Source organism: Sphaerisporangium sp. NBC_01403 (genome assembly GCF_045040145.1).
Classification (GTDB): Bacteria; Actinomycetota; Actinomycetes; order Streptosporangiales; family Streptosporangiaceae; genus Sphaerisporangium; species Sphaerisporangium viridialbum.
Genome location: NZ_CP109534.1, coordinates 7,437,630 through 7,495,300, shown reverse-complemented (window position 1 = coordinate 7,495,300; position 57,671 = coordinate 7,437,630). Strand labels below are relative to the sequence as shown.

Genomic DNA, 57,671 nt, shown 5'->3' with positions numbered 1-57,671 from the left:
AACGCCTGCGGCTTCTACGTCGACTGCCCGTCGAGGTCGTGGTCCACCGGTTCCTACACCAGCGTGAAGAGCCACTACCTGCGCATACGCACCGTCAACCCCTCACTGGTGGCCTACAACGACGCCAAGTCGGGGGCCAAGGTCGCGGACATGCCGGGACAGGCCCAGCAGGCCGTCTCGCAGGGCGCCGACTACGTGACGATCCTGATCGGGGCCAACGACGCCTGCACGTCGTCGGAGTCGAGCATGACCTCGGTGGCCGACTTCGAGTCCAGGTTCCGCACGACGATGCAGACGCTCACCACGGGACTACCCGGTGCGGCGATCTTCGTCGCGAGCATTCCCGACGTCAAGCGGCTGTGGCAGGTCGGAAAGGACAGTTCCTCGGCGCGCACGGCGTGGGCGGCGCTCAGTATCTGCCAGTCGCTGCTCGCGCGTCCCCGGTCCACCGACGCGGCCGACAACGACAGGCGCGACCGGGTGCGCCAGCGCGTCGCCGACTTCAACGCGGTGCTCGCCCGGGTCTGCGGCGAGCAGGCGAACTGCCGCTACGACGGGGGCGCCGTGTTCGGCTACCCGTTCGCCCTCTCCGACATCAGCACCTGGGACTACTTCCACCCCAACACCACAGGCCAGCACGTGCTGGCCGAGGTGACCTACCCGACCGGCTTCGGCTGGTGACGCGCCGTCCCCGCGAGGATCACGGCAGCTGGTACGCGCTGTCGCGGGCGTCGGTGATGGCCATGTGGCCCGGTGCGTGACCGATGGCGAACGGCGGGCGCGACCGCGTCACGGCGGCCTGTGGCGTGACCCCGCAGGCCCAGAAGACGGGAAGCTCTCCCGCCCGCACCTCGACCGGCTCGCCGTAGTCGGGCCGGTCGAGGTCGGCGATCCCCAGCGCGGCAGGGTCGCCGATGTGCACAGGAGCGCCGTGCACGGCGGGGTAGCGCGAGGTGATCCGCACCGCCGTCGCCACCAGTTCGGCGGGTACGGGGCGCATGCTGACGACCAGGGGACCGGACAGGTCGCCCGCGGGGCGGCACGCCCGGTCGGTCCGGTACATGGGAACGTTCGTCCCGGCCTCGATGTGGCGCACCGGCACCCCCGCCTCCAGCAGCGCCGCCTCGAAGGTGAAGCTGCAGCCGATGAGGAAGCACACGAGGTCGTCCCGCCAGTACGACAGGACGTCGGTGACCTCGGCGACCTGCTCGCCGTGCTCGTAGACCCGGTAGGCGGGGAGGTCGGTGCGCAGGTCGCCGTCGAACAGGCCCGTGGCGAACGCGCCGGGCTCGGTCACGTCCAGCACCGGGCACGGTCCCGGGTTGCGCTGCGCGAACAGCAGGAAGTCGTACGCGCGGTCCCTCGGCAGCGCGAGCAGGTTGGCCTGCGTCCAGCCGGACGACCAGCCGGAGGTGGGCGTGACCAGCCCCTCCCTGAACAGCGCGCGCGCCTCCCGAGGACTCAGCCGGGCCGGATCCACCTGTGTACGCGTCATCCGCTCCTCACTCCTTCTCCTGTCCCACGCCTGTCCGAGATGCCTGTGCGGGCCCATGCCTCCGCGGGCTCATGCCCGTGCGAGCCGGAAGCGGATGAACTGCCCCGGCCGGACCTGCGCCGCGCGGTCGACGTCGCGCGTGCCGACCACCGCGATCACCGGGTAGCCGCCCGTGACCGGATGGTCGGCCAGGAAGAGGGTCGGCCGGCCGGAGGGCGGCACCTGGAGAGCCCCCGGCACCATCCCCTCGGGCGGCAGCTCGCCTTCCCGTACCCGCTCAAGGCGCGGCCCGAGCAGCCGCATGCCCACCCGGTTGCTGTCGGCGGTCACCTCGTACGGCGCCGCGCACAGCGTCTTCAGGGCTTCCTCGCTGAACCAGTCGTCGCGCGGGCCTGGCACGATCTCCAGCACCGGCTCGCGGTGCTGGAGATCGCGCACCGGCGCGAGGTCGACGACGGGGAACCCCTCGGGCGGCGGCCCGACCGGCAGGAGCGCCCCGGGTGCCGGGTGCTCGGGTCCCAGCCCCGCCATGACGTCCGTGGCCCGCGACCCCAGCACCTGCGGCACGTCCAGCCCGCCGCGCACCGCCACGTACGTACGCAGTCCGTGCCTCGGCACACCGAGCCATAGCGTCGCCCCGTCGGGCAGGCGTTCGACGGCCTGGTGGCCGGCGCCGCGCGTACGCCCGGCGGCGTCGGTGATCGTGGCCGGGCAGGCCGCCCCCGTGAGCGCGACGAGCAGGTCGCCGCGGGCGCGCACCGCCAGCCCGCCAAGGGTGATCTCCAGCGCCGCCGCGTCTTCGGGGTTGGCCAGCAGGCGGTTGGCCAGCCGCAACGCGCTCCGGTCGGCGGCGCCGGAGCGGCCCACGCCGAGGTCGCCACGACCCGGGCGCCCGAGGTCCTGCACGGTCGCCATCGGCCCGGTCGCCAGCACCTCCAGAACCCCGCCCCGCTCACGCACGCCGCACCCCCGCGAACGAGGCCCGCTCGCGCCCGCACGAAGGCCGCCGCTCAGGCACGCCGCGCCTCCGTGAACCGCACGCGCATGCCCGGGCGCAGCAGGGCGGGCGGGTCGGCGGCGACGTCCCACACCGGCACGTCGGTGCGGCCGATGAGCTGCCACCCGCCCGGCGACTCGCGCGGGTAGACCGCGCTGAACCCGGCCGCCAGCGCCACCGAGCCGGCCGGCACCCGCACGCGCGACTCGTCCCGGCGCGGCACGTGCAGCCGGGGATCGCCGCCGGTGAGGTAGCCGAAGCCGGGGGCGAACCCGGAGAAGCCGACCGTCCACATCGTCCCGGTATGCGCCTCCACCACCGCGCGCTCGGAGAGCCCGGTCAGCGACGCCACATCGGCCAGGTCGGTGCCGTCGTACACGACGGGGATCGTCACCTCGCCCGCCACCGGCCGGAACCCGCCCGCGGGGCGGGCGTTCAGGACGGCGGACTCCACCGTGTCGTGACGGGCGGGCCGTTCGAAGCGGACCAGCAAGGTACGGGCCGCAGGAAGGATGTCGGTGACCCCGCTCGGCGGGTCGGCGGCGAGCGCGTCGTACAGCGCGAGCACCTCTCCCACGCCGCCCACCTCCACCAGCAGCGCCCGGTCACCGCACCGGCGGAACGTCGGATTCATCGGTCCCCCTCCCCGCGCGGCACAGGCGCGCCGGTGAACGGTGCCACCTCGATGCCGCCGGCCGCGAGCCTGGCACGTACTTCCTGGGCCATGGCCACCGCGCCCGGGCTGTCGCCGTGGACGCAGATCGACTCGGCCCGCACGGACAGCGGCGTGCCGTCCACGGCCTCGATCGGCTCGCCCCGCGCCATGCGCAGGCACCGCGCGGCCACCTCACCGGGGTCGCGCAGCAGCGCGCCCGGTTGGCCACGCGGCACGAGCGTGCCCTGCGGGGTGTAACCGCGGTCCGCGAAGCACTCGGTGACCGTGGTCAGCCCCGCCCGCTCGGCCTGGCGCAGCCACTCCGAGCCGGGCAGCCCGAGGACCGGAAGGCCTGGATCGTACGCGCGGACGGCCGCCACGACGGCGCCCGCCTGCACCTCGTGGTGCACGATCGCGTTGTAGAGCGCGCCGTGCGGCTTGACGTAGCCGACCCTGCCGCCCGCCATGCGCGCGAAGGCGTCCAGGGCGCCGATCTGGTAGACGATCTCGTCGGCCAGCGCCTCGGGCGGCACCTCGATGAAGCGCCGCCCGAAACCCGCCAGGTCGCGGTAGCCCACCTGGGCGCCGATCGCCACCCCGCGCGCTACCGCCGTCTCGCACGTGCGCCGCATGACCGTCGGGTCTCCCGCGTGGAACCCGCAGGCGACATTGGCGCTGGTGACGACCGACAGCAGCGCCTCGTCGTCGCCGAGCTCCCACGGGCCGAACCCCTCTCCCAGGTCGGAGTTGAGGTCGATCGTTCTGATCAAGCGAGACACGATGAACTCCTGATTTCCGAGATTTCCCGTCCAACTGGTTCAGGACAGCTGCCGGGCACGGGTCTCCGGCAGGCCGGGCGGTGCTCCCGATGGTCTCTTGGCTCCCGGTCGAGCCACCAATTTCAACATAAGGATCGTTCAACGATCTGACAATAGCCTCATGTTAAGATTTCTTTCTGTCGCTGCGACGAAGGGGTTGAACAGGTCGTGACCGAGGGCGGCGTGCAGGCGGCCGAGCGTCTCCAGCAAGATCGCGTTCTGCTCGGGCGCACCAGCACGGCCGAGCGCGTGGCGGCCATCCTGCGCCAGCGCATCATCGAGGGCATGTTCGAGCCCGGCACCCGCCTGTCGGAGGAGTCAATTGGCGCGGCCCTCGGCGTCTCGCGCAACACCCTGCGGGAGGCGTTCCGCCTGCTGTCCCATGAGCGGCTGCTGGTCCACGAGCTCAACCGCGGCGTTTTCGTCCGCCGGCTCACCGCCGATGACGTGGTCGACCTGTACCGCCTGCGCCGCCTCATCGAGGGCGCCGCGATCCGCCAGGGGGCCACTCCCTCCGGCCGGACGCTCGCCGCCCTCCGCGACGCGGTCCACGGCGCCGAGCGGGCGGCGGCCGAGCTGCGCTGGGAGGACGTCGGCACCGCCAACATGCTCTTCCATCAGGCCATCGTCGAGCTGGCCGGCAGCGCCAGGCTCGACGAGATGATGCGGCAGGTCCTCGCCGAGCTGCGCCTCAGCTTCCTGGCGATGAAGAACCCCCGCGCCTTCCACGAGCCCTACCTGGGGCGCAACCGCGACATCCTCCAGCTGATCGAAGCCGGGGACGCCCTGGGCGCCGAGCGGCTCCTCGGCGCCTACCTCTCGGACGCCGAGCGGCAGCTCGTCCAGGAGCACTCCTAGATCGCGAGGTGTCGCGACCCCGGCCCACGGGTACCCGCAACAATATGGGCATATGGCACAAAAGGGATGACATGGTCGTGCACACCGTGCGGCCGTACAACGCCGAGCCGCCGCTGAGCGCCCTGGCCGGCGAGGCCATCACGCCCGCCGATACCTTCTACTCCCGCAACCACGGTTCCATCCCCGACCTGGACCCCGCCGCCTGGCGGCTCACGGTGGACGGCCTGGTCGACCGGCCGCTGACGCTGTCCCTGGACGAGCTGCGCGCGTCCTTCCCCGAACGGACCCTGGTGGCCACCCTCCAGTGCGCGGGCAACCGCCGCGCCGGGTTCATCACCGTGCGGGACATCCCCGGCGAGGATCCGTGGGGACCTGGCGCCACCTCCACCGCGAGCTGGACGGGCGTGAGCCTGGCCGATGTGCTGGCCGCGGCCGGCCTGCGGCCCGAGGCCGCGCACGTCGCCTTCGCCGCCCCCGACGTCTCCGAGCTAAGCGGTCCGGCCGAGCCGTACGGCGGGTCCATCACCGTCGCCAAGGCCACCGCCAGAGAGGTGCTCCTGGCGTGGGCGATGAACGGCCGGCCGCTGCCCCGGGCCCACGGTGCCCCGCTCCGCGCCGTCGTGCCCGGCTGGATCGGGGCCCGCAGCGTCAAATGGCTTCAGCGTGTCACCGCCCAGACCGAGCCCTCCTGCAACTACTTCCAGGCCGTCGCCTACCGCATCCTGCCCCCGGAGGCGGACCCCGACCGGGCCAAGCCCGGCGACGGCATCTCCCTGGCCTCGGTCGCTCTCAACTGCGCCATCCTGCGCCCGGGCGACGGCGACCGGCTCCATCCCGGTCCTGTCGAGATCACGGGCTACGCGTACGCGGGCGACGACCGTGCCGTGGCCCGCATGGACGTCTCCCTCGACGAGGGCCGCACCTGGCTGCAGGCGGGCCTCGACCCGCCCGACGGCCCCTGGGCCTGGCAGCACTGGCGCATCACGGTCGACCTCCCCGAAGGCGAGGCCGCGATCACCGCGCGGGCCTGGGACACCACCGGCGCGACCCAGCCGGAGTACGCCGGCCACCTGTGGAACCCCAAGGGGTACGCCAACAACTCCTGGGACCGCGTCGCCGTATCCTGCCGGCCCTGAAGCCTCGCGCAGTAACATCGGGCCCGTGCGATTCTCCCCCGGCGTTGCGCTGGCCACACTGGTCCTGTCCGGCATCACCGTTCCCGCCGGCCCCGCCTCGGCGGCGGCGCCGTGGAGCGCGAGCGGCACGCGGGCGGCGGCGCCGGGATTCGCCCCCGGCAACCCGAACGGCCGCGCCTTCGTGCCGGCCGAGGCGCGCGCGGTCGACACCTCGCGCCCGACACGCGTCGTCGGCAAGGGCACCCCGGCGAGCTGCACGTCGCAGGCGGTGGTCTCGGCGGTGGCCAAGGGCGGCGTCATCACCTTCTCCTGCGGTCCGAGCCCGGTGACCATCACGCTGAACGCCACCGCGAAGATCCGCAACGCCAGCGCCCGGGTCGTCATCGACGGCGGCGGCAAGGTCACGTTCAGCGGCGGCGGCAAGCGGCGCATCCTGTACATGAACACCTGTGACCAGGCCCAGGGGTGGACCACGTCGCACTGCGACGACCAGGCCACTCCCCGGCTTACCCTGCAGAACCTGACCTTCGCCGACGGCAACGCCACCGGGCAGCGGGCCGACGGGGGAGGCGGCGGCGCCGTCTTCGTGCGCGGAGGCCGGGTCAACGTGGTCAACTCGCGGTTCATCCGCAACCGCTGCGACCCCAGTGGCCCCGACCTCGGAGGAGCGGCCATCCGGGTGCTCGACCAGTCGCGCGACCTGCCGGTCCACGTCGTCGGCAGCACCTTCGGAGGTGCCCCTGGCCAGGGCGGCACGTGCTCCAACGGGGGCGCGCTGAGCGGCATCGGGGTGTCCTGGGTCGTGCTCAACAGCGTCCTGACGTACAACAGGGCGATCGGGCGGGGCGCCAACTCCGCACGCGGCGGCACTGCGGGGGGCGGCAGCGGCGGAGCCGTCTACGCCGACGGCAACCGGTTCTCGGTGCGCATCGCGGGCTCGATCGTCCAGAACAACTCGGCCAAGGAGGGCGGCGGGGCTGTCTTCTTCGTCAGCAACGACCGCACGGGCACCCTGACCATCGACCACTCGACCCTGCGCAACAACTCCAGCGCCGGATTCGAGACGCGCGGCTACCCCGGCATCTTCTTCCTCGGCGCCGGCAAGCCCAAGGTGGTCTCCTCCACCCTCAGGTAGCCACCGGCCGCGCGGGTGCGCCGCTGGCGAGAGGGCAAGGGAACACCATGAGAGTGGTGGTGCTGGCGGACACCCACGCGCCGCGGCGGTGGAAGGCATGCCCACCCAGGGTGGCCGAGCACCTGCGCGAGGCCGACGCGATCCTGCACGCCGGGGACATCTGCACGGCCGGTGTGCTCGACGAGCTGGCCGCGTACGCGCCGGTCCACGCGGTCAAGGGGAACAACGACGGTCCTGACGTCGTGGCTCCCGAGACCCTGGAGCTGGAGCTCGCGGGGCTGAGGGTGGCGATGATCCACGACAGCGGGGCGGCGGCGGGCCGCTGGGCGCGCATGCGGCGGCGCTTCCCGGACGCCGAGCTGGTGGTGTACGGCCACTCGCACATCCCGCTCGACCATTTCCAGGACGGCCTCCGGATCTTCAACCCGGGCTCGCCGACCGATCGCCGCCGCCAGTCGCACGGCACCATCGGCCTGCTCCACATCGAGCAGGGGACCCTCCTGACCGCGGAGATCGTTCCTGTCACATGACGCACGAGCGACCCACGGGACCTCTCACGAAAGAGACGGCACAGGCCGCTGGATGGGCCGGTGTCAAGGCGGTGGCCCGATCCGGTCATTCGTCTGACCGTGAAATTCATGATCCGCGAACGGCCGGTGAAAATCCGCGGTCGCATTCGCCGGGTAGGGGGTGCCTGGATGCCGGACGCTTCGGCCACTAGGGGGGCCCTAAAGAGTGTCACGCGGGTTTCCTCAGTATCCCTTGCACATGATTCAACCGCCCATAAACGCCAGATACGGCCGGAGCTCCGGGCTCCGGCCGCATCTCGCTTTCCCCACTTTTCCGCTGAGGCTCAGCCCCAGGGCGTGTTGCTGTAGAGCACGGACACCGGGAGCGTCACCGGGGCCGGGACCAGCGTGGAGGTGGCCGCGGGGGTGATGTTGACGGGTGCGGTCTCGGCCATCGCGGCGGTGCTGAGCGCCGCGGTGCCGCCGGCGGCGATGATCGCGACGATGATGATCCGGGCGGCGGTGGCCTTGATGTACTCCGTCATTTCAGCTGACCCCTCGTCCTGTGGCCGGTGGCCACGTCCGTGCCGTTTTCCTGCTCGCGAAAACGAAGCTATTAGGGGTCGCTATCCGCTCGTTATCGCTACGCTTCTCGTCCACCACGGGGGCGCGATAGCGCTTTCGGCCCGCGTCCGCGGCGGCGCGAGAGCACGCTTTCGGGACCGGCCGCATGAGGTTCCCTGCCATGCGGGCGCCGGTGGTGACGAGCCCTAGGCTCGGCGCACGATGTCGCGATAAATGCTCAAATAGCCGGACACCATCCGGTCCGCCCCGAACCGACGCTCGGCCTGGGCCCGGCAGCCCGCCCGGTCGATCTCGGGGATGCGGGACACGGCGGCGACGGCCTCCTCGATGGTGTCCGCCAGGAAGCCCGTCACCCCCGGATCCACGACCTCGGACATCGACCCGCGCCGGTAGGCGATGACGGGTGTGCCACAGGCCATCGACTCGACCACGGAAAGGCCGAAGGGCTCGTCGAACGCGATGGGGTGCAGCAGCGCCGCGCTGCCCCCGAGGACCTCAGACCGCTGTTCCGGCCCGACGGCGCCGAGGAACCTGACCTGGTCGCCGTCGATGTGCGGGGCGACCTCTTGGTCGAAGTACCGTTCGTCCTGAATGATCCCGCAGATGGTCAGCGGCATGCCGGCCCGCCGGGCGATCTCGATCGCCGTGTGGTTGCCCTTGTCGGGATGGATGCGGCCGAAGACGACCAGCCGCCCGCCTCCACGGGGGTTGAAGCGCAGGGAGTCGAGGTCGATGCCGTGGTAGACCGTGCCCACGTAGTCAAGCGCGGGGTCGCGGTCGGAGTCGGAGATGGAGACGTAGCTCGACCGGGCATGGGCGTAGGCGGGAAGGATGCCCGCTCCCGAGAACCCGTGCACCGTGGTGACCAGGGGAGCGCGGCAGTGGCCCGCGAAGGCCAGCGGCAGCCAGTCGAGGTGGTTGTGCACCAGATCGAACTCGGCCGACCGGCTCAGCGCGTGGGCGACGTGCATCGCCTCCCACACCCGCCCGTCCAGGGTCGGGTCATCGGCGTAACCGCGGGGGCAGACCCCGTCGAGCGTCCCCGAGGTGATCGAGTCGAGCGTGGCGAACAGCGTGACGTCGACTCCCCGGGCGGTCAGCCCTTCGGCGAGCAGGCTGGTGATCTGCTCCCAGGGCCCGTAGTGGCGCGGGGGTGTGCGCCAGGCGACCGGCCCCAGCAGAGCGACCTTCACGAGCCGTGAGCCGCTCGCCGTTTCGCCGACCTCACAGAGTGACGCCTCCGCTGGGCTTGTAGGGGTAGAGCCAGGCGAAGACCACGCTGCCGAAGTTCACCAACATGGTGTGCGGCGGCCGACTGGCCGTTTCCGAGACCTGGAGCCGGATCACCGCACCGTCCTGCATCCACGCCGCCACGTCGTCCTCGGTGGGCCGGGCACCGTGCAGGCGCAGCATCAGGTCATGGGCCTGTCCCGCCATTCGAAGATGTAACTCGCACGTGGGCTCGATGTCCGCCATGATTCGCCGTCCAAACGAGATAGACCCTGCTGAGTGTCGGCGTCCCTCCCAGCGTACTCCGGCCACGGGTCCGGACCCTGCTTGGTCATCTGCAATGGAGATGAGTCCTGCTGAGGTTGGTTGTTTCGCCATGGGTCCCCCCCAAGGGACGATCGGTTCATCGAGAAAGAACGTGTCTCCGTGCCGTATGGACTCCCTGCGGCCCCCCGTACGGCGAGCCCGTAGGAGTGGGCATGGACAGGACGGAATGCTCCGACCCGATCGTCGAGTTCGGCGAGGGACGCCTGAGGATCTTCTGGCTCAGGGCCAGGCAGAGCCTGCGAATCGAAGGGGACGTCGACTACGCCACCCTCCCCATCCTCGCTGACGCGCTGGCGTCGGCGACAGGGGACGGCGACACCTTGTACGCCGACCTCGGCGGTTTGGGGTTCATCGACGTCGGCGGACTGCGCGCCTTGGTCGCCGCCGCCTCCCGGCTCCAGGGCGGCCGTGGCCTGACGTTGCTCTCCGCGCCCCCGTACGTTCGCCGCCTGCTCGTTCTCACCGGCTGGGACCGTGCGCCGGGCCTGCATCCGCACGGTGCCCTCCAGGCAAGACGAGTAGAATGGCGTTCTCCGAGGACACATCGCCTGCCGGCAGTCGCGCCGGCACCGTCCGAGGCTTTCAACCAGCCGGCCTGGCCGGGCTGAGACAGGTCGTACGATCATGCCGTCAACGCTGATCCCCCCGCCGCACGCCCCCGCCGCCTCTCCGGGCCCCGCCGCCGAAGCCCCTCCCGTACGGCTGAGCCTGCCGCCCGCCGGTGACCACCCGCGGGCCGTGGACGGGGTGTGGTGGCCGCGTTCGAAGGACGCGGCGGCCGAGCTCCCAGGTCTGATCGCGGCCGTCGACGAACGGCTCGGCGAGATGACGCTCCGGGTGGGGCTGCATGTGGACGCCTGGAGCGACATCCCGCACCGAATCCCGGCTCCCGGACGGGCCGTACGGGTCGGCTGGTTCCGGGCCATGGACCCCGAGCGGGTCACTCTGATCGTCAGAGGTCAGAAGGACGTCACGCTGCGGGTGATACCGCCGGAGGCCTCGGCGGAGTCGGCCGAGGCCGCGCTGGCGGGATCAGCCGCTTCTCATGGGGCCACGAGCGCGGGTTCCGCCTGACGCGGGTCCAGAAGACGGGGGCTGACGGCGAAGGTGGCGGACAGGCCACTGGCCGTCAGCAGCCGGCGCAGGTGCCGCGTCGGAGCGAGCAGGAGCAGCGTTCCGCCGCGGCGCAAGGCCATGCGCCTGATGAAGACCAGGACGCCCAGCCCGCTGGAGTCTATGAAGGTGACCCTGGACAGGTCGACGAGAAGCCGGCGTCCCGGCCGGTCCAAGGCGGTCAGCAGGTACTCGCGGAGCTCGTACGTCGTGAAGATGTCGACTTTTCCGGATACTCGGCAGATCGTCCGGTCGGACAGAACGCGGGTTGACAGGTCCATCAGGACCTCCTAAAAAGTGGACGCGGCCGACGGCTCGCAGGCCCTGCCCCCAGTCAAGCCGATTTCCGAGCCCGGGGAAACGATCAATACGAGAAGCGGTCATCACAAAAACCGATGACCGGTAGGTCAGTCGGCGGGCAGGTCGGCGGTCGCCAGCCATCCGAGGCGGTCGGCCAGATGCCTGGCGCTCTCGATCACCGCCGTGACGTGGGCGGACGGATCGCCGGACCGCCACAGGAGCGACCAGGGATAGTGCGCGGCCGGTTCGGTCAGCGGCTTCCAGACCGTACCGGGCCGGTTGGAGGTGCGCGAGGAGGAGGGGACGCAGAGGACGCACCGCCCCTGGAGCACAAGGTCGGCCGCCGCGCGGTTGCTCGCGACGGTTCCCTCGTAGACCGTGGGCGCGAACCCGGCGGAACGGCACAGCTCAACTACGAACTGGTTGAACTCCGGTGTCCGGGTGTCCTCCCCGAGAAGCAGGGCCTCGTCGGCGAGTGAGGCGACGGGCACGCCCTCTTGGCCGGCGAAGCGGTGGCTTTCGGGGATCAGCACGCCCAGCGGGTCGAGCCGGACCAGCTCGGAGGCCACATCAGGGGGCGTCAGGGACGCCCGGCCGATGCCGATGTCCAGGCGGCCGTCGGCCAGCTGCTGGTACTGCTCGGGTGTGCCGATCTCCACCTGGTGGATGGTCAGCCCCGGATGGCGTTGCTGGACCGCGCGCAGGATCTGCGGCATCGAGTCGTAGCCGGCGTCGATGATGCCCGCACGCAGGGTGGGTGCGGACGCGGCGGCGGTGCGGGCCGCCTGGGCGGCCCGGCCGACGTGGTCGAGGATCTGGCGGGCCTCCACCAGGAACGCCGCCCCGGCGGCGGTGAGCTCGACGTGGTGGGTGCTGCGGTCCAGCAGCCGCACCTCCAGCTCGCGCTCGAGACGCTGCACCTGCTGGCTCAGCGCGGACTGCACGATGTGCTCGCGCGCCGCGGCCCTGCCGAAATGGAGCTCCTCGGCCAGGGTGACGAAGTAACGGAGTTGGCGTAACTCCATGCCCGTCACCCCCTTCCAGCCGGGAGCGCCGATGCGGACCGTCTTCCTCAACCATACTGGGCGGCCGCGCGTGATCGCCTGGACGGCGGGCTCACCGATCCGTTGCCCGCGCGGTGAGCCTGAACAGGCCCCCTACCGGCGCGCCAAGGGCCGGACGTCCTCTTGACGGTGTGTGATCGCGGCCTCAGAGTCGTGTCGTAGGTGGCCACCTATCAGCACATGTCCCCCGATTTTCACGCTTTCGCGAGGATGTGCCATGACGCTTACCGATGCCGCCGAGAACCGTCACGAACCCCTTCCCTCCTCCGTACCCAGCAGCCGAGCCCGCCTCGTCCTCCTCAGCGTCCTCGCCGGCGCGGTCGCCGCTTCCCTGTGGTCGTTCCACTTCGTGGACAGCGTCATCGGGGACAACGTCGCCAACACGCTGCTCGGTCACGACGCCAAGGGCACCGCGATCACGGGTGTCGTGGCGGGCGCCGTCTTCGCGTTCGTGTCCGGCCTCGCCGGGACGTTCACCGCCTGCAACGTCGCCGCCTTCGGCGCCGTGGTGCCGCTCGTACGGCAGGGCGAATCGTGGCGGAGCCGCCTCCGCGAGACGATGCGTCCGCTCAGCAGGCTCGCGATCGGAATGATCGTGGTCAGCGGGCTGTACGGCGCGATCGGCGCCCTCTTCGGAGAACGGCTTCCGCAGCTGTCGACCGCCACCGTGGGCGACGGGCTGCCCGTCCGGCTGATCCAGGCCAGCGTGGTCTTCGGGCTCATCGGGCTCGCGTTCATCTGGCTCGGCCTGGCCGCGCTCCGGCTCCTGCCCGACCCGCTGGCGCGGCTGGAACAGCGCTTCCCGAACGCCCGGCTGGTGGTCCTCGGCGCGCTGGTCGGCGGATTCCTCATCGGCCGGCCGTTCCCGCTGTTCCACAAGCTGTTCACCTACGCCGCCCAGACCCACAACCCTCTGTACGGCGCGGCCGTGTTCATCCTGCAGTCCCTCGGCAACGTCGTGGTCATGGCGGTGCTGTTCGCCCTGCTCATGCTCGTGGCCAGGGGCCGGTTCGCACGGTGGCTGACGGCCAGGCCCGCCCGTCTGGCGACCGTGACCGCGGTGGCGTTCATCGTCGCGGGCACGTTCACCTTCCTGTACTGGGACGTCCGGCTTCCCGCGATGTTCGGCTACGGCTGGTACCCCACGGCTTCCTGGTAGTCAGCCCGAACCGGCGGAGACCATCGCCTCCGCGAGGGTGTCGAGGGCCACGTGGGCGAACCCGATCCGGGCGTCGCTCGCCCCGTACGGCAGCCACAGCGCGCCCCCGTGCAGCAGGCCTCCGCAGGAGTACACGACGTTGGGCACGTACCCCTCACGCTCGGTCTCATCGGGCGTGAGGAGCGTGCCCGGCAGTGTGGCGATCACGCGGTGCGGCTCGTCGAGGTCGAGCAGCAGCGCGCCGATGGCGTAGCGGCGCATCGGGCCGACACCGTGGGTGAGTACGAGCCAGCCCAGCTCGGTCTCCATGGGGGATCCGCAGTTGCCGACCTGGATCAGCTCCCAGCCGTTGGCGGGAGCGTGGAGCAGTACCGGCCGCTGCCACCTGTTGTGCCGGTCGAGCGAGGTCAGGCCGATGGTCTCGCCGTCGGAGCGGCACAGCGAGAGCCGGCGCCCGCCCACCAGGCGGGGGAACAGCGCCATCCCCTTGTTGGCGGCGGCCGGGCCGCGCAGGGGCGTGACCTCGAAGCGCCCGAAGTCGTCGCTGGCGAGCATGCGGGAGCTGATGTGCCGCCCGTCATAGGCGGTATAGGTCGCCCGGTAGCAGGGCTCGCCGTCCTCTCCCGGGACCCTCACGAAGCGGGCGTCCTCCATCCCGTTGCTCTCCGCCGCGTTGGCGGGCCAGAGCACCCGCCGGTCGAGGGGCACGTCGTCGGGGAAGCCCACGGCGTAGTCCGAGGCGGTCGCGCGCCGCAGTTCCTCCACGGTCCTGTGCGTGGTGGTGCGGGTGAGCAGGTCGGCGGGGAGCTTGGCCACGGCCTGCTCGAAGTCGTCGTCGTCGAAGAGCTCGGGCAGCGAACCCAGCAGGGTCGCGGAGACCTCGTTGTCCCAGTCCTCGTCGGCGAGCCCGGCCGCCAGCAGGTCGCGCCGGTGGTGGGTGCTCTGCCGCCGGCCCACGGCCAGCGGCCCCGAGCGGTCGGCGACGGTGAGGTCGGTGCCGGGCCCGATCAGCGCGGTTGCGAAGCCGATGGACGACAGGTGCCCCTCGCCGATCTGCCGCATGCTGATCACCACGCGGAGCTGCCCGGGGAGCACGCCCGACTGGTCCGGGTGGGCCACCATCGAGGGATTGCACAGCGCGGCGGCCTCCACGGCGTACTCGTGGCTGAAGTAGGCGCCGACGAGGAGGCGGGCGTCCGGGGGCAGGTCCACGTGGCGGGGAACCCTGTAGCGGACCAGGTCGTAGTGGTGGAGGAAGGTCGCCTCCAGGTCGTGGTGCCGGTCGCCGAACCGCCGCAGGGTCTCCCGCAGCATCTCCCCGGTCTCGTGAGGATCGAGAAGGGTGATGCGGTCGATCAGGGCGGCGGCACGCGTACGCGCCACGGCCGCGTCCTCACCGGGCACGAACAGCTTGATGATCACTCGTCGCGGGTCGGGGGAGAGGGTCAGGCCGAGCCGCACGGCCAGGTCCTGGCCGGTCATAACAGGTTCCCGGCGTGCTGCATGGTCGAGATGAGCGCGATGGTGGACTCCGCACCTTGGTTGAGGTTGGGGCCGTGCTCGGTCAGCCCGTCGTAACCGCCTCCGGTCGCGGGGTCCCACATCGGCGCGCCGAGGTCGTTGGCGCCCTGGAACCACGCCGCCGCCCGTCGTACACCCGCCCGCCAGCGCGGGTCGCCGGTGACGGCGGACGCGGTGGCGCAGGCGTCCGCGAGCGCGGCGACCTCGATGGGCTGCTGGTCGTGACGGGGCCGTGGGCCGTGCTGCCGCCGGCCGGCGACAGGGACGACCGACAGCCGTCCGTCCCTGGTCTGGATGTCGTCCAGCCAGGCAAGCATGCGCAGGCCGCCGCCGAGCATCGAGCTGTCGCCGCCGAGGTCGCCGGCCGCGATGACCACCTCGGCGAGGGCGGCGTTGGCATAGGTGAGCCGAGGCTGCGGCCACGGCCAGCCGGGGTCCTCGGCGGGCGCGCCGACCGACTTGGCGGCGTCCATGAGCAGGTCGGCGGCCAGGGTGCTGTCCGGACGCACGCGCAGGACCTCCGCCGCGCCGAGCCCGGCGAACGCCATGGCACGCGGGTGCGGCGACCGCCGCGCGGCGCCGAGCGTGAAGGCGAGCAGCGCCTCCTCGCGGATCCAGGGTGCGGAGTCGCGGGCCGCCGCGGTGCCGAGGCCCCACATCGCGCGTCCCCACCAGTCACCGACGCCGGGCTCGTCGGTCCAGCGCCGGTCGTAGCCGAGCCGGTTGTGGAAGGCGCCGGTGCCGTCCTGCGCGTGGGTGAGAAAGGACAGGTAACACTCCGCGAGCCGTACGACCTCGGGTGGGGGCGCGGGTTCGCGGCTGGCGACGACGAGCCCGCGGGCCACGTCGTCGGTGCAGTAGCCGTGCTCGCGGCGGACGATGGCGTGCCTGGCGTGCTCGAACAGCCCGGTGTCGTCGCTCAGCCGTAACAGGTGCCTGAATCCCGGAGCGGCGGGGCTCACGGCATCGCCGCGGCCACGGCCGACGGCCGTGCGGCGATCAGGCTCCGGGCGAGCTCGTCGTAGCGTGCCGCCACGGCGGGCCACAGCAGGGCCGGGACCAGGGCGGCCGTGCCCTTGGTCAGGTCCTTCGCGAGGCCGGGTTCGGTGAGGATCCGGCGCACGGCCGAGGCGAGCGCCGCGGGGTCCTCATGGGGTACGAGCAGGCCGGGACCGCCGGTGAGCAGTTCCACGGCATGCGGGAACGACGTGGCGACGATCGGGACGCCGGCGGCCACGGCCTCGATCAGGACGCCCGAGGTGACCTGCTCGGGGGAGTCGTACGGCAGCAGGACCACGTCCGCGGACCGGATCAGCCGGCTCAGCGAGGCGTCGTCACGGTATACGGGGTCGTAGCGCACGGAGGCGGACACGCCGAGCCTCGTGCCGATCCGGTGCAGGCGGTTACGGTAGGCCTCCCCGTGGTGCTCCAGCACCTTCGGGTGGGTCTTCCCCGCGACGGTGTACGTGGGCGTGGGAATGAGGTCCCCAAGGAGGGCGAGCGCCCGCAGGGCCCACTCGATGCCCTTGCCGGGGCCGATCAGCCCCCAGGTGAGCAGGTGGGGACGGAGGCGGCGCTGAGCCGAGACGCGCGTGTGGTCGGCGGCCCCGTGCGGGATGACCGACACTTTGGCGCCGTCGACGTGGTAGCCGGCGAGCAGCCGGTCACGGGCGGTGCCGGTCATGGTGACGACCGCGCCTGCCGCCTCCACGATCTGTTCCAGCAGCCTGCGCTGCCTCGGGGTCGGCCGGGTCAGGACGGTGTGCAGGATCACGATGCTCGGTACGGTGAGCCGGCGCAGCAGCGGCAGGACGTCCTGGCCGTCCGGGCCCGGGTAGATGCCGTATTCGTGCTGGACGATGGCCACGTCGAAGCGATCGAGGGCGGACGCCGCCGCCTGCCAGCCGTCCGATCTGCCGGGTCCCCAGGTGTGCACCACCCCGGGAATGGAGCGCTCGTCGTCGCCCTCGGTGGTGACACGGACCGTCCCGCCGCGCATGCCGCCCTTGGTGAGGTGGGCCGACAGGGCGGAGTTGAAGGTGGCGAGGCCGCATTGTGTGGGCGGGTGGGTGCTGAGAAAGCCGTATGTACAGGCCAAGTGCCATGCCTTCCGGTATTCGGCCGATCCGGTGCGGATGCGGGCCTCACGCGGTGAAGACGTCCATCGCCAGCGTGTGTGACGGATGGAGGTGAGCCTGGCGCCGGGGGCCGTCCTCGTGCGGGGCCCGGCGATCGCTCCTGTCAGCCCGACCTGAAGGGTGCTGGTGGCTCCTCGTTCTCGGCCCCTGCGTTCGGGAACGGGGACACGCCGTCGACCGTTCGGTCAGAAATGGTCATCAGTCCTCTTTGTCATGGCCGTTCGCTCTGGTTCACACGGCGCGTCCGTGGACGTAGCACCACCGCCACGGCGGTTCCGCGCCGAGCGCGACGGCCACCGGGTGATCGCTCTCTTCGTAGTGCCCCCGGGCGTGGCAGCCCCGCGAGGCGTCGGAGCAGGCGACCCAGCCGCAGGTCAGGCAGGCCAGAAGCCCCTCCCAGTCCAGGCCGAGGTCCAGGCACTCCGAACATTCCGGCGAGCCGGGCTCCGCGGAAGGGGTCATGGCGAAGTGACTGCAGCGTGGCGCATGACCGTTCAGACCATCTGCGTGCGCGGTCATACCCAGGCCCTTGAGGCTCGGGACCATAACGTCCCCCCAACGGTGACAGCGACGCGAGCTGCGCCGGCCGAACGCTCTCAGTTCACGCGATACGCGAGTCCGGGGAAAGGGCCGATCCCAGCAAGCCTCATCAGCGCCCCCGATGGCCACCGTCGCCGAAGATAAAAACCTCCTTGACAAAAAAGATTGTCGGTGAGACGGTATTCACATGTTCGAAGTGGCGCGGACCGGAGGCCGGCAGCGGCGGCGGTTCCACGGCGCGGAGAACAGCGTGCGGATCATCAGCGAAGTTCGACGGCCAGGGAGGACGGCGGCGCCACGGAGCCGCCCGTCCACCCGCCCGGCCGGATACCAGGGCAGGGCGCAGTCCGCCTGCGTCACGACCCGCTGTGTCGCGGACCACCGATCACGAAGGAATGTGCGATGAATGCGAACCTCGAGACCGGCCCGGGTTCACGGGCCGGGCGGCGTGAATGGATCGGGCTGGCGGTGCTGGCCCTGCCCACCCTGCTGCTGTCGCTGGACATCAGCGTGCTCTACCTGGCCCTGCCGCACCTGAGCGCCGGACTGGGCGCCGACTCCACCCAGCAACTGTGGATCCTGGACATCTACTCGTTCATGCTGGCCGGGTTCCTGGTCACCATGGGCACCCTGGGCGACCGGATCGGCCGCCGCAAACTCCTGCTCACCGGCGCCGCCGCGTTCGGCGTGGCCTCCATCCTGGCCGCCTACTCGGTCAACCCGCAGATGCTCATCGCCTCACGCGCCCTGCTCGGCATCGCCGGCGCCACCCTGATGCCCTCCACCATGGCCCTGATCCGCAACATGTTCAAAGACCCCAAGCAAATGGGCTCGGCCATCGGCGTCTGGTTCGCCTGCTTCATGGGCGGCATGACCCTGGGCCCCCTGGTCGGCGGCCTGCTCCTGGAGCACTTCTGGTGGGGCTCGGCCTTCCTGCTCGGCGTCCCGGTCATGATCCTGCTGCTCATCGTCGGCCCCCGCCTGCTCCCCGAATACCGTGACCCAGACGCCGGACGCCTCGATCTGGCCAGCGTCGCCCTGTCCCTCGGCGCGATCCTGCCCGCCATCTACGGCCTCAAAGAACTCGCCCGCACCGGCATCCACCCCACCCCTCTGGCCGCCCTGGCCGCCGGCATCACCCTGGGCATCATCTTCACCCTGCGCCAGCGCACCCTGACCAACCCCCTGCTCGACCTGCGCCTGTTCGCCAACCGCTCCTTCAGCGCCGCCATGGGCATCGGCCTGATGGCCGGCATCGTCATGGCCGGCGCCAGCCTGCTGTCCAGCCTCTACCTGCAAACCGTCCAAGACCTCAGCCCCATGAACGCCGGCCTGTGGCTCCTGCCCCAGAACATCGCCATGGTCATCGGCTCCATGGCCGCCCCCGCCCTGGCCCGCACCATCCGCCCCGCCTACGTCATCACCGCCGGCCTGCTCCTGGCCGCCACCGGACTGATCATCCACACCCAACTCGCCCCCACCGGCGGCCTGCCCTACCTGGTCACCGGCCTGATCCTCGCCTCCCTGGGCATCGCCTTCCCCATGTCCCTCACCATGAACCTCATCATGGCCTCCGTACCCCCCCACAAAGCAGGCTCAGCCGCCTCCATCAGCCAGACCAGCGGCGAATTCGGCATCGCCATGGGCATCGCCTCCCTAGGCAGCCTGGCCACCCTCATCTACCGCACCGACCTCACCACCCACCTGCCCACCGGCCTGCCCACCACCGCCGCCCACACCGCAACCGAATCCATCACCGCCGCCCTCACCACCGCCCACCACCTCACCGGCACCATCGCCACCGACCTCATCACCACCGCCCGCACCGCCTTCACCACCGGCCTCAACACCGTCGCCGCCGTCGGCGCCACCATCTTCATCCTCCTCGCCCTCATCTCCGCCACCATCCTGCGCAACAGCCACCAACCCACCACCACCCCCCACACCGACCACACCGACCACACCGACCACACCGCCGACCCCCAGCCCACCCACCAGCAGCCGAGCCAGCCCGCCACCACCGACCACACCCAGCACGACCACACCCCCACCCACCACCCCGCCAAAGACGACCACCCCGTCCTGGCCACCATCGACTGACCCCCCGGCCCCCGCAAAAACCGGAGCTGGGCGCCCACGGAACCACCCGTGGCCGCCCAGCTCCTTCCATGTGCGTTCTCCTCGCGCGGGTCAGGGGCGCTTGGTCTCCAGCTCCACGGTCTCCTCGACGGTGATCGGGCGGGCCACCCGGAGCGAGGGGTCGAGCGGGCGCAGGTAGGTCTGCCGCACGCCGGGCACCCGGTCCTCGATGACGAAGGTCGCCTTGGTGTGCACCTCGGACCCGGGCGCCTGGACATGCGGCACCACGCGGAAGTCGGAGGTCATGAGGTCGCGCTCGATCTTCGTCATCACGTAGCCCCGCTGGTTGTTGTAGAACTTCAGGTGCGGGTTGATGGCGAGGTACGGGTGCGTGGCCGGGTCGGAGTCCGCGCCGTCGCCGCCGGTGGTGATCGAGGTGGCGACCAGCTCGGAGCCGACCGAGGGGCCGGTCGGGTCGTCGTAGTCGAGCTTCAGGTCGCTGGCCCAGTGCGCGTGGACGTCGCCGGTGAGCACGACGGGGTTGCGCACCTTCGCGTCCACCCATCCCTGGGTGATGCGCCGGCGGGAGGCGACGTAGCCGTCCCAGGCGTCCTGGCTGGTCACCTTGGCGGGCCCGGCGTTGTTGTCACGCTGGGCGAAGAAGACCTGCTGGCCGATGATGTCCCACTGGGCGCGGGAGGCGCGGAAGCCGTTCAGCAGCCACTCCTCCTGCGCGGCACCGGTGATCGAGCGGGCCGGGTCCACGGCCGCCGGGCAGTCGCGGTAGCCGTCGCCGCAGCCCTGGTCGTCGCGGTACTGCCGGGTGTCGAGCATGTGGAAGGTGGCCATGCGCCCCCACCGGATGCGCCGGTAGAGCTGCATGTCGATGCCGCGCGGTATGGAGGTGCGGCGCAGCGGCATGTTCTCGTAGTACGCGCGGAAGGCGGCCTCGCGGCGGGCGAGGAAGTTGGGCTCGGGCTTCTCCGGCACCTCGTCGGCCCAGTTGTTGTCGACCTCGTGGTCGTCCCAGACGACCAGCCACGGCGCGGCGGCGTGCGCGGCCTGCAGGTCCGGGTCGGCCTTGTACTGCGCGTGCCGCTGCCGGTAGTTGGCCAGCGTCTCGGTCTCGGGGCCCTCGTGGTCGCGGACGTTGCCGCCGGGGATGGTGTAGGTGTTCTTGGTGTACTCGTACTGGTAGTCGCCCAGGTGCAGCACGAGGTCAGGGCGGTCCTCGGCCAGGCGCCGGTACGAGGTGAAGTAGCCGTGCTCGTACTGGGCGCAGGAGACGAACGCCATGGCGAGCGCCCCGCCGTACGCCAGCGGGTGCGGCGCGGTCCTGGCCCGGCCGGCCGGCGAGACGTACGGTCCGACGCGGAAGCGGTACCAGTACTCGCGGTCGTTGGACAGGCCCTCGACCTCCACGTGGACGCTGTGACCCCACTCGGGCGCGGCCACCGCCACGCCCGCGCGCACCACGCGGCGGCACTGGGCGTCGGAGTACACCTGCCACAGCACGGGGAACGGGCGCGAGGGCATGCCGCCCATGCCGTCCTCGGCCAGCGGCTGCGGGGCCAGGCGGGTCCAGATGACGAACCCGCCGGGGTCGGGATCGCCCGAGGCGACGCCGAGCGTGAACGGGTCGGTGCGCAGGCCCCTTCCTGCCAGGCTCTGCGCGGTCTCCGCGGCGGGGTCGGGCTCGGCGAGGGCGGCGGTCGCGGGGATGGTGGCGACCGCGCCCGCGGCCAGCCCGGTCACGAGGAACGATCGTCGGTCGAGGTGCGACACGGGAGCTCCCTAGGCGATCAGGGGTGAGGGACGCTCGTAGCCTCGCCAAGACTCATGACTCCCCGGTTAACACCACAAGTCATGAAAAAGGCGACATCTGCCATCTCGGACACCTATTCCGGCAATTTCCTACCATCCGGGCTGTGGCGTACCGCCGTCACCTGCGCGGCAGGGGAACGGACCCCAGTAAACGCACGTTACCGGTGTTCTCCGGGCGGTCCCGCGCGCCTGGCCGCACGGCATGCTTCTCGATATCACCTGCAGTTCTTTACTGATATGTCTGGTACGACGGGACGCCGGGCTTCCCTTCGCCGCCGGGGATTCGGACGGCGGACGCCCGCCCGAGAACCGACCCAATTACCGGAGTGCCTCCAAGCCGCATATTTCATCGCTATGGTTTTCGCCCGGCAGGAACGAAGACCTGAACCGCACCCCTCTTGAGCCCCCGACCTGCTGGGGTTTCCCTGCCCGAGGGCAGGAGTGAACGCCCTCGGGCTCGGGCGCTAGCCCTTGTACGGCCACTTCCGCTGGGTGGGATCACCTGGGCCCCATCCGGACGCCAGTTCGCGGATCTCGTTGCGGGAGGCCAGAGGCTCGGACGAGCGCTTACCGCTCGCGATGTCTCGCAGTGTGGACGACGGCTGACGTGCTTCCATCGGTGTTACCCCCTCTGCTTGGGGCCGGAAATCGGAACGTGCGATGGCACCCTGGACGCCGGGGAACGTGCCCGGCGCTACGCGGATAAACATGTCCGCGCGTTCTGTGGGGCGCGTCACACAGATCCGGACGGCCGGGTGGCGGTCAACACCGGAGCCGAGTCGTCACCGAGCCGAGGTGAAGAACAGCGGGCTGGTCCACACCTCGTGGCCGTCCGCCTGGACCGCGTGCACGTAAAGGGCGCTTTCCCCCGAGGGCGGGCGTACCGACAGCTCGCCGGCGAGGGTCAAAGGGAGACGCGCGATATCGGCGAGCGGTTCGACCGTCACATGGAGCCCGGCCCCGCCCAGCTCGCGGCGCACGGCGCCGCCCGCGAGATCGGACACGGGCACACTGAACCGTTCAGCGCGGGCGTCCTCGGCCACGGTCGCCTCGACGGTGACCACGGCGTCGCCTCCGGGGCCCAACCGGAGCACCACGCCGGTGTCGTTGCCGTACGTCGCGCCCGACCACCCGACGCGCCCGCCGTCCGCCTTGACCGTCTGCTCCTGGTGCATGACGGCCCATGGCCGGGCCTCAATCAGCTCGGCCCCGGAGATCTCGGCGCTCCCGGTCCAGGACGCCCAGCGGTAGCGGTCACGGTGCCGGGCACCGCCCCAGCGGACCCTGACGAGGCCCGGCGCGTGCCCCGCCTCGGCGTTCAGGTCGCGGTGCAGCACCGGCCCGCGCGTGTCGTAGACGGTCATGCGCTCCCAGGGCGCGTCGCCGTACAGGGCGTACGAGACGGCGAGGTCCTCGTCCGCGACGTCGAGCTCCTCGCCCATCCACCGGTCTCCGGCCCGCAGCAGCGCCACGGCCCGCGCGCCCGTCGTCGCCCAGGTGCGGCGCGCCCGCAGCGTCGTCCCGACCGAGGCGCGGGTCAGGCCGGGGGCGAGGACGCCGGTCAGCCCGCCCCTGCCGCCGAAGATGGTGGCGCCCGGCGCCCCGCCGCCGGGACGGCCCCGGTGCTCGTCGCTGTTGGCGCTGACGCCGAGCCGCAGCCCCCGGCTCATGGCGTCCCGCAGGAACCACGGGCTGGTGCCCCACGCCGAGTGCACCTCGATGAGCCGTTCGAGCGCCGGATGGTGCCAGTCGAGGATGGCGCGCCGTCCGCCGACGTGCGGCATCAGCAGGTAGTCGTCCGGGTTGGCGGCGTACGCCTCGTACAGCTCGGCGATCGGCCAGTGCCCGGCCGCCGGGGCGCGCGTCGTCATCGCGTCATGCCACTCCAGCGACCTGGCGAGCGTGGTTTCCTCGCCCAGGTAGATGACGTTGTGGTCGCCGCCCACCCCGGAGTTGCCGCACCACTCGACGCCGGGCAGGCACACGAACCTCCCGTCCTCGCTGACCTCCCGGCACAGGCCGACCACCTCACGCCACGCCTTGTCGGTGACCTGGAAGTCGTTGGCCGTGTACCCGAGCACGTCGAGCCCGCCGATCCAGCGGCCGTAGGCGAAGTTGTAGGCGCTGTCCTGGGTGCCCACGGTGTCGTCGGAGTGCACGTGCAGGTCGGCGAAGTAGGCGCGCTCGCCGGGCAGGCCGGCGACCACGTCCACGGCGCAGCCCGCCGTCAGCTCGCGCCCGTCAGGCAGACCGGCCGACACGCGCACCTCGTACGGCCCGGCCGGCCGAGGGGGCAGTTCGATGGTGGCCGAGGCCCACCCCTCCGCGGGAAAGGCGCACGGCGGGGAGGTCCACCCGCCGCCGACGGCGCTCAGCCGTGCGGGGGCGCCGGAGGCCACGTTGCCCCAGGCGTCCTCCAGGTGGGCTCGCAGCGGCGCGGGAGCGTCCGCGCGCACCAGGCGCGGCCCCGCGACGACGAGCCGCTCCGCGGGTCCCGCGACGATGTCCAGGCCGACGTCGCCCACGTGCCCCATGCGCGAGGTGCCGAGGACGTCCGCGTACATCCGGAACCTGAACGCGTCCTCCACGAACGTCTGCACCCGTGTGCCGGGGCCGCCGTGCCGCCGGTCGCCGAGCCGGATGACGATCTCGTCCCCGGGCCGCACGAAACCATCCTCAAGGTGGATGAGAAGGGCCTTCTGGAAGGGCCGCTCGCCTCCCTTGACGTCGTAGGCGGTGCGCAGGCGGCGCACGGTCGCGAGGCTGTCGGGCGACGCGCCGCCGAGGTCGCCGCGGCGCGTCAGCTCGGCCGTCGCGTAGTCGCGATCGGCGGGCCGGGTCGTCTGCAGGTCCCAGTCGGAGTAGTACTTGAAGCACAGCTTCAGCCATCCGCTGTCGGCGATGCCAGAACCGCCCACGGTGTAACGCAGCACCAGTTCGGTGAGGTCCCCGGCGGTCAGCGTGGCGGTCTCGGCGGTCAGCTCGCCGAGGAACGGCAGTGCCCGTACGGCGTCGGTGGTCCTCTGGCCGACCGCGGGGTCGGCGCAGTCGTGGTAGCGGCGCTCGGTCTGCGGACGCGGTGTGACGCGGGGAGTGTTCATCCTGCGATCGGCGCCTTTCCCTCGGCACGCAGTGCCTCGTTGAGCGGGCCCAGGTCGGCGAGGCCGGTCAGGTCGCCGCCGGGCAGCACGCCCACGTCCGTCCCGCGACGCCCGTACTCCTTGATCGTGGGCAGGAGGGGATCGACGGTGAAGGTCATGTCGGACCAGGCCGCCCGCAGGTCCGCGTCGTCGAGCCCGCCTCCGTTGATCTTGTCGATGGCGGCGTCGGCCCGCTGTGCCGCCCGCGCGGGGTCGGCGTTCACCTGGTCGGTCTCCTTGACCAGACCGCGGAGCAGGGCGACGACCACGTCCGGGTGCCGTTTGAGGAAGTCCGCTCGCACGAGCAGGTTGGTGGTGTTGAACCGGCCGTCCGGCCACAGCGAGTGCTCGTTCACCAGGACGTGCGCGCCCCGGTTCACCAGGAGGGTGGCGTACGGCTGGGGCACCCAGGCGCCGTCGATCGCCCCGCTCGCGTACGCGGCGGCCATCTGGGCGTTGTCCTGCGGGGCGATGTGCACGTCGCCGTCACCGGCGGTGCCGGTGCGCAGGCCGTGCCGCTTGAGCCAGTAACGGAGCTGGATGTCGGGCGCGCCGCCCAGCGCCGGGTCGGCGACCGTCCTGCCCTTGAGATCGGCGGCCGAGGTGATGCCGTCCCCGACCACGAGCTGCGCGCCCCCCGAGGTGGCGCCCGAGATGACCTTCACGTTCCCCTTGGTCTTGTAGAAGGCGTTGACGGCGGGGGTGGCGCCGACGAAGACCGCGTCGACCGCGTCGGACAGGATCGCGGTGATCGCCGGAGGGCCCGAGGTGAACAGCGCGGGCTCCAGCTTCGCGCCCGAGCCGAGGGCACGCTGGAAGGTCCCGTCCTGGACGCCCAGGATCGCCGTCGCGTGGGTGAGGTTCGGGAAGTAGCCGAGCCGCAGGCGCACCGGGCCGGACTCCGGCGGCGTGGACGAGCAACCGGTCACCACGGCCGCGATGGCGAGGGCGACCGCCGCTGCGCGCGGGCGGGATAAGCGACTACGTGGCATCTGTGCTGACTCTCCTCGGTGCCGGCGCGGGTCACCGGACCGTTTCAGGCTGCCAGCGGGGGCACTCATGCGTCAAAGACATGAAAGAGCTAACAGTTATCACTGTGATTGAATAATCAGGTGGATCTCCGACAACTTCGGTACTTCCGGGCCATCGCCCGCACGAGAAGCTTCAGCACCGCGGCGGCGGGGGAGTTCGTGGTGCAGTCCGCGCTCAGCCAGCAGATCCGCAAGCTGGAGGACGAGCTCGGCATCAAGCTGTTCGAGCGCACCACCCGCTCGGTACGGCTCACCCGGGCCGGGGCGCAGCTGCTCCCGCTGGCCGAGCGCGTGCTCAACGACCTCGATCTCCTCGTCGCCGAGGCGGACGCCCTGCGCGGGGTCGTCCGGGGCAACGTCTCCGTCGGCATGATGGAGTGCCCGCCCCTGACCCTCGACATGGCGGCGCTGCTCAGCGACTTCCACACCCGTCACCCCGGGGTCGAGGTGGCACTGCGCAGCGGCGGGAGCGACCGCATGGTGGAGGATGTCCGCTCGGCCGAGCTCGACCTCGCGATCCTCGGCCTGCCGCCGAAGCCGCTGCCCGAGCGGCTCCGGGCGCGCCCGCTGCTGGTCGAGGACCTTGTCGCGCTCGTGCACGTGGACCATCCGCTGGCCGGCTCCGTCGCGGCCGCGGGGCTCGCCGGCGAGCGGTTCGTCGACTTCCCGCCCGGATACGGGCTGAGGGAGCAGGTCGACCACGGCTTCGCGGAGGCGGGCGTGGCCCGCCGCGTCGCCTTCGAGGTCGTGCGGGTCGAGGAGATGGTGAGGTTCGCCGCCCACGGCCTGGGCGTGGCCGTCCTGCCCCGCTCCATCGCGCGATCCGCCGCCCGGCGCGCCCCGCGCCCGCGCGTCCTTGAGATCACCGGCGCCGACCTGCGCCGTACGGTCGCGCTCGTCCACCGGCACGACGGGCCGGAGTCGCCGGCGGCGCGCGCGTTCTTCTCGCTCGCCGCGGACCTGCTGTCCACGGCCTGATCCGGTCCCGGCCGTACCGCGTCCCGGCGAACGGCGAGGGGCCCGGTGTTCACCGGGCCCCTCGCCGTCGCGGTTGCCGTCAGAGCCCCGCCGTGTAGAGCAGCTTGTTCTTGGTGGTGGACGGAACCCTGGTCAGGACGGAGGGGGTGGCGGAGTCGACGATCCACTGCAGGACGGCGGCCGACTTGTAGTCGCCGTAGGCCTGCTTGAACAGGGCGTTGACCCCGGTGGCGAAGGGCGAGGCGAAGGAGGTGCCGCTGCCCGAGGTGCTGCCGCCGCCGCGCTTGCCCAGGTGACCTTCACCGGCTGCCGCGCCGGGGTCGCCTGCGCGGGCGGGCCGATGGCGATCAGCGGGCTGAGTACCAGCAGGATGCCCGCAAGCCGTCTCATGCCACTGGGCACATTCGAGGTGGAACGGATTCTCATCGTGTCCCTCTCGCTGGGCGGCTGTCCTGCTGAAAGACGGTCGGCTGACTACGGAAAGTAATGATCAAGTACCCAAAACGATCATTGTTACTCTCTGTGATCGATCGGAGGCGGGGTCAAATCGGAGGCGGGGTCAAAATCGCGTCAGCGTGGCCGTTCGCCGGGCCGTCCTGGAGGCGACGTTCTTGCCTTATGGCTCTTATTCGCGGATATCGCGGTGTTCATCGGAGGTGTCGCGGCATTGGGGTTTTATGGCGCTGCCAGGCAAAGCCGCCCGTGCGGTCGTGGCCTCCTGCCGGCCCAGATGGCATCCTGCCCGCTCAGGTCATCCGGCGCGTGGGTCCACGACCCGGGAATCGGGCAAAAAGGCGGGTACGGATCCGGTGTAAAACGTACGGATCGACATTGCGGTTAACTCAGGTTCATTTGATCGTCGACCCTTAATCATTGCCGCCGTCTGACTGTTCTCCGCCCTTATACGTGTTCAGCCATTGGGTACTCTCTGAGCGGTCACATTCAGTAATCATCGCTGAACGGGAGGTCTGTTAATGGACGTCCGGGGCGATGATTCGTACAGGGAGAAGTCACACATGATTCGCCGTCTTCTGGTCATTTCGGCATGCGCCGGCATGGCCGTCATCGCTCCTGCCGCCATGGCCTCCGCCGACGCGGCCAAGCCAGCGAAGATCTCCAAGAGCGCCAAGGCCGACTGCTGCCCCTGCGGCCCCACGGTCGTCCCCACCGTCGTTCCCACGGTCGTCGGTGGCGGCTGCGGCGGCTACGGCCTCGGCGGTGGCTACGGCTACGGCGGCGGTTACGGCCTCGGCGTCGGTTACGGCGGCGGCTACGGCGGTGGCTACGGCTACGGCCTCGGCGTCGGTTACGGCGGCGGCTACGGCGGTGGCTACGGCTACGGCGCCGGGTACGGCTCCGGCGGCGGCTACGGGGTCGGCGTGGGCCACGGCGGCGGTGGCGGCCTTGGCCTGGGTCTTGGCCTGGGTCTTGGACTCGGCCTCTGACTCGCGTCATAGCGACAAAGGCGGCGCTTCCCGGACTTCGGCCCGTGGTTGCGTCGCCTTTTCGCGTGCCAGTCGCTTCTGTGCCGGGCCTTTCCGATTCACGGGCCCTGCGGATTCATCGGGAAGGCGGTCCTTCGGTCCCGAGATGCGGCCCTTCGGTACCGGGAGACACCGGCGCCGGTACGGCCGGCCGATGGCCCACCGTACCGGCGCCGAGATCACTCGATCACCTACTGGGTTATCGCGGTCCACCCGGCGTGGCACCGGCACCCGGGTTGACGTTCGGTGCCTGGCCGCCGAGTCCGGGCGCCTGACCCGGGAACGCCGGTGGCTGCCCCGGGAACGCCCGTGACTGTCCACCGAGACCGGGTCCCTGACCCGGGAACGCCGGGGACTGTCCACCGAGACCCGGTGCCTGACCCGGGAACGCCGGGGGCTGTCCGCCGAGTCCGGGTGCCTGACCCGGGAACGCCGGCGCCTGCCCGCCCTGCAGCGGCTGGATGGGCTCCTGGTGTACGGGGCGAGGCCCGCCGTGGGGCGGCACGGGGTGCGGAAGGGGGTGGGGTCCGGGACGCGGGCCCGGGTAGGGGCGCGGGCCCGGATACGGACGCGGGTGCGGGTACGGGTAAGGCCGCGGGTACGGGTGCGAACGCGGGTATGGGGTGATCAGGTAGTTCTTGTACCACCCGTAGGAGTCCCACGGCACCGAGTACGGCCAGGAGTTGATGTCGTACGGCCAGCCCCCGGGGACGCCGTTGTTGGCCGGGACGCAGTCGTACTGCGGGCACGGCGCCGCGAAGCACTGCTTGGGCGAGTACACGCAGACGTAGCCGGGCGGACACGCCACGTCGCCGCATCCGAGTCGCGAGCACGTGAGCCGCGAGGCGGAATCCGTCGAAGTGGCGGCGACCGCGGACCGCGCCGCCGAGCCGGCCGATGCGAAGTGCGCCGCGTCAGCCGACGCGGCCGATCCAGAGAACGACAGCCCGGCCGTGACGGCCGTGGCGACAAACGCTATGCGGATCTTCATGAATCCTCGAATTCCCTTCTTGAGCTCCCGGCTGAATCCACCGGAGATCCCGTGGATTCATGGGGCATCTCGTGCACAGGCCTCTCGACCTACCGAGATCATCGCATTAAGGGGTCGCTTTTCACCGTCGGCCACGGCATCGCCGAGGTCAGGAAACGGTAAGACGGCGGCGCGAATAGCTGTTCGCGCCGCCGTTCCGGTCGTTTCTGAGGGGTCTGCTCGACTACTACTTGCTTTCTCGGGCACCCGCCGCCTTTTGCGATTAATAGCCTGATCTAATGGGTTTTAAATGCTTTGCCGGTCGCGTACGACATTCGGCCGCATTTCGAGGCGGTGACTTGAGCAGCGGTCCCGGAAACAGGTCGAAGGCGTACGAGTGGTGCTATCTCATGCCGCTGATCTTCTCGGGTTCGATGACGAAGATCACGCGTACCTGGTCGCGGCCTCCGTACCAGGGGTACGGCGTGCCGAGGTACTTCTTGGCGAGCATCTCGATGTGGTCGACGGCGCCCTCGGTCGTGACCTCGAGCACCCGCCCGCGCACCTGGAAGTAGCGGGAGGGATCCTCCGGTTCGGAGACGGCGACCGCCACGCGCGGATCGCGCTCGATGTTCCTCGTCTTCACGTGGCTCTGGACGCTGTTGATGAGCACGTGCTCGCCGTCGGTGTCGACCCACGTCTGGGTCACCTGCGGAGAACCGTCGGCCATCGAGGTGGCGATATAGCAGATGCTCGGCCTGCGCAGCAGCGCGACCAGTTCGTCGGTAAGTTTCACAGCGCTCTTTCGACGGTCGGACTTACCCGCTCAGTCCTCGCTGAGCGGGGACCTATCCCATCATGCCGATCATGTAGCCGCCGTGCGAAAGAGGCATGAAACCGGCCTTCAGGCGATCAGGCCGGGCCGGCGGCCGTCCAGCAGGGCGGTGCCCAGCTCCGTGATGGTGTGGATCACCGACTGGCCGAGGCGCTGGCTGTACACGAGGCCGGCCTCGCGCAGCGTGGTGGCCTGGCGGCTCGCGGTCGAGCCGGGAATGTCGAGCCGCCGCGCGAGCTCGCCCGTCGTGCAGTCACCGTGGGCGATGGTCTCCAGGACCTGGGCCCGGGTGGGACCGAGCAGGCTCGCCAGGGTCGGGTGCTGGTCGGGAGCCTGGCCGTGCGCCCAGGTCAGGTCGTGCTCGATCGGATAGACCAGCACCGGAGGCAGCTCGGGGTCGCGCAGGGTGATGGGGGTCTGCCGGCAGAAGAACGAGGGCTGCAGCACCAGGCCCCTGCCGTTCAGATGGATGTCGTGGTCGGCCGGATACGACAGCTCCAGCGTCGGGAAGCTCCACCGCGCCGACGGGTGCAGAGTGGAGAACACCGCGTCCCAGCCGCCGTCGGAGAGCATGCGCGTACGGCGCGCCCGTTCCTGGGCGACCTGCGCCCGGATGCGTGACCAGTAAGGGGACAGGCACGCCTGGAAGTAGGCGGCGGCCGCGTCGGCGACGGCGCCCAGCGTCTCCAGGTCGCCCCTGGCCAGGCCGTCGACCCATCCGGGCAGCCGCCTGCCCGGATGCCGCAGCGACAACTCCGACAGATCGCGGAGCAGTCGCTCACGAGTGGTGCCGCGCAGGGCCTCGACCCCCGCCGTCATCGAGCCCGCCTCCGAGCGCGGGGTGAGGAAGTCGACGGCGTAGCCGTGCGCCGGTGCCAGGGTCGTCAGGATCGGGGTCGCCGCGGGCGCCTTCGCCAGCGTGTCGTTCTTCCACTGGCCGAAGACGACGGTGCGCTCCCGGCGGCGCAACCTGTAGAGGCTGAGCATCACCTCCCACAGCGCGTCGCATTCAGGGGCGATGCGAACTCGCGCGAGATCCTCGCCCGTGAAGTGAATCCTCAGCGCCATGGACGCCCTCGATCGACATGCCCTTACGTGCCGTCCGCAATTTTGCACTCGGACGGAAATATCTACAAGGCCGTCGAAGACCGGAGTCAAGCTCGCCCGACGGGAGCCGCGCAGCCGTCCTGAATCCTCGTCGCATGTCCGCACGGCGGCCACCAGGGAGTTTGCGCTGGGATGGAAAGAACTACGCCGCCGGCCGTGCTCACGCTGAAAATTGGGCCGGTTCCTGGTCACCGGAGACTCCGGTGGCAGGGCGCGAACGTCGCGAGACCGCGTCCGCCCCTCCATGGAAACCGATGATCACCCAGAAAGGGGTCGAGATATCAACCGATCCATATTTCCCGCACCGCGTGCCGGGCTGGCGTCCCTGGTGGTCGCCGCGTCCTTGACCGCGCCTGTGCTCGGTTCGCCGGCCGCGGTGGCCGACGACGTGGCGCCCCCGACCGACCGGGTGGCCGCCACGCGAGCGGCGAAGGCGCAGGGCACGCGGGTGGAACTGGAGGGCGAGAAGACCGAGAGCTCGTCGATCTGGGCCAACCCCGACGGCACGTTCACCCTGGAGGCGTTCCCCGGCCCGGTACGTGTCAAGGACGGTGGCACCTGGCGCCCGATCGACACGTCCCTGGTCCGGGATGGCGACGCGGGCCTGCGTCCGAAGGTCACCGCGTCGGACGTGCAGGTGTCCGGCGGTGGGGGCGAGCCGTTCGCCGAGGTCCGGCGAGCCGACCGCTCGTTCGCGGTCTCCTGGGACAGGAAGTTGCCGGCGCCGCGGGTCAAGGGGGACACGGCGACCTACAAGGACGTCGTGCCGGGGGCCGACCTCACGGTGAAGGCGTTGCCGAACGGGTTCAGCCACTCCCTCGTCCTGCGCAGGCGTCCGGCCGAGCCGCTGGAGATCAGGCTTCCGGTGGCGACCAAGGGCCTGACGCTCTCGGCGGCCGCCGACCACGGCCTGAATCTGCAGGACGCGGCGGGCAGGCTGCTGGCCTCGGCTCCTGCCCCCCGCATGTGGGACTCCACGACCGATCAACGGTCCGGCGAGCCCGTACACCAGGCCGCGATCGACACGACGGTCGAGCGGACCGCCGGCGGGGCCGTGCTCGTGCTGAAGCCGGACGCGGGCTTCCTCGCGGACCCGCAGGTGAAGTACCCCGTCACCGTGGACCCCACCAGCACCCTCACCGTGGAGACCGACACCTGGGTGCAGAGCGACATCCCCGACTCCCAGCGCGGTTCGACCGAACTGAAGGCCGGCACCTACGACGGCTCCCACGTCGCCCGCTCGTACCTGAAGTTCCGTCACGTCGAGGACCTGCGCGGCACCTCGATCGTGGACACCGACCTGCGGCTGTGGACGTTCTGGTCGTCGGTGTGCGTGGATCCCAGCGCGGGCGTGCAGGCGCGCCGCATCACCGGGGCCTGGGATCCCGACACCATCAAGTACGGCTCGGAGCCGGCCACGACGACCACCGGCGCCGTGACCACGAAGACCGCGCACGGTGCCGCGAGCTGCCCCCAGGACTTCATGCACTGGGACACCGATGCCATCGTCCAGGCGTGGGCCGACGGGCAGCCGAACTACGGCATCCAGCTACGCGGAGCCAATGAGAAGGACGCTTCGACCTGGCGCCGGTACTACTCCTCGAACTACGTGTCCGGCGCGCAGGGCGACAAGGAGCCCGCTCTCAGCGTCACCTTCAATTACAGGCTCGGCGTCCCCACCGGGCTCGACATGACGCCCAGGGCCTCGTCGGACCCGGGCGTCAACAGCGTCGCCGGCCTCACCCCCACGTTGTCGGCGAAGGCGACCGATCCGAACGGCAAGCCGCTGGACTACACGTTCGAGATGACGAACGCGGGCGGCGGCGATGTGATCGCCACAGGAGGCCCTAAGGGGGTCGCCTCCGGTGCCACCGCGACCTGGAAGGTGCCCTCGGGCATCCTGCGGAACCCCGGGGCGTACCGGTTCCGCGTCAAGGCGATGAGCCAGACGGGCGCGAGCGGCTGGTCGGCGTGGACGCCCCTGGCGACCGATGTCCCCGAGGTCCCCTCCGGCCTGGCGACCGGCCTGAGCGACCCGTCCGCCCTGGTGCTGTCCGGCGTGGTCTCGCGTCCCTCGGGGCAGGCCCTGACCGGCAGGTTCTACCTCTTCGACAGCGCCGGCGCCCCTGTCGGGCCGAGCCCGGTCGCCTCCAGCACGGTGCAGGGCGGCCGGCGCGCAGGCCTGAAGGTCGCCGACGGCCTGGTCAGCCCCGGACGCGGCTACAAGTGGCAGATGGAGGCATGCGTCGGCACCACCTGCAGCGCCCGAACGGCACTGGTCGCCTTCACGGCCCCGCAACCGGGTGCGGAGAAGCCCACCCGGTCCACGGTTCTCGGCGCCGGTGTGCTGACCATACGCGCCGCCAAGTCCGGCACGGACGCGTGCGGCGGCAACCCCTGCCAACTGGGAAATGTCAGCGCCTTCCAGGTGGGAGGCGGTCAGGTCTCCTCGTTCAAGGCCGATCTGAGCGCGATTCCAGCGGGTTCGGAGATCACCTCCGCGACGCTCGACCTGGGAACCCCTACCTGTGCCGCCGCTTGCCCGGCGACGGTCAAGGTGTCGGCCTACGAGATGACCGACGACCCCGCCGCCGACGCCACGGGAGCCGACGTCTCGTCCAAGCTGCTGGATGAGCCGTTCGCCCAGGCGGACCTCACCAACTCCAAGATCGACATCACCGGCTCCGTACAGGCGGCACGCCAGGACGGCGAGAGCTTCTCGGAACTCGCGCTGCGCGCGGATGACCCGGCGACACCGGAGGTGACCTTCGGGTCCTCCGGTGCGACCACCCCCCTCACCGTCACGGTCGCCTACGTCCCGCCGGCCGTTCCCGGGACACCGCAGAACGTCAGCGTGCGCCCGGGTGACGGAGGCGCGCTGGTCACCTGGGCACCACCGTCCGAATCAACGGGCGACCCGCGGATCACCGGGTTCGACCTGGAGGTCCTCGGTGGCACCGGGGCCGTCGTCCAAACCCTGGCTCCGACCGAGCCGAGCGTCGTCGTCACCGGGCTCACCAACGGGTCGGCGTACTCCTTCCGGGTGCGGGCCAAGAACGAACAGGGCAACGGGGCCTGGAGCACCAGCTCGGCCATGAAACCCCAGGCCGTCCCCGACCGGCAGGAGTACGTCGACGCGGTCAGCCAGTACCTGGACAGCCGGGAAGGCATCGTCGAGGGACGCTTCGCGAGCGCCTCCGACGCGATCGGCGCGCACGCGCAGGGCTACCGCTTCGACTCACTGCTCCTCGCCGACGAGCAGGCGCTCCTCGCCGGCAAGGCCACGGTGGACGCGGATGGCGGAGCACAGGAGGGCTCGACGACCACACTGAGCGACCTTCTCGTCTCCCTTTCCGCCGACGGCAGGACCACCACCGTCCGCGCGACCGTCGCCCAGTCCCGCATCCAGCGCGACCCGACCGGCGAGAAGACCACCCAGGAAGAGGAGAACGCCGAGGACTACTCCTTCAAGGCCGTGCTGACCGGCCAGGACCAGTACATCGACGGCTCCGCCAGTGGCCTGGTCGGCCAGACGGACGGCGACTCGGCCGACGCCCAGGTCTATCCGGACGAGTCCCTGACCGCTGACATGAACGTGGACGCGAGCATCCCCGAACCCACAGAGGACCCGGGCGGATCAAGCTCGGTCAACTCCGTGAGCGCGTCCGGCATCGCGAACTGGGCGCTGAAGCACTGGAACAGCCACCAGGAGTACGACGGCTTCTGGCAGCGGGGCGGCGACTGCACGAACTTCGCGTCCAAGGCGCTGAAGTTCGGCGGCGGCGCCAGGGAGATCCGGAACTACGGGAGCAGCGCGGCGCAGAAACGAGCGCACCTTTACAACTGGTTCTGGGCCAGCCCCGTCGGCAAGGACTCGAAGACCTTCATCGTCGTCACGAACAGCATGAACCACATGACCGCCCGGCACCGGATCCAGTGGCGGTCGAAGTTCTCCGACGTGCGCGTCGGGGACATCATGTACTGGGACTTCGACCCGGGAAACCACAACGGGCCCGAGCACATGTCGATCGTCACCAAGAAGACGGCGTCGAGCGAGCGAGGAATCTACTACACGCAACACAGCACAAAGGCGGTGAACAAGAGAGTCTCCGACGCCAAGGAGCGGAGCTGGCAGGTCGGCTACGCGAGGCTCGTCGTTTGAGCGGGGTCGTTCCTTCCGGCCATCCGGACGGCTGGACACCTTCGGGGCCGGTGACGGCATAGCCGGACGGCCATAGAGCGGCGGGCGCGGCATTCGCGCCCGCCGCTCTCCATTGACCGCCGGGTAGCAGGCACACCAGATAGTTCGGATAGCGAACTATGTGCTAGCCTGGAGATGGGCGTACTCGCCAGTCCAACGAGGAGGTCGGTGAGTGGGGAAGTCCGCGGATGAGCACATGGGGGTCGTCACCGCGCTGGTGCGCTCCTCGTTCCTGGTGAACGCCGTGTACGCCGAGGCGGCCAGGGAGCACGGGCTGACCCCACAGCAGGGCCAACTGCTCTGCGTGCTGATGGCGCGGCCGTACGGCATGAGCGACCTGGGCGGGGTGCTCGGGCTCGCGAAGTCGAGCCTCACGGGCCTGGTGGACCGGACCGCCGAGCGCGGCCTGGTGCGGCGAGAGCCGGACCCGCAGGACCGGCGTGCGGTCCAGGTCACGCTCACCGCGGCAGGCGACGAGCTCGCCGAGGGGTTCTACACCGAGACCTGCCGTCGGGTCGAGATGCTCCCGGCGGCCCTCGGCGAAGCCGATCGCGGCAGGCTCGCGGACCTGCTCGGCCGGGTGGTGCTGGACAACAAGGTGCCGGTGGTCTTCATGGATTGGGACGAAGCGCCCCCGTCCCGCACGGACGCCGAGTAGCCCCGCCGCCTTTTGAATGGGCTACCACCGGGGTGATCTAAATGGAAAAATCGGGATGTGAACGCATTAAGCCGGGCCGCATTGGTCGGGGCCGTGATCGCGGTGGCCGAGCTGCTCATCGGGATCTACTTCCACCCGGAAGACGACTTCGCGATCACGGTGGTCCAGGCACTCGTGCCGTTCCCGCTGGGATTCCTGCTCGGCTGGGCCGTCAAGCTGCCGCGCTGGGCGTTCGTGTCGGCCGCCGCGCCCTTAGCCATGGGCGCGTGTCTCTTCTTCGAGGCCGCGTTCCTGCCGTACACCGAGGACATGACCTACAGGGTTCTGGCCGGCTTCGCCATCGCGGTGGCCGGCTACCTTCTCACCGCTTGGCTGTTCACCCCTGGGAACTGGGTGCCGCGCGCCTCCGTGGTCAGCGCGATCTTCATCGCCATCGTCGCGACTTCGTCGGTGCAGGAGGCGATACGCAGATCCGAGCCGGTAGGAAGCTTGCCGCACTACGGTGTGCCCATTCCGCCCGGCCAACTGGCCGCGGCCTCCTGAGCCTGTGGCGGCGAGCACGGCCTGCCCATCAACCCATGGGCAGGCCGCGGCGCTCCGCTGCTGTCACGCGTGAGGTCAATCGGTCGCCGGCGGGATGTTCTGGTTGAGCCGGAAGAGGTTGGTCGGGTCGTACTCGGCCTTGATCGCCCTGAGCCGGTTCCAGGTCTCGCCCGGGTACGCGGCGCGGACCCGATCGATGCTCTCGTCCTGAAGGAAGTTGACGTAGGCCCCCGCATCGCTCTGACGGAGGACCCCTGAAAGCTCGATGACCCAGGCCTCGCGAATGGCCCGCTCCTCGAGGCGCTCGTAGAACGCCGCGACGTTCACCATGATCTTGCTGTTGCGGTGCGCGAACGCGGTCGCGTCGACCGGCACGCGGGCCATCGCCCCGCCGAGCACCCGGAGCTGCACGGCGCGCATCGACGCGTCGGATGACTCGAGATACTCGACGATCGTGTCGGCCACGCCTCGGTCGACGGTGTCGATGAACATCGTCCGTGCCACCGCGGTCGTCTGGTCCTCTTCCTCTTCCGACGCGAACATTCCCGAGTAGGGCATGGTCTGGAGCATGTCGGCAAGGGGAGTGGCCAGCGCACGGAACGGCGCGATGGCCCGCTCGCCCGCCTCGCTGTCGCCGGCGTAGGCCATGAAGGCCATGAGGATCAGCTGACCATGCCACTCTTCCGGCAGGAACGGCATCGGGGGCGCGGGCATGACGTTGATGATCGTCGAGAGCTCCTCCGGCGCCGCGTCCGCCTCGGCGATGAACGAGGCGATGACCTCGGCCGTCCCGGGAAGGACCAGTATCCCGCCCACGATCGACTCCAACGGCTGCAGCTTGAACTGCAGGCGGGTGACTACACCGAAGTTGCCGCCGCCGCCGCGGATGGCCCAGAACAGGTCCGGATGGGTCTGTGCGTCCACGTGGCGCAGCTCGCCGTCCGCGGTCACGATCTCGACGGCCAGCAGGTTGTCGAGGGCGAGGCCATGCTTGCGGACGAGGAACCCGATGCCGCCTCCGAGGGTGATCCCCCCGATGCCCACGGTGCCGGTGTCGCCGAAGCCGGTCGCCAGGCCGTGGGCGCCCACCGCGGCGGTGAACCCGCCCGCGGTCAACCCGCCCTGGGCCCACGCGGTACGTCCTTCGACATCGATGTCTATCGCGCGCATATCTCTGAGGTCGAGCACGATGCCGCCCTCGGAGACGCTGTGGCCGGCGTTGCTGTGGCCGCCGCCGCGGACGGCCAGTTCTATCCCGGTATCGCGGGCGAACATGATGACACGCGCGACGTCGGCGGCATCGGCGGGCCGGATGACGGCCGCCGGCCGGCGGTCGAACCCGCCGTAGTAGACGGCGCGTGCCCGGTCGTACCCGTCGTCATCCGGCTCGATCACCCTGCCGGTGAGGGCGGTACGGAGGCGCGAAAGCGTGGCGGGCGAGACATTCACATGCATAAGGGAACTCCTTCGCGGCGTGTTCTGCCTGCCGCTCGTCGCTGACAGAGAATGCCGTACTCATGTTCTCGCGATGACGGAGTCATCAATCAGGGATTCACCTCTATCGATCCTTCCTTTCGAACAAATGCTTTTCAACCCGATTAGGGGTGGGGTCGGGGTGCGGCACGCCGGTCAAGCCGGCTCCGGGGTCCCCGCGTCGCGCTGTCGTCGGCCTTCGCCGGCCAACACGATGCGCCGTAAGCGGAAACCATTCATCACCTGCTCCAACTCGCCGTGCGGCAGAAGAAGTTCCCCGATAACTCACCGGGTGGCCGAGCTGTGGTCGTGGACGGTGCGAACATTCCCCCCTGATGCGATGGATCGGCTGGGCAACTCGGGCCATCAAGGCGGAAGTCGCGTGCACGTGAATGCGGATCATCACCGCGCGGGGAGTCGACCATACGGTTGCTAACCCCGGGGGGGTATGTTACGTTCCCGGACGAAGATACCCCCCAGGGGTCAACTCGGAAGGAGAACCTCATGTGCACGGCATGCGCGTGCGGAACGAATGACAGCGCCACCGCGACCGTCAAGTCCTCAGTGGACGGCAGCGTCTACACGGTCGACGGGATGACCTGCGGTCACTGCGTCTCGTCGGTCTCCGCCGAGATCGGCAAGGTCGGCGGCGTGAGCGGCGTCTCGGTCGATCTGGCCGGCGGCGTGGTCACCGTCAGCGGAGCGGGATTCTCCGATGCGGAGATCAGGGCGGCGGTGGAGCGGGCCGGTTACACGCTGGCCGAGGCCTCAGCGGTCAGCGCGTCCTAGAGAGCTTCGCCCGGACAGAAACAGGCGGTGGGCGTGCATTGGCGTGCACGCCCACCTGCGGGGCCGGCCTGACTCGACATCACATCCAACCCCCAGATCGCATCCTCCCATCTCGGCGAGGGATGCGCGGAATTCAAGGAGTGCGGCATGAACGCCGTCAATCCACGCAGGTGGCAGGCACTCATCGTGCTCGCCGCCGCGCAGTTCATGGTCATCATGGACACCTCCATCATCGGGGTGGCGCTGCCGGACATGCAGCGCGACCTCGGCTTCTCTCAGGGAAACCTGCAGTGGGTGTTCAACGCCTACGTCATCGCCTTCGGCGGCCTGCTGCTGCTCGGCGGCCGGCTGTCGGACCTGTTCGGCGCCCGCAAGGTCTTCACCACCGGATGGATCATCCTGATCGCCGGTTCCATCGTCGCCGCGGCGGCGGGCAACGCCTGGATCGAGATCCTCGGCCGTGGCGTCCAGGGCATCGGCGGCGCGCTCATCGCCCCCGCCTCGATGACGCTGCTCATGATGCTCTTCGGGCACAACCCTCGTGAGCTGGGCAGGGCCATGGCCCTGTACGGCGCGGCCGCACCGGCCGGCGGCACCGCCGGGGTGTTCCTCGGCGGCCTCATCACCGAGTACCTGAGCTGGCCCTGGGTGTTCATCGTCTACGTCCCGATCGGCCTGGCCACGTTGGCCGCCGTCCCCGCGCTGCTGCCCGCCGTCCAGGGCAGGCGTGGCTCGGTCGACGTGCTCGGCGCCATCTCCGTCACCGCGGGCATCGCCCTGGCCGTCTACGCCATCGTGCGCGCCCCCGAGCAGGGCTGGAGCTCACCGTCCACGCTGGTGGAACTGGCCGGCGCGATCGCGCTGCTCGCGCTTTTCCTGGTCATCCAGCGCATGGTCCGCGAGCCGCTCATGCCACTCGGCATCTGGAAGACCCCGGGCCTGGCCGGCGCCAACCTGGCGATGGCGCTGCTCGGCGGTGCGTGGATCCCGATGTGGTACTTCCTCAACCTGTACCTGCAGCAGGTCCTCGGCTACGGCGCCTTCCCCAGCGGTGCGGCACTGCTGCCGATGACCGTCGCGATCATGATATTCATGATCGGCATCACCGCCCGGCTGCTCGGCCGCTTCGGTGCCAAACCGCTCATCGTCCTCGGCCTGCTGGTGCTGGCCGCAGGCGTGGCGGGCCTGTCCCTGGTCCGCCCGGACGGCGCGTTCGCCACCGACGTGCTGCCCGCCTCGCTGATCGCCGCGGTCGGCATGTCTCTGGCCTACATCCCGGCGATGATGTCGGCCATGTCCGGGGCACGCCCCGAGGAGAGCGGGCTGGCCTCGGGCATCGTCAACACCACCTACCAGGTCGGCTCGGCCCTCGGCCTGGCGGCCATGACCGCGATCGCCACCTCCCAGGGGGCATCCGAGCTTGGCGACCTTCCCCGTCTCACCGACGGCTTCCAGGGAGCCTTCATCGGCGCCGCGGCGGTGGCGGCACTGGGCGCCGTGCTCACCCTGCTGCTCATGCGCACGCCGAAGCCGGCGGCCCAGGCGGGCGCCGCAGCGGAGACGGAATCGCTCGGCGTGTAACGCCCCGATTGGGAACCGGATCTCAACGGACCCGACGGAATACCCTAGGGGGGTAGGGTGTTCGAAGAGGTGAAACGGGAGCAAGAGGGAGGCGGGGGAAATGGCCGGATACACCGACACCAAGCAGGACCACCTGCAGCGGCTGCGCAGGATCGAGGGGCAGGCGCGCGGGCTGCAGCGGATGGTCGAAGAGGACAAGTACTGCATCGACATCCTCACCCAGGTGTCGGCGGCCAACCGGGCCCTGCGGTCCTTCGCCCTGGCCCTGCTGGAAGAGCACCTGGCGCACTGCGTGGCCGACGCCACCGCCAAGGGCGGCCCCGAGGCCGAGGCGAAGCTCAAGGAAGCCTCCGACGCCATCGCCCGCCTGGTCCGTTCCTGACCGGCACGCAGCACCACACGTAACGAAGGAGTGATCGTCATGAACGCGCCCGTCAAGCTCGGGGCCTATGCCGTCGGACTCGCCGTGATCTTCGGTGGAGCTCTCGGAGTGGGCAACGCTGTGGGCCCGGTCGGGACACCACCCGCCGCGAACGGCCACCAAGCACACACGGCCTCATCTCCGAGCCGAACGGCCGATGGTCACCAAACCCACGCACAGCCGGCTCCGAGCCGGGCGACGACCGCGGCATCCATTCCAGGAGGGCTTCAAGTGTCACAGGACGGCTACACCCTGACCCCCGAGACGACCGTGATCACACCGGGCGAGGCCACCGACTTCCGCTTCACCGTCACGGGCCCCGACGGCCGCCCGGTCACCGGCTACCAGGTGCAGCACGGCAAGAAGCTGCACTTCATCGTGGTCTCCCGCGACCTGGGCACCTTCCAGCACCTGCACCCCGAACTCTCTGACGACGGCGTGTGGTCGGTGAAGCTGACGCTGCCCGAAGCGGGCCCCTACCGGGCGTTCGCCGACTTCGCCCCCGAGGGCGGCACCGGGCTGACGCTTGGCACCGACCTGCGGGCAGGCGGCGACTACAAGCCCAAGGCGCTGCCCACGGCAAGCCGTACCTCCACGGTCGACGGCTACACCGTCGCCCTCGACGGAACCCTCACCCCCGGCACTGCCAGCGAGCTCACCCTGAAAGTGAGCAAGGACGGCCACCCGTTGACCGACCTGCAGCCCTACCTCGGCGCCTACGGCCACCTGGTCGCGCTGCGCGCCGGAGACCTGGCCTACCTGCACGTACACCCCGACGGGGAACCCGGCGACGGCAAGACTCAGCCCGGTCCGGAGATCACCTTCTACGCCGAGGTGCCCAGCCGCGGCGACTACCGCCTCTTCCTGGACTTCCAGCACGAGGGAACCGTGCGAACCGCGGACTTCACCGCCCGCGCGGGCGAACTCCCGGCACCGACCGCGACCTCGAGCCCGAAGCCGGCGACCACCCCCACCACACCCGGCTCCCATGGCGAGCACGACCACTGACGCCAGGCATGACGACAGAAAGGAGCAGGTGATGTCCTCCCTCACCGACGACAGAGCACAAGACTCGGTCGAACTCTCCATCGGCGGCATGACCTGCGCGTCGTGCGCCAACCGGATCGAGCGCAAGCTCAACAAGCTCGACGGCGTCACCGCGACCGTCAACTACGCGACAGAAAAGGCCAAGGTCACCTTCCGCCAAGGCATCGACCCAAACGACCTCATCGCCGAAGTAGAGAAGACCGGCTACACCGCCGCACTCCCCCCGGAGCCGAAGAGCGACGCGACACAAGGGGAACCGGAAGGCGAACCGGCCGACGAGCTTCGGCCGTTGCGCCGGCGACTGATCACCGCCGTGGTGCTCGCCGTGCCCGTGATCGCGATGGCGATGATCCCGCCGCTGCAGTTCACCTCATGGCAGTGGCTGTCGCTCACCCTCGCCGCGCCGGTCGTCGTCTACGCGGGCTGGCCCTTCCACAAGGCCGCGTGGACCAACCTGCGCCACGGCGCCGCCACCATGGACACCCTGGTCTCGCTCGGCACGATCGCCGCGCTCGGCTGGTCGCTGTGGGCGCTGTTCTTCGGCAGCGCGGGCACCCCCGGCATGACCCACCCGTTCGCGTTCACCATCGAGCGCACCGACGGCTCAGGCAACATCTACCTGGAGGCCGCCGCCGGGGTGACCGCGTTCATCCTGGCCGGGCGCTACTTCGAGGCCCGCTCCAAGCGCCGCGCCGGCGCCGCGCTGCGGGCCCTGCTGGAGCTCGGCGCCAAGGACGTCGCCGTGCTGCGCGACGGCATCGAGATCCGCATCCCCAGCGACCGACTTGCCGTGGGCGACCGATTCGTCGTACGGCCCGGCGAGAAGATCGCCACCGATGGCGTGATCGAGGAGGGTTCCTCCGCGGTCGACGCCTCGATGCTCACCGGCGAATCGGTCCCGGTCGAGGTACGGCCCGGCGACACGGTCACCGGCGCGACCGTCAACGCCGGCGGCCGCCTGCTCGTCCGCGCCACCCGCGTCGGCGCCGACACCCGGCTCGCCCAGATGGCCAAGCTGGTGGAGGAGGCGCAGACCGGCAAGGCTCAGGTGCAGCGGCTGGCCGACCGCATCTCCGGGATCTTCGTCCCGATCGTGATCGCGCTGGCCCTGGGCACACTCGGTTTCTGGCTCGGCACCGGAGACGGCATCGGCGCCGCGTTCACCGCCGCGGTGGCCGTACTGATCATCGCCTGCCCCTGCGCCCTCGGCCTGGCCACCCCGACCGCGCTGCTGGTCGGCACCGGCCGGGGAGCCCAGCTCGGCATCCTGATCAAGGGGCCCGAGGTCCTGGAATCCACCCGCGCGGTCGACACCGTCGTGCTCGACAAGACCGGCACGGTCACCGAAGGCAAGATGACCCTGACCGACGTGCACCTCGCGGAGGGCGAAGACCAGGCGCGCGTACTTCGCCTGGCGGGAGCCCTTGAGCACGCCTCCGAGCACCCCATCGCCCAGGCGGTCGCCCGAGGCGCCGCCGAGCGCGTGGGCGAGTTGCCCACCCCCGAGGACTTCGCCAACGTCGAAGGGCTCGGCGTCCAGGGCGTCGTCGACGGGCACGCCGTGCTGGTGGGCCGTCCCCGGCTGCTCGCCGACTGGTCGCAGCACCTCCCGGTCGAACTGGAGCGGGCGTTCACCCAGGCGCAGGCGGCCGGCCGTACGGCTGTCGCGGTCGGCTGGGACGGCAGGGCCCGCGCGGTCCTGGTCGTCGCCGACACCGTCAAACCGACCTCGGCCGAGGCCATCCGTCAGTTGCGCGACCTGGGGCTGACCCCGGTGCTGCTCACCGGCGACAACGAAGCCGTCGCCAAGACGGTGGCCGCCGAAGTGGGCATCGACGAGGTCATCGCCGAGGTGCTCCCGGCCGACAAGGTCGACGTCGTCAAGCGACTGCAGGCCGAAGGCCGTACGGTCGCCATGGTGGGTGACGGCGTCAACGACGCCGCGGCCCTCGCCCAGGCCGACCTGGGCCTGGCCATGGGCACGGGTGCCGACGCGGCCATCGAGGCCTCCGATCTCACCCTGGTACGAGGCGACCTGCGCGTGGCGGCCGACGCCATCCGGCTGTCGCGCCGCACCCTGCGCACCATCAAGGGCAACCTGTTCTGGGCCTTCGCCTACAACGTGGCCGCCCTGCCGCTGGCCGCCGCAGGCCTGCTCAACCCCATGATCGCGGGCGCCGCCATGGCGTTCTCCTCGGTCTTCGTCGTCAGCAACAGCCTGCGGCTACGCCGCTTCAAGTAGAAAGCGGCGACCCTCGGAACCGACTCCGAGGGTCGCCGCACGTCCTTGCGTGTTACCTCCGCCTTCTCCTGGGGCAGCAGGTATGGGACGGCGCGACTGCCCGAAGCGTTGGGGGGCGCCGACCTTGTGGTCAGCGCGACCGTCAGCCGTGCGCCTCGAGGAGTAGCGGTTGCGGCTGTGTGAGGACCGGTTGCCGGCGCATGCTGACCGCGGACAGGGGTCCAAAGGAGAACCACATGATCATCGTTGGAGTGGACGGGTCGCCTTCGGGGCTGGACGCGGTCGGCTGGGCGGTGCGGGAGGGAGCACTGCATGACCGGCCCGTGCACATCGTGCACGCCATGCCGAAATGGGCTTATGAGATGCCCGACGACGTGCCGCACTCCGATGTGGGGCGCTGGATGCGAGACAGCGCCGCCGAGGTCCTGACGGCGGCGCTGGAACGCGTGGGTGCCGAGCCGTTCGAGGTGCGGGTGAGCACTGAACTGCTGGCAGGGGACCCACGGGACGCCCTGCTGAGGGCGGCTGCGGTCGCCGACATGCTGGTGGTGGGCAACCATGGGCTCGGCGGCTTCCGTGGGCTGCTGCTCGGCTCGGTCGCTCTGGGAGTTTCCGGGCATGCTCCCTGCCCGGTCGTCGTGGTGCGCGGACCGGCTTCTCGGTCCGGGGAAGTGGTGGTGGGAACGGATGGATCGGCTGCGAGCGATGCGGTGGTCGAGTTCGCCTTCGCCGAGGCGGAAGCGCGCGGTGCGAGACTGCGAGCGATCCGTGCCTGCTCCGTTCCGGTCGAATTCATGCCGTTCGATCCCGATGCATTGATCGGCGATGAGTCCCGCCTGCTGGCCGAGTCGCTGAAGGCATGGCAAGAACGCCATCCCGCTGTCGATGTCCTGCGGCAAGTGAAACAGGGACACCCCGCGCAGGTCCTGCTGGAGGCGTCGGCCGAGGCCGACCTCCTTGTGATCGGATCACGCGGACGCGGCGGTTTCACCGGATTGATCCTTGGTTCCACCAGCCACGCCGTGCTGCACCACGCTTCCTGTCCGGTGGCCGTGGTGCCCGCTCCGAAGCATGGCGGTGTCGATGGTGAAGGGGAGCCACGAAGGCTCATGGAGTGATCCAGATGATCCAGCCCGCATAGCTTCAGGTGCGGCGGACCAGGCCCAATCCCTGGACGGTCCGCGCCGGTAGATCGGCGACCCGATCGAGGCGCTCGCCCGCGTTGCCGTTCTCAGGCCGGGCGGCCGGAGAACAGTGCGTCGTCCTGCTGCCATTCGAGCTTGTCGAGCACATCGACCACACCGTTGACTCGCTCGGTCATCCGCGCGATGGTCTGAGCGTCGCTGTGGCGGGCCAGGTGGCCGCTCAGCGTCACGACCCCCTCCGACACCGAGACGCGAACTCCTGAGGTGTCCATCCACATGGGGCCCTGGAGGATGTCGTCGCGGATCTCGGCGGCGATGTCGTCGTCGGTCCGGGCGAAGACCTTGAGCAGGTCGTGGCGGCTGACGATGCCTTCCAGCCGCCCTTCCTCGTCGACCACCGGCAGCCGCTTGACCCTGTGCGCCTCCATGGCACGCGCGGCGGCCACCACATTGGCGTACGCCCTGACGGTGATCGCCGGCGCGGTCATCAGTTCGGCCGCCGTTTCGGCGCGCGCCTTGTCCTTCGGGGCGGCGCCGGGTCGGCCGATGCGCCGGCGGAGCCGTGCCCGCAGGGGAGGACGGTAGTCCTCGCCGTAGTACTGCTGCCTGAACTCCTCCTTGCGCAGCAGGTCGGCCTCCGAGATGACGCCGATCACATACCCCTCACCGTCGACCACCGGGACCGCGCTGACCCCGTGGGCGGTGAGTACTTCGGCGACGTCCTTGAAGGGGGTGCTGCCGTTGACGGACGCTACCTTCCGGGTCATGACGTCCCGCACCTTCTTGTGCATGATCGGCTCCCTTCGATCGCGGGCGTCGCCCCCTCAGGCGGCGCTCGTGCCGCACATCCCTCTTCATCAAATCGTGGCCAGGATCACGAGCGAAGAGACCGAGGGCCCTTGTCCATGGGACATTCGGCCCGCGGCCGGTCGTCCGGGCCGGGCGGTGGATTCGGATGCAGGGTCCGGTCGAGGCGTACGGCGGCGTAGCCGAGGGTGGAGAGTACGGTGACGATCATCAGGTCACCTATGCTCAGCGGCTGGGTGCCGAGGAGCTCACGGAGCAGCGGGAGGTAGAGCCCCGCGAGTTGCAGGACGAGGGCGCCGGCGACGGCGAGAAGCAGCATCGGGTTGGCCAGCGAGCCCGGCCGGGTGCGAGAGCCGATCGCCACCCCGAGCTGGGTGGCGCCAAGGGCGAAGAAGGCCATGCTCTGCCATGGGCGTCCGGTCTGGTGGGCCCAGATGGCGACGCCGAGGGTGACAGCGGTGAGGACGACGCCGATCCGGATCACGCGTTGCCACAGCCCGGCCCCCAGGATGCTCTCGGTGGTCGGCCGAGGCGGGCTGGTCATGGATCCGGGTACGGCGGGCTCGCCGCCCAGGGCCACGCCCGGTAGCCCGTGGGTGAGCAGGTTGATCCACAGTATCTGGGCGGGCAGCAGCGGGAGCGTGAGACCGGCGAACGGGCCCAGCAGCATGACGGCGATTTCGGCTGCTCCGCCGGACAGGCCGTAGACGAGGAACCGGCGGATGTTGGCGTAGACCCGGCGGCCCTCCTCGACGGCCGCGACCACGGTGCCCAGGTCGTCGTCGGCCAGCACCAGGTCGGCCGCCTGACGGGCGACTTCGGTGCCGCGCTCGCCCATCGCCACGCCGATGTCGGCGCGCCTCAGCGCGGGCCCGTCGTTGACGCCGTCTCCCGTCATCGCGAGGGTGTCGCCGCGATTTCGCATGCTCTGGATGATGTCGAGTTTCTGCTGGGGCGTGGCCCGGGCGTAGACGCTCGCCCTGTCCTGGCCCGATTCGCGGGCGTCGCGGCAGTCGACGACCTGGCCGCCCGTTTCGATGATGCCCAGGTCAGTGGCGATGGCACGGGCGGTACCCGGGTGGTCGCCGGTGATCATGACCGATCTGATCCCAGCGCGTCCACAGGCGGCGATGGCGGCGGCTGCCGCGGGTCGCGGCGGGTCCAGGATCGCGATCAGCCCGAGCAGCGTCAGCCCGTACTCCTGGACGGTTTCCGGAACGACGTCCAGATCGGTTCTCGCGACGGCCAGGACCCGGTAACCCGCCTGGGCGAGTTGGTCGGCGCGCTCGGACGCGCGGGCCAGGAGCGCCGGGTCGTCGACCAGGACCGGTGACTGGAGCAGTGCCTCTGGTGCGCCCTTGCAGATCACCCGGGCTCGGCCGCCGGGAAGCCGGTGAACGGTCGTCATGCGCTTGCGGCCGCTCTCGAAGGGCCGCTCGGCGACTCTGGGGAACCGCTGCCGCACCTGTGCCGAGTCCAGGCCCATCTTGGCGGCGGCGGCGAGCATGGCCGCCTCGGTGGGATCGCCCAGCGCCGTCCACTGTCCGTGGGAGTCCTGTGACAGCCGCGCGTCGTTGCACAGTGCCGCCGCACCCAGCAGGTCGGTGAGACGTTCGGTCTCCACAGGCCGGTCTTCGACGATCTCACCCTCAGGGGCATAGCCGGAGCCGGTGACCCTGGCTTCCCCGGCCGGAGTCCAGAGCAGCCGGACGACCATCCGGCCCTCGGTCAGCGTGCCGGTCTTGTCGGTGGCCAGAACGGTCACAGAGCCCAGGGTCTCCACTGCGGGCAGCCTGCGCACGAGGGCGTTGCGGCCGGCCATCCGGCGGGCTCCCAGTGCGAGGCTCAGGGTCACGACCGCGGGCAGTGATTCAGGCACGGCCGCGACCACCAGGCTGATCGCGGTCACGACCATCAGCTCGACCGGTTCGCCGCGGGCCAGGCCGAGGGCCAGCACGACCACGCACAAGAGCACGGTGACGCCGGCCAGCATGCGGCCGACCCCCATCAACCGTCGCTGTAGCGGAGTGAGACCGGCCCCCTTGACCATCATGGACGCTATGCGCCCGGTCGCGCTCGACATCCCCACCGCGGTGACCACCGCTCGCCCGCGCCCTCGTACCACGACGGTGCCCGAGGACACCGCCTGCTCGACGCTCTTGTCCACCGGCATGGACTCGCCCGTCAGGGCCGACTCGTCGACGAGAAGGGCCGCCGACTCCACCACCCTGGCATCAGCGGGAACGATGTCCCCCTCGGCCAGCACCAGAGCATCACCCACAACGACATCCTCCGCCGGAACCTGCGCCTGGGAACCGTCACGGACCACGCGCGCCGTCGGGGCGGTGAGCTCTGACAGGGCCGTGATGGCGCGGTCAGCGCGGACCTCCTGCACTACCCCGACCGAGGTGTTGACCACGATGACCAACATGATCACGGCCATGTCGGTCCAGTCGCCCGTGGCGACGGTCAGTGCCGCCGCCACGAGCAGGACGAGGATCAGCGGGTCGCGGAGCTGGGCGGCGACTCGTCGCCACAACGGGACGGGTGACTTCTGGGGCAGCAGGTTGCGCCCGTCCTGTTCCAGTCGCGCCGCTGCTTCCGCCGACGACAGGCCGGAGGTGACAGCGGTCGCGGTGGTTTCCTCCCTGGCCATTCGTCGTCTCCTGGTTGGTCTGTCGAACCGCGTCATGGTCTCGGAGGCCAGTCTTCACAAGGAGGCGAACTCTTCGACAGAGACGAAGGTCCCGTCCAGCGGGCGCTGAAGGGCGGGGGGAAGCGGGGGCCGCTGAGACCGATCGGCCGGAAGAGTGTGGCCAAGGTCCCCGCGTTTCGGGACTTTCATCGCTGACCATGCCGGACGGCGGCGGGCACGCTTGCAGTGGGGCCGGCTAGGAGGCGGGTCATGGACATTCACCCAGCAGGCGGGATCTCCTGCACGTTGCGTGCCGCCGTCGAGGCCGCACTCTGGGCGCCTTCGGCGCACAACACCCAGCCGTGGTCGTTCGCCGTCTCCGGGGACGAGATCAGCCTGCGCGCGGACCCGGACAGGAAGCTGCGGTTCGCCGACGCGACCGGCCGCCAGATGCTGATCAGCTGCGGCGCCGCGCTGTTCAACGTACGGATCGCCCTTCGCGCGCTCGGCTACGAGCCCGAGGTACGGCGGTTCCCGGACCCCGACCGCCCGCTCCTGCTGGCCACGATCCGGCCACGGCAGGGTGCGGGAGCCGACGAGCAGACTCTGTCGCTGCGTGGGGAGATCGAGCGGCGCCGGACGCATCGCTCCGGGTTCACCACCGCGCGTGTCTCCGAACACGTGACAGAGACGCTGGTGGCCCAGGCGAACACCGAGGGGGCTCGCCTGACGCCTGTGCGGTCGGAGGTCGAGGCGCGCGTGCTGGCCGCGCTCACCAGCGCCGCCCAGGACGTCCAGTCCCAGGACCGCATGTTCGGCCTGGAGCTGATCCGCTGGGCGCGGCCTCCCGGCAGCACCCGCAGGGACGGCGTGCCGGCCCACGCCTACCCGATCACCCGCAGACGCACGTATCCGCAGCATTTCGCCCAGCGTGACTACGCCTGGGGACACTCCTGGGGCAGTGAGACCGAACAGCGCAGGTCCACGGCGACCGGGCTCGTGGCCGTGCTCACCACGAAGACCGACACCCGCCACGATTGGCTCGTCGCGGGCCAGGCGTTGCAACGCACCCTGCTCCGCGCCTCCGCCTGCGGGCTCAGCGCGGCCTTCCACACGCAGGCGCTGGAAATGCCGGAGCTACGGGAGTTCATCCGCAACCACCTGTGCTCCGGAGACTTCCCACAGATGATCATGCGGCTCGGCTTCGTACGGGACGGGACGGGAAGCGTCCGCCGCCCGTGCTCGGAGGTGCTGGAAGAGCACTGACTCATGGTCGATTCCGAGTGAACCTCGGGCCGGCCGCACAGACGCGGGCATTCCGCCATGTCTGCTCTTGATGGCTGAGGGGGCCGGGGTGATCACGAGACGGCAGTTCATGAAGGCAGGGTTAGGCGGGACCGTGCTCCTGGTCTCTGGGCGGATCCCGGCCCTGGGGGGTGCGGCGATTCTCCGGGGCATGCTGGATCCGGTGGCGATCGCCAAATACGTCACGCCGCTGGCCGTCCCGCCGGTCATGCCGTCCGACTCGGCGGATGGCTCCGTTGACCGCTACACGATCGGCGTCCGGCGCTTCCGGCAGCAGATCCTGCCTTCGGGCAGCCCGGCCACCACGGTCTGGGGGTACGGGTCGGTCGGGCACCCGCGGACCTTCAGCTCCCCGGGGTTCACCTTCGAGGCGACGGCCGACCGGCCTGTACGGGTGACCTGGGTGAACGAGCTGGTCGACACAGATGGGAACTACCTGCCGCACATGCTTCCTGTGGACCCGACGCTGCACTGGGCCAACCCTCCTGGAGGGGCCTCCGGCCGGGATTCACGTCCCGCGTTCACCTCGACCCCCGGCCGGTACCGCGGGCCGGTGCCGATCGTCACGCACCTGCACGGAGGGCACAGCGCCGACTACAGCGACGGCTACCCGGAGGCGTGGTACCTGCCCCAGGCGAGGAACATACCGTCCGGCTACGCGACCGAGGGCACCCAGTACGCGCCCTTCGCGGAAGAATCCGCGAGCCGGGACGGGGCGTCGTGGCGTCCCGGCTCGGCGGAGTTCCGTTACGGCAACGACCAGCGCGCCGCCACGATGTGGTACCACGATCACACGCTGGGGATGACCCGGCTCAACGTCTACGCGGGCCTGGCGGGGTTCTACCTTCTGCGAGGCGGCCCCTCCGACCTTCCGCCGCCGGTTCTTCCGGGACCGGCGCCCAGGGCCGGAGCCCCACAGAACCGGCGGTTTCACGAGATCCCGATCGTCATCCAGGACCGGTCGTTCGCCGCTGACGGCTCGCTCTTCTATCCGGGGAGCCGTAGGCAGTTCGACCGGTTCGCCGGTCCCTACATCCCCAGCAGTGATCTACCACCTATCTGGAACCCCGAGTTCTTCGGCACCGCCATGATGGTCAACGGCCGCACCTGGCCGTTCCTGGCCGTCGAACCACGCCGATTCCGCCTCCGGTTTCTCAACGGCTGCAACTCCCGGTTCCTGGACCTGAAGATCGTGTCCAACCCTGTGGCGAAGCGTCCGGTGGCCGCGGCCCTGCCGTTCTGGCAGATCGGCTCGGATGGAGGGTTCCTGCCAGAGCCCGTGGAGCTCGGCAGGCTTCTGCTGGCCCCGGCCGAGCGGGCCGATGTGATCGTGGATTTCACACGCCTCCCTGCGGGTACGGAGCTGTATCTGATCAACGAAGCGCCCGACGGGGCCTTCCGCGGAGACGGCAAGGCCGCGCCGGCGGATCCCGCGACCACGGGGCAGGTGATGAAGTTCGTGGTGCGGTCACTGGTGGGACGAGATGCCAGCGTGCCTCCCGACCAGCTCACGCTGCCCTCGTCGACTCCGCTCGGCTCGGCGACGAAGACGCGCAAGGTCGCTTTGCTGGAACAGAGCTCCGCGGTCGTCTCCGGTGCCGGACCGACGGCGGTGCTGCTCGGTACCGTCGACGGACGCGGGACGGCGAGGATGTGGTCCGATCCGCTCACCGAGACCCCCGCGGTGGGTGCCACCGAGGTGTGGGAGATCCACAACCTCACCATGGACGCGCACCCGATCCATGTCCACGAGGTTCCGTTCCAGGTCGTCGACCGGCAGCCGTTCACCGGCATCGCCCGATCTCCGGAGCGAGGGGAGAGGGGGTACAAGGACACGGTGATCGCCTACCCGAACGAGGTCACCCGGATCAAGGCGACGTTCGACCGGGCCGGCCTGTTCGTGTGGCACTGCCACATCCTGGAGCACGAGGACAACGAGATGATGCGCCCCTACCGCGTCGGAGGCTGACGGCTCGCCGGGCAGGGGACCGGCGCCGGCCCCGGCGATCCGGCCGATCAGCCGGGCTCCAGTCGCGGGCGCCGGTAGCTCCAGGGAACAGCGGCCCCGGGAGGGTGGATGGCCGCCAGTGCCCGCTCGAGTGCCTGTTCCGAGGTCGCGCTCGTATCGACCTCGATCGCATCGGCCCAGGGGGCCGTTCGCGCCGCCATCGCCTCGGCGATCGACTGGTCGGCGTCGGAGACCCCCGCAGTACGACCTGCCAGGCGTTGCGCCATAACTTGCGGCAGAGCGGTGCAGCGCAGACCTACGAGGTCGCTGCAGGTGCACTGAGCGATCCGCTGGGCGGTCGCGCGGTGCGCGACATCGGCCCAGGAGGCGTCGAGGATCACCGACTCGCCCTGGCGAAGCAGCCTCTCGGCCCGGGACATGAGCTCGCCATAGGTACGCTCGGTCCATTCTTGGTCGTAGATTCCTTCGCCGAAGGGGGCCGGCGCAGGCTGTTCGGGCGCGATGCCGGCGAGTTCCTTGCGGACGCGGTCACTGTTCAGCAGCGTGTACCCGAGGCGGTCGGCGATGGCGGCGGCCAGGGTCGACTTGCCGGCCCCAGGTAGTCCGCCGACGAGGACCAGGGCGACCGCGCCTGCGCGCAGGTGACGGAGTGTGAGATCTCCGAGCTCACGGGCCTCCCATGTCGCCTCGGTCTTTCCCTGCCCTCGCCGCAGGCAGGCCACTTTGGTGCGGACGAAGGCCCGATAGGCGACATAGTGGTGCAAGAGTGACGGCGGCGCGGGATCGCCGGAGAACTCGGCGTACCAGTGCAGGAACAGTTCGGCCAGCCGCGGAGCGCCCAGCCGCTCCACATCCATGGCCAGGAATGCCGCGTCGTCCAGGCCGTCGAGGAACCGGAGCCGTTCGTCGAACTCGAGGCAATCCAAAATCCGTGGCCCGTCGTCGAGGCAGAAGATGTCCTCTGCCAGCAGGTCACCATGTCCTTCAACGATGCGGCCCTGTTCGACACGGGTGCTGAACAGGGGCTCACGGCCGTCGAGGAACCGTAACGTGAGCCGTTCGATCTCGTGCGCCGCCTCCGGATCGAGGACCCTGTCAGGAAGGGCTCGGACCTGGTCGAAACTCGCGGTCCAGCGGGCTCGTATCCCCGCTCTGCTTCCTTGCCGGTCGATGTCAGGGCCGTGACGGGCCCGGCTGTGCAGGCTCGCGATCATCCGGGCGATCTGGCGCAGGTGCTCCTCCACGGGTTTCCCCGATCGAAGGAGGGCTGCGAGACGTCGTTCGTGGGGCATGCGCCGCATCACCACGAGATGCTCGCAGGGTCGCCCGTCCGGGCCCAGCACGTCGGCGACCCCTTCGTAGACATCCGGGGCCAGTCGCCGGTTGAGCTCCACTTCCTCATGACAGGCGGCCCGCCGGCTCTCCCGGTCGGTGAAGTCCAGGAAGCCGAAGCGGACCGGCTTCTTGAGCTTGTAAGCGTGATCCCCCAGGAGCAGCACGAGACCGGTATGCGTCTCCCTGATCTCCGCCCACGGTCTCATCGCTGATCGCTCCCGCCTTCGGGTCTGCCCGGCCGGCTGGTGGAGGCGGCTGAACGGGGGGAGCCGGTCGATCAGGGGACCGTCGGCCCCCCGCGGGCAGGTGTTCGATGTTCGATATGTGCATCGGGTCCCGGGAACACCATGGACGGGTGTTCCTGGTCCGGCCAGCGGACGTCGTACGGTGGCGAGCCGTCGGCGTGGTACAGGGCGACGATGACACCGATGCGGCGTGGCTTGTCCAGAGAGGTACTTTCAACGATCAGCCGATCGCCAACTGCTGCTTTCACTGTTACCTCCCGCGTCCCTCCTCGGACTCCCTGGGACCGCATGGCCACGGCTGCCGGCCATCAGTTCCCCTCTCATATTCAATTGGGGCGAGAGAGCGGTCTACCTGCGATGGACCCTGATAGATGGGACGAAAGTCCGTTTTGGTGCAGTGGCGCATGCCACGGTGTCAGAAGCCTTGGATGCGGCGGCCGGTGATCTGGTGCGGGATGATGCGGACGTAGAGGTCGCGTTCGCCTCCGGCCCAGGGCTCGACCCTCGGCCCGGAAACCCCTTCCGGACCCAGGAAGGTGGCCCGATGGAGGCCGGTGAGTCGTCGCCATGTGCGGGTCCGAACCGGGGACCTTCGGCCCCGCGGAGGCGGCCGATCAGGTGTGGATCAGCAGGTCGCCGAGTGGCTCGTCGCGGTGCAGGCGGGCGATGGCGTCGGCCAGGAGGGGGGCCGTCGAGCAGATCTGGAGCGGCAGCGCCGATGAGGCGTCCTGCGGGAGGCTGTCGGTGACCAGCAGGCTCTGGATCCGGGAACCGCCGAGCCGCTTCGCCGCCGCCTCCACGAACAGCCCGTGAGTGGCGGCCACGACGACCGGCGGAGCGGCGCCGTCCTCGAGCAGGAGTTCCACCGCAGCCTCGATGGTTCCTCCGGTGCTGATCATGTCATCGACGACGATCGCCTGGCGTCCCACGACGTCGCCGACGAGTTTCCCGGCCACGACGCTGGTCCCCGTCAGCCGCGTCTTGCGGACCAGCGCCACCGGCAGCGACAGCAGCGCGGCGTACCGCTCGGCCAGCTTGACCGCGCCGAGGTCGGGCGCCACGACGATCGCATCGCCCCGCGCCCGCTCGGCGAGCGCGCCGGCGAGGACGGGGACGGCCGTGAGCATCTCCACCGGCACCGCGCACACGGCCTCCAGTGCCACCGTATGTGGATCAACCACGACCAACCGCTGCGCTCCGGCCGAGGCCAGCGCGTCGGCGACGACCCTCATCCCGATGGCCTCTCCGGCTCGCCCACGGCGGTCCTGCCGGGCGTACCCGAAATACGGCACGACGGCGGTAATGCGCGCGGCGCCGGCCCGCCGGCAGCCGTCGAGCAGCAGCAGGAGCTCCATCACGTGCTCGTTCACGGGCGGCCCCGTGGGCTGGACCAGATAGACGTCGGCACCGCGCACGCCGTCGACGACCGGCCGTAGCTCGCTGTCGGGGAAGCGCTCCACCACCGATGACACCGGCTCGGTGTACAGCCCCGCCGCGACGGCACGAGCCAGCGCCTGGTTGGCCGTACCGGCCACGATCCGCAGCGTCATCACGCTCCACCCCCTGCTTCCTTCCGGTCTCACCGGGCATGCGACGAAAGCCGCCGGTTCGGCGATCAGTGAGCCGGGCATGGCGGCGTGGCGGCCAGCAGTGGCCTGAAGTGAGCGGCGAACCAGTCGCGGGCGTGAGCCGCGACGGCTTCGAGCGCTCCCGGCTCTGGGAACAGGTGGGTGGCGCCGGGAACGATCTGAAGCCGGTTCTGGCAGCGCAGCCGTTCGCGGGCCGCCTGGTTGATGCCGAGCACCACCTCGTCGCGGCCTCCCACGATCAGCAGCGTGGGCGCGCGCACGGCGCCGAGCCTTGCCGAGGCCAGGTCGGGCCGACCGCCTCGGGAAACGACGGCGGTGACATCGCAGCCCGGCTCGGCCGCCGCCCACAGCGCGGCGGCGGCTCCCGTGGTGGAGCCGAAGTAGCCGACCGGAAGTCCCGCGACCTCGGGCATGCCACGCAGCCAGGCCGTCACTTGGAGCAGCCTGCGGGCCAGCAACTCAATGTCGAACACCTTGCGCCGGTCCAGCTCCTCCTCCAACGTGAGCAGGTCGAACAGGAGCGTCGACAGGCCGGCGCGGTTGAGCTCGGAGGCCACGTACCGGTTACGCGGGCTGTACCGGCCGCTGCCGCTGCCGTGGACGAACACCACGATCCCCGCGGCGTCCTCGGGGACGGCGAGATGACCGGGCAGCAGTACGCCACCAGCGTCCACCTCCACCTCCCAGAGGGGATCACCCGGGTCCGCCGTGCCCGCCTGGGTGTCGCTCCTCAGGGTGGCGGCATGGCGCAGTAGTTCGACCACCTCGTCGTCCGTGGTTTGCGTGAAGTCGGCATACCAGGAGCCGATCGCGTAAAGGGCGGCAGGGGCCTGCAGGCAGACCACCTCGTCGGCGACGTCCGACAGGCTCGCGATCGTGCTCGGCGCCCCCACGGGGACCGCCAGGACGACCCGCGAGGCGCCGCCTGAACGGGCGACCCGGCACGCCGCGCGAGCCGTGCCACCAGTGGCGATCCCGTCATCTACCACGATCACCGTCCGGCCGGCCAGGTCCAGCGGTGGGCGCTCGCCACGAAAGCGCCTGGCACGGCGCAGCAGTTCGGGCCGCTCACGCTCCTCGACCTCGGCCATCTCCTCCTGGGTGAGCTCCGCCATCCGTACGATGTCGCGGTTGAGCACGCGCACCCCGCCCTCGCCGATCGCTCCGAACCCCAGCTCGGGCTGGAACGGCACCCCGAGCTTGCGGACCAGGATCACATCCAGCGGAGCGCCCAGGGCTCGGGCCACCTCGAACGCCACCGGCACCCCACCCCGGGGCAGTCCCACGACCACGATGTCCCCGGTACCGGCCAGCCCTCGCAACCGCCCGGCCAACTGCGCACCCGCATCCTGACGATCGACGAACATCTCCCCCCGTCCCTTCTGTGGCGCTAGCGCTCACCTCCAGGGTGATTTGGGGGCGAACGACCTCGAAGGTGTCTAGGGAAGGTCCCACGCAGCCGCACTCCGCGCCGGACGAGAACCCAGCCCCTTCCTCAAGGCTCGGCCTGAAACCTGCTTTTCGTATAGGGCTGAAGGTCCCGGCTCGGACGATGGCCACGATCCTCGACAACCCGCCGCCGCGCTGGCCACTCCGTTCGGCACGGTCGAATGTCCCCATGACAAGGGTCCTCGGTCTGTGCGCATCCGATTCCCCTTCCGCACCTGGGGCACCTGGGGCGCCTGGGGCGGTGCTCAGCTTTGCCGCAGGGCCGACATCGGGATCGGAATGGAGTAGGCGGTGGCGCCGCCGCCTACTCCGCCCTCGCAACCGTTGGGCGGCGCGGTGGTCATGCCGCGGGTGGAGGGCCGCTCGGCGGCCCAGAACATGTAGCCGAGCAGGCCCGGCGTCGTCCCCGCGCCGTTCGGGCCGGCCGTCTGGACGAAGGTGCCGGTGGAGTTCTGCAGCGAGGCGCTGAAGTTGGCGCACTCTGGCCGGAGCTTGCTGCCCTCGGCGATGTAGAAGGCGCCCGTGAACTTGGCGGGGGCCAGCGGCGGGATCGGCGGGGAGTAGGTCGGCTTGCCGTCGAGGTGCTCCTGCCAGTTGGCGATCGCGCCGGAGGTGCTCGGCTGGCGGGCCGGCACCATCGCGTTGGCGTAGTCCAGGACGGGCGTGCCGGTGCGGAGCCAGTCGGCGGTGGCCTTCCTACCGAGATCGATCAGCCACCGGTCGCCCGCCGCCAGGTCGATGGTCAGGCGCGCAGCCTGGTTGGCTCCCGTGGCGTCGTAGGGCAGTACGGTGCGGTAAGCGTCGATGAATGCCTGCAGTCCCGCCAGGTTGGGCCCGCTGTTCTCCTCGTAGTCGATCTCGATGCCGACGCCGAGCCGCTGGGCCACCTCGGCGGCGTTGCGTCCGAACTGGGCCGCGTTCTCCGCCAGCGCCAAGTTCCAGGCGTCGGTGTAGGTGATGCCCCCGATGGACAACATCACCCGGATGCCGCGGCTCTTGAAGTAGGTGACGACGTCGGCGGTCATGCCGCGCGGCACGCCGTCGAGGGTCTGGGCGTCGGTCGTCTTGTGCAGCAGCTTGACCGGGTGGACGAAGCTGAGTACCACGACGTTCACCGAGGGACGGCCATCACCGCGGTCGATCAGCCAGTGGTTCTTCTGGTCGAACTCGGCCACGTCACGTACGGCGCCCCATATGCATGCGTCATTG

The 57,671-nt window shown here is 70.3% G+C and carries 51 protein-coding genes (2 of these 51 cut by a window edge); 22 read left to right on the top strand and 29 right to left on the bottom strand.

The genetic code is table 11. The annotated features are described in order from the left end of the window. On the top strand, window positions 1-681 hold the 3' portion of the coding sequence (locus OG589_RS33480; RefSeq protein ID WP_405142109.1) for an SGNH/GDSL hydrolase family protein. 141 nt of this gene lie to the left of the window's left edge; 681 of the gene's 822 nt are visible here — the last part of the coding sequence; its start codon lies beyond the left edge, outside the window; its stop codon occupies window positions 679-681. Window positions 682-700: 19 nt separating this feature from the next. Here OG589_RS33480 and OG589_RS33475 read toward each other — a convergent pair whose 3' ends face one another. The 4 genes from OG589_RS33475 to OG589_RS33460 form a co-directional block, all read right to left on the bottom strand. Next, complete coding sequence (locus tag OG589_RS33475) at window positions 701-1,495, bottom strand: putative hydro-lyase (protein ID WP_405142107.1); 795 nt, start codon at window positions 1,493-1,495, stop codon at window positions 701-703. Window positions 1,496-1,564: 69 nt separating this feature from the next. Continuing rightward, entirely contained in the window at window positions 1,565-2,455 is an 891-nt protein-coding gene (locus tag OG589_RS33470; protein WP_405142106.1) for a biotin-dependent carboxyltransferase family protein, read from the bottom strand. Window positions 2,456-2,505: 50 nt separating this feature from the next. Next, entirely contained in the window at window positions 2,506-3,126 is a 621-nt protein-coding gene (locus tag OG589_RS33465; protein WP_405142104.1) for an allophanate hydrolase subunit 1, read from the bottom strand. Further along, window positions 3,123-3,914, bottom strand: a complete 792-nt coding sequence (locus OG589_RS33460; RefSeq protein WP_405152183.1) for a LamB/YcsF family protein — start codon at window positions 3,912-3,914, stop codon at window positions 3,123-3,125. The genes OG589_RS33465 and OG589_RS33460 overlap by 4 nt, the downstream gene beginning before the upstream one ends. A gap of 219 nt (window positions 3,915-4,133) precedes the next feature. Between OG589_RS33460 and OG589_RS33455 the strand changes: the two genes are divergently transcribed. The 4 genes from OG589_RS33455 (at window position 4,134) to OG589_RS33440 (ending at window position 7,624) form a co-directional block, all read left to right on the top strand. Further along, window positions 4,134-4,823, top strand: a complete 690-nt coding sequence (locus OG589_RS33455; protein WP_405142103.1) for a GntR family transcriptional regulator — start codon at window positions 4,134-4,136, stop codon at window positions 4,821-4,823. A gap of 71 nt (window positions 4,824-4,894) precedes the next feature. After that, window positions 4,895-5,959 carry a sulfite oxidase gene (locus tag OG589_RS33450; RefSeq protein ID WP_405142102.1) on the top strand — a complete coding sequence of 355 codons (1,065 nt, stop codon included), beginning with the start codon at window positions 4,895-4,897 and terminating at the stop codon, window positions 5,957-5,959. Window positions 5,960-5,984: 25 nt separating this feature from the next. After that, entirely contained in the window at window positions 5,985-7,094 is a 1,110-nt protein-coding gene (locus OG589_RS33445) for a hypothetical protein (protein ID WP_405142101.1), read from the top strand. Between the two features lie 47 nt (window positions 7,095-7,141). Then, a complete protein-coding gene (locus tag OG589_RS33440) occupies window positions 7,142-7,624 on the top strand; it encodes a metallophosphoesterase family protein (RefSeq protein ID WP_405142100.1) in 483 nt (160 codons plus the stop codon). Between the two features lie 323 nt (window positions 7,625-7,947). Here the strand turns inward: OG589_RS33440 and OG589_RS33435 are convergent, their stop codons facing one another. The 3 genes from OG589_RS33435 to OG589_RS33425 form a co-directional block, all read right to left on the bottom strand. Then, window positions 7,948-8,148, bottom strand: coding sequence for a hypothetical protein (locus OG589_RS33435; RefSeq protein ID WP_405142099.1), 201 nt, complete (start codon window positions 8,146-8,148; stop codon window positions 7,948-7,950). A 225-nt stretch (window positions 8,149-8,373) separates the two neighbouring features. Beyond that, window positions 8,374-9,381, bottom strand: coding sequence for a glycosyltransferase family 4 protein (locus OG589_RS33430; RefSeq protein ID WP_405142098.1), 1,008 nt, complete (start codon window positions 9,379-9,381; stop codon window positions 8,374-8,376). Window positions 9,382-9,412: 31 nt separating this feature from the next. Next, window positions 9,413-9,625, bottom strand: a complete 213-nt coding sequence (locus OG589_RS33425) for a hypothetical protein (RefSeq protein WP_405142097.1) — start codon at window positions 9,623-9,625, stop codon at window positions 9,413-9,415. Between the two features lie 272 nt (window positions 9,626-9,897). Here OG589_RS33425 and OG589_RS33420 point away from each other — a divergent pair, with 272 nt between their 5' ends. Together OG589_RS33420 and OG589_RS33415 are read left to right on the top strand one after the other, a co-directional pair. Further along, a complete protein-coding gene (locus OG589_RS33420; protein WP_405142096.1) occupies window positions 9,898-10,353 on the top strand; it encodes an STAS domain-containing protein in 456 nt (151 codons plus the stop codon). A gap of 16 nt (window positions 10,354-10,369) precedes the next feature. Next, on the top strand, window positions 10,370-10,819 hold the full coding sequence (locus OG589_RS33415; RefSeq protein WP_405142094.1) for a DUF5994 family protein: 450 nt from the start codon (window positions 10,370-10,372) through the stop codon (window positions 10,817-10,819). Here OG589_RS33415 and OG589_RS33410 read toward each other — a convergent pair. Further along, entirely contained in the window at window positions 10,789-11,139 is a 351-nt protein-coding gene (locus OG589_RS33410) for an STAS domain-containing protein (protein ID WP_405142093.1), read from the bottom strand. The two genes, OG589_RS33415 and OG589_RS33410, sit on opposite strands and share 31 nt — an antisense overlap. A gap of 126 nt (window positions 11,140-11,265) precedes the next feature. Next, window positions 11,266-12,234, bottom strand: coding sequence for a LysR family transcriptional regulator (locus OG589_RS33405; protein WP_405142091.1), 969 nt, complete (start codon window positions 12,232-12,234; stop codon window positions 11,266-11,268). Between the two features lie 205 nt (window positions 12,235-12,439). Here OG589_RS33405 and OG589_RS33400 point away from each other — a divergent pair, with 205 nt between their 5' ends. After that, window positions 12,440-13,381, top strand: a complete 942-nt coding sequence (locus tag OG589_RS33400; protein ID WP_405142090.1) for a sulfite exporter TauE/SafE family protein — start codon at window positions 12,440-12,442, stop codon at window positions 13,379-13,381. Here OG589_RS33400 and OG589_RS33395 read toward each other — a convergent pair whose 3' ends face one another. The 5 genes from OG589_RS33395 to OG589_RS33375 form a co-directional block, all read right to left on the bottom strand. Continuing rightward, window positions 13,382-14,863 (bottom strand): glycoside hydrolase family 130 protein, encoded by a 1,482-nt coding sequence (locus tag OG589_RS33395; protein ID WP_405142089.1) that lies wholly within the window; start codon window positions 14,861-14,863, stop codon window positions 13,382-13,384. It abuts the gene before it with no gap. After that, a complete protein-coding gene (locus tag OG589_RS33390; RefSeq protein ID WP_405142088.1) occupies window positions 14,860-15,864 on the bottom strand; it encodes a glycosyltransferase in 1,005 nt (334 codons plus the stop codon). Before OG589_RS33390 ends, OG589_RS33395 begins: the two co-directional genes overlap by 4 nt. Continuing rightward, complete coding sequence (locus tag OG589_RS33385; RefSeq protein WP_405142087.1) at window positions 15,861-17,000, bottom strand: glycosyltransferase; 1,140 nt, start codon at window positions 16,998-17,000, stop codon at window positions 15,861-15,863. Before OG589_RS33385 ends, OG589_RS33390 begins: the two co-directional genes overlap by 4 nt. 271 nt (window positions 17,001-17,271) lie before the next feature. Beyond that, on the bottom strand, window positions 17,272-17,502 hold the full coding sequence (locus OG589_RS33380) for a UBP-type zinc finger domain-containing protein (protein WP_405142085.1): 231 nt from the start codon (window positions 17,500-17,502) through the stop codon (window positions 17,272-17,274). A 261-nt stretch (window positions 17,503-17,763) separates the two neighbouring features. Beyond that, complete coding sequence (locus OG589_RS33375; RefSeq protein WP_405142084.1) at window positions 17,764-17,940, bottom strand: hypothetical protein; 177 nt, start codon at window positions 17,938-17,940, stop codon at window positions 17,764-17,766. A gap of 42 nt (window positions 17,941-17,982) precedes the next feature. Between OG589_RS33375 and OG589_RS33370 the strand changes: the two genes are divergently transcribed. After that, complete coding sequence (locus tag OG589_RS33370; RefSeq protein WP_405142083.1) at window positions 17,983-19,680, top strand: MFS transporter; 1,698 nt, start codon at window positions 17,983-17,985, stop codon at window positions 19,678-19,680. A gap of 90 nt (window positions 19,681-19,770) precedes the next feature. On the opposite strand, the gene OG589_RS33365 is transcribed toward OG589_RS33370, so the two are convergent. From OG589_RS33365 to OG589_RS33355, 3 genes are all read right to left on the bottom strand, one after another. After that, entirely contained in the window at window positions 19,771-21,444 is a 1,674-nt protein-coding gene (locus OG589_RS33365) for an alkaline phosphatase D family protein (protein WP_405142082.1), read from the bottom strand. An 821-nt stretch (window positions 21,445-22,265) separates the two neighbouring features. Beyond that, window positions 22,266-24,584, bottom strand: coding sequence for a hypothetical protein (locus OG589_RS33360; protein WP_405142081.1), 2,319 nt, complete (start codon window positions 24,582-24,584; stop codon window positions 22,266-22,268). After that, the gene (locus OG589_RS33355) at window positions 24,581-25,615 is read right to left on the bottom strand and encodes an ABC transporter substrate-binding protein (protein WP_405142079.1); all 1,035 of its coding nucleotides are present in this window, start codon (window positions 25,613-25,615) and stop codon (window positions 24,581-24,583) included. The genes OG589_RS33360 and OG589_RS33355 overlap by 4 nt, the downstream gene beginning before the upstream one ends. Window positions 25,616-25,735: 120 nt before the next feature. On the opposite strand from OG589_RS33355, the gene OG589_RS33350 reads away from it, so the two are divergent. After that, window positions 25,736-26,632 (top strand): LysR family transcriptional regulator, encoded by an 897-nt coding sequence (locus OG589_RS33350; RefSeq protein ID WP_405142078.1) that lies wholly within the window; start codon window positions 25,736-25,738, stop codon window positions 26,630-26,632. A gap of 79 nt (window positions 26,633-26,711) precedes the next feature. On the opposite strand, the gene OG589_RS33345 is transcribed toward OG589_RS33350, so the two are convergent. Next, window positions 26,712-26,924, bottom strand: coding sequence for a S8 family serine peptidase (locus OG589_RS33345; protein WP_405152182.1), 213 nt, complete (start codon window positions 26,922-26,924; stop codon window positions 26,712-26,714). Between the two features lie 724 nt (window positions 26,925-27,648). Here OG589_RS33345 and OG589_RS33340 point away from each other — a divergent pair. Further along, complete coding sequence (locus OG589_RS33340; protein WP_405142076.1) at window positions 27,649-28,077, top strand: hypothetical protein; 429 nt, start codon at window positions 27,649-27,651, stop codon at window positions 28,075-28,077. Window positions 28,078-28,315: 238 nt separating this feature from the next. Here OG589_RS33340 and OG589_RS33335 read toward each other — a convergent pair whose 3' ends face one another. From OG589_RS33335 to OG589_RS33325, 3 genes are all read right to left on the bottom strand, one after another. Beyond that, window positions 28,316-29,107 carry a hypothetical protein gene (locus OG589_RS33335; RefSeq protein WP_405142075.1) on the bottom strand — a complete coding sequence of 264 codons (792 nt, stop codon included), beginning with the start codon at window positions 29,105-29,107 and terminating at the stop codon, window positions 28,316-28,318. 382 nt (window positions 29,108-29,489) lie between these two features. After that, window positions 29,490-29,882, bottom strand: a complete 393-nt coding sequence (locus OG589_RS33330; RefSeq protein WP_405142073.1) for a PPOX class F420-dependent oxidoreductase — start codon at window positions 29,880-29,882, stop codon at window positions 29,490-29,492. 108 nt (window positions 29,883-29,990) lie between these two features. Continuing rightward, entirely contained in the window at window positions 29,991-30,989 is a 999-nt protein-coding gene (locus tag OG589_RS33325) for an ArsR/SmtB family transcription factor (protein WP_405142072.1), read from the bottom strand. Window positions 30,990-31,371: 382 nt separating this feature from the next. Between OG589_RS33325 and OG589_RS33320 the strand changes: the two genes are divergently transcribed. From OG589_RS33320 to OG589_RS33310, 3 genes are all read left to right on the top strand, one after another. Next, the gene (locus OG589_RS33320; RefSeq protein WP_405142071.1) at window positions 31,372-35,190 is read left to right on the top strand and encodes a DNRLRE domain-containing protein; all 3,819 of its coding nucleotides are present in this window, start codon (window positions 31,372-31,374) and stop codon (window positions 35,188-35,190) included. A 211-nt stretch (window positions 35,191-35,401) separates the two neighbouring features. Next, complete coding sequence (locus OG589_RS33315) at window positions 35,402-35,887, top strand: MarR family winged helix-turn-helix transcriptional regulator (RefSeq protein ID WP_405142070.1); 486 nt, start codon at window positions 35,402-35,404, stop codon at window positions 35,885-35,887. Between the two features lie 57 nt (window positions 35,888-35,944). Then, complete coding sequence (locus OG589_RS33310; RefSeq protein WP_405142069.1) at window positions 35,945-36,430, top strand: hypothetical protein; 486 nt, start codon at window positions 35,945-35,947, stop codon at window positions 36,428-36,430. 75 nt (window positions 36,431-36,505) lie between these two features. On the opposite strand, the gene OG589_RS33305 is transcribed toward OG589_RS33310, so the two are convergent. Next, complete coding sequence (locus OG589_RS33305; RefSeq protein WP_405142068.1) at window positions 36,506-37,885, bottom strand: FAD-binding oxidoreductase; 1,380 nt, start codon at window positions 37,883-37,885, stop codon at window positions 36,506-36,508. Window positions 37,886-38,407: 522 nt separating this feature from the next. Here OG589_RS33305 and OG589_RS33300 point away from each other — a divergent pair. The 6 genes from OG589_RS33300 (at window position 38,408) to OG589_RS33275 (ending at window position 45,101) form a co-directional block, all read left to right on the top strand. Next, complete coding sequence (locus OG589_RS33300; RefSeq protein ID WP_405142067.1) at window positions 38,408-38,692, top strand: heavy-metal-associated domain-containing protein; 285 nt, start codon at window positions 38,408-38,410, stop codon at window positions 38,690-38,692. 147 nt (window positions 38,693-38,839) lie between these two features. Next, window positions 38,840-40,273 carry an MFS transporter gene (locus OG589_RS33295; RefSeq protein WP_405142065.1) on the top strand — a complete coding sequence of 478 codons (1,434 nt, stop codon included), beginning with the start codon at window positions 38,840-38,842 and terminating at the stop codon, window positions 40,271-40,273. Between the two features lie 100 nt (window positions 40,274-40,373). Then, window positions 40,374-40,655, top strand: coding sequence for a metal-sensitive transcriptional regulator (locus OG589_RS33290; RefSeq protein WP_405142064.1), 282 nt, complete (start codon window positions 40,374-40,376; stop codon window positions 40,653-40,655). Between the two features lie 270 nt (window positions 40,656-40,925). Then, window positions 40,926-41,702, top strand: coding sequence for a hypothetical protein (locus OG589_RS33285; protein ID WP_405142063.1), 777 nt, complete (start codon window positions 40,926-40,928; stop codon window positions 41,700-41,702). A gap of 31 nt (window positions 41,703-41,733) precedes the next feature. Then, entirely contained in the window at window positions 41,734-43,983 is a 2,250-nt protein-coding gene (locus OG589_RS33280) for a heavy metal translocating P-type ATPase (protein WP_405142062.1), read from the top strand. A gap of 236 nt (window positions 43,984-44,219) precedes the next feature. After that, window positions 44,220-45,101 (top strand): universal stress protein, encoded by an 882-nt coding sequence (locus tag OG589_RS33275; protein ID WP_405142061.1) that lies wholly within the window; start codon window positions 44,220-44,222, stop codon window positions 45,099-45,101. Window positions 45,102-45,214: 113 nt separating this feature from the next. Here the strand turns inward: OG589_RS33275 and OG589_RS33270 are convergent, their stop codons facing one another. Beyond that, window positions 45,215-45,895: a CBS domain-containing protein gene (locus OG589_RS33270; RefSeq protein WP_405142060.1), complete on the bottom strand. Its 681-nt coding sequence runs from the start codon at window positions 45,893-45,895 to the stop codon at window positions 45,215-45,217. A 107-nt stretch (window positions 45,896-46,002) separates the two neighbouring features. Further along, window positions 46,003-48,591 (bottom strand): cation-translocating P-type ATPase, encoded by a 2,589-nt coding sequence (locus OG589_RS33265; RefSeq protein ID WP_405142059.1) that lies wholly within the window; start codon window positions 48,589-48,591, stop codon window positions 46,003-46,005. Window positions 48,592-48,840: 249 nt separating this feature from the next. On the opposite strand from OG589_RS33265, the gene OG589_RS33260 reads away from it, so the two are divergent. Both OG589_RS33260 and OG589_RS33255 read left to right on the top strand, forming a co-directional pair. Further along, window positions 48,841-49,836, top strand: a complete 996-nt coding sequence (locus tag OG589_RS33260; protein ID WP_405142058.1) for an Acg family FMN-binding oxidoreductase — start codon at window positions 48,841-48,843, stop codon at window positions 49,834-49,836. A 190-nt stretch (window positions 49,837-50,026) separates the two neighbouring features. Beyond that, window positions 50,027-51,844 (top strand): multicopper oxidase family protein, encoded by a 1,818-nt coding sequence (locus OG589_RS33255; protein ID WP_405142056.1) that lies wholly within the window; start codon window positions 50,027-50,029, stop codon window positions 51,842-51,844. A 47-nt stretch (window positions 51,845-51,891) separates the two neighbouring features. Here the strand turns inward: OG589_RS33255 and OG589_RS33250 are convergent, their stop codons facing one another. The 5 genes from OG589_RS33250 to OG589_RS33230 form a co-directional block, all read right to left on the bottom strand. Then, window positions 51,892-53,343, bottom strand: coding sequence for an AAA family ATPase (locus OG589_RS33250; RefSeq protein ID WP_405142054.1), 1,452 nt, complete (start codon window positions 53,341-53,343; stop codon window positions 51,892-51,894). Between the two features lie 113 nt (window positions 53,344-53,456). Continuing rightward, window positions 53,457-53,714: a DUF1918 domain-containing protein gene (locus OG589_RS33245; protein ID WP_405152181.1), complete on the bottom strand. Its 258-nt coding sequence runs from the start codon at window positions 53,712-53,714 to the stop codon at window positions 53,457-53,459. Window positions 53,715-54,038: 324 nt separating this feature from the next. Continuing rightward, on the bottom strand, window positions 54,039-54,974 hold the full coding sequence (locus OG589_RS33240; protein ID WP_405142052.1) for a ribose-phosphate diphosphokinase: 936 nt from the start codon (window positions 54,972-54,974) through the stop codon (window positions 54,039-54,041). A 65-nt stretch (window positions 54,975-55,039) separates the two neighbouring features. Beyond that, complete coding sequence (locus OG589_RS33235; RefSeq protein ID WP_405142050.1) at window positions 55,040-56,380, bottom strand: phosphoribosyltransferase family protein; 1,341 nt, start codon at window positions 56,378-56,380, stop codon at window positions 55,040-55,042. A gap of 327 nt (window positions 56,381-56,707) precedes the next feature. Further along, on the bottom strand, window positions 56,708-57,671 hold the 3' portion of the coding sequence (locus tag OG589_RS33230) for a hypothetical protein (RefSeq protein ID WP_405142049.1). 107 nt of this gene lie beyond the right edge of the window; 964 of the gene's 1,071 nt are visible here — the last part of the coding sequence; its start codon lies beyond the right edge, outside the window; it ends in the stop codon at window positions 56,708-56,710.

Bases quoted from the DNA above. Each gene is read 5' to 3' on its own strand.
- OG589_RS33475 (WP_405142107.1), bottom strand. From the start codon at position 1,495: ATGACGCGTACACAGGTGGATCCGGCCCGGCTGAGTCCTCGGGAGGCG.
- OG589_RS33465 (WP_405142104.1), bottom strand. From the start codon at position 3,126: ATGAATCCGACGTTCCGCCGGTGCGGTGACCGGGCGCTGCTGGTGGAG.
- OG589_RS33450 (WP_405142102.1), top strand. From the start codon at position 4,895: ATGGTCGTGCACACCGTGCGGCCGTACAACGCCGAGCCGCCGCTGAGC.
- OG589_RS33440 (WP_405142100.1), top strand. From the start codon at position 7,142: ATGAGAGTGGTGGTGCTGGCGGACACCCACGCGCCGCGGCGGTGGAAG.
- OG589_RS33435 (WP_405142099.1), bottom strand. From the start codon at position 8,148: ATGACGGAGTACATCAAGGCCACCGCCGCCCGGATCATCATCGTCGCG.
- OG589_RS33425 (WP_405142097.1), bottom strand. From the start codon at position 9,625: ATGGCGGGACAGGCCCATGACCTGATGCTGCGCCTGCACGGTGCCCGG.
- OG589_RS33420 (WP_405142096.1), top strand. From the start codon at position 9,898: ATGGACAGGACGGAATGCTCCGACCCGATCGTCGAGTTCGGCGAGGGA.
- OG589_RS33415 (WP_405142094.1), top strand. From the start codon at position 10,370: ATGCCGTCAACGCTGATCCCCCCGCCGCACGCCCCCGCCGCCTCTCCG.
- OG589_RS33410 (WP_405142093.1), bottom strand. From the start codon at position 11,139: ATGGACCTGTCAACCCGCGTTCTGTCCGACCGGACGATCTGCCGAGTA.
- OG589_RS33400 (WP_405142090.1), top strand. From the start codon at position 12,440: ATGACGCTTACCGATGCCGCCGAGAACCGTCACGAACCCCTTCCCTCC.
- OG589_RS33395 (WP_405142089.1), bottom strand. From the start codon at position 14,863: ATGACCGGCCAGGACCTGGCCGTGCGGCTCGGCCTGACCCTCTCCCCC.
- OG589_RS33380 (WP_405142085.1), bottom strand. From the start codon at position 17,502: ATGACCCCTTCCGCGGAGCCCGGCTCGCCGGAATGTTCGGAGTGCCTG.
- OG589_RS33370 (WP_405142083.1), top strand. From the start codon at position 17,983: ATGAATGCGAACCTCGAGACCGGCCCGGGTTCACGGGCCGGGCGGCGT.
- OG589_RS33360 (WP_405142081.1), bottom strand. From the start codon at position 24,584: ATGAACACTCCCCGCGTCACACCGCGTCCGCAGACCGAGCGCCGCTAC.
- OG589_RS33355 (WP_405142079.1), bottom strand. From the start codon at position 25,615: ATGCCACGTAGTCGCTTATCCCGCCCGCGCGCAGCGGCGGTCGCCCTC.
- OG589_RS33340 (WP_405142076.1), top strand. From the start codon at position 27,649: ATGATTCGCCGTCTTCTGGTCATTTCGGCATGCGCCGGCATGGCCGTC.
- OG589_RS33335 (WP_405142075.1), bottom strand. From the start codon at position 29,107: ATGAAGATCCGCATAGCGTTTGTCGCCACGGCCGTCACGGCCGGGCTG.
- OG589_RS33325 (WP_405142072.1), bottom strand. From the start codon at position 30,989: ATGGCGCTGAGGATTCACTTCACGGGCGAGGATCTCGCGCGAGTTCGC.
- OG589_RS33305 (WP_405142068.1), bottom strand. From the start codon at position 37,885: ATGCATGTGAATGTCTCGCCCGCCACGCTTTCGCGCCTCCGTACCGCC.
- OG589_RS33300 (WP_405142067.1), top strand. From the start codon at position 38,408: ATGTGCACGGCATGCGCGTGCGGAACGAATGACAGCGCCACCGCGACC.
- OG589_RS33295 (WP_405142065.1), top strand. From the start codon at position 38,840: ATGAACGCCGTCAATCCACGCAGGTGGCAGGCACTCATCGTGCTCGCC.
- OG589_RS33290 (WP_405142064.1), top strand. From the start codon at position 40,374: ATGGCCGGATACACCGACACCAAGCAGGACCACCTGCAGCGGCTGCGC.
- OG589_RS33280 (WP_405142062.1), top strand. From the start codon at position 41,734: ATGTCCTCCCTCACCGACGACAGAGCACAAGACTCGGTCGAACTCTCC.
- OG589_RS33275 (WP_405142061.1), top strand. From the start codon at position 44,220: ATGATCATCGTTGGAGTGGACGGGTCGCCTTCGGGGCTGGACGCGGTC.
- OG589_RS33270 (WP_405142060.1), bottom strand. From the start codon at position 45,895: ATGACCCGGAAGGTAGCGTCCGTCAACGGCAGCACCCCCTTCAAGGAC.
- OG589_RS33265 (WP_405142059.1), bottom strand. From the start codon at position 48,591: ATGGCCAGGGAGGAAACCACCGCGACCGCTGTCACCTCCGGCCTGTCG.
- OG589_RS33260 (WP_405142058.1), top strand. From the start codon at position 48,841: ATGGACATTCACCCAGCAGGCGGGATCTCCTGCACGTTGCGTGCCGCC.
- OG589_RS33255 (WP_405142056.1), top strand. From the start codon at position 50,027: ATGCTGGATCCGGTGGCGATCGCCAAATACGTCACGCCGCTGGCCGTC.
- OG589_RS33245 (WP_405152181.1), bottom strand. From the start codon at position 53,714: ATGCGGTCCCAGGGAGTCCGAGGAGGGACGCGGGAGGTAACAGTGAAA.
- OG589_RS33240 (WP_405142052.1), bottom strand. From the start codon at position 54,974: ATGACGCTGCGGATCGTGGCCGGTACGGCCAACCAGGCGCTGGCTCGT.
- OG589_RS33235 (WP_405142050.1), bottom strand. From the start codon at position 56,380: ATGTTCGTCGATCGTCAGGATGCGGGTGCGCAGTTGGCCGGGCGGTTG.